The organism is Clostridium acidisoli DSM 12555 (assembly GCF_900176305.1).
Classification (GTDB): Bacteria; Bacillota; Clostridia; order Clostridiales; family Clostridiaceae; genus Clostridium_I; species Clostridium_I acidisoli.
Genome location: NZ_FWXH01000003.1, coordinates 1 through 57,671, shown reverse-complemented (window position 1 = coordinate 57,671; position 57,671 = coordinate 1). Strand labels below are relative to the sequence as shown.

Below are 57,671 nucleotides of genomic sequence, written 5' to 3'. Positions count from 1 at the left end.
AACTCTGGTTTTTTATCAAAACATTCTGGTTTTGCATACTTACATCTTGCTGCAAATCTACAACCTGGTTTTGGATTAATAGGACTTGGTACTTCCCCTTCTAGCTTGATTCTTTCTCTTGTCTTTTCAATCTCCGGATCAGGTATTGGAATCGCAGATAAAAGTGCCTGTGTATACGGATGAAGTGGTTTTGCATATAATGCATCACTTGTTGCAAATTCAACCATAGTACCTAAATACATAACACCAACTCTGTCGGAAATATGTTTAACCATTGATAGATCATGAGCTATAAATAAATAAGTAAGTCCCATTTCTTTCTGAAGTTTTATTAAAAGATTTACTATTTGCGCTTGTATTGAAACGTCAAGTGCAGATATTGGTTCATCACATACTATAAATTCTGGTTCTATAGCAAGAGCCCTTGCTATCCCAATTCTCTGTCTTTGTCCACCTGAAAACTCATGAGGAAATCTTGAAGCATGTTCTCTATTTAGTCCAACATGATCGAGCATTTCATATATTTTTTTTGTTCTTTCATCACCTTTATAAAGTCCATGAATGTCAATTCCTTCAGCTATTATATCTCCAACCGTCATTCTTGGATTTAACGATGCATATGGATCTTGAAAGATTATCTGAGCTTTTTTAGTAAAATCTTTTTTAGCTTTCCCTTTTAATTGATGTATGTTAACGCCTTCATAATTTACTTCTCCACCTGTGGCAGAATATAGCCCTAAAACTGTTCTTCCACAAGTTGTTTTACCACAACCTGATTCTCCAACAAGTCCAAGTGTCTCACCTTTTTTTATAACAAAGCTAACGTCATCAACAGCTTTTAGTGTAGCTCCTGGTCCTACATTGAAGTACTTTTTTAAATTTTTAACTTCAATTAAAATATCATTTGAATTATTCTCTGACATTACTTTGCACCTCCTGCTTTTAATGGTGACTCAACTTTAGGCGCCATAGGGTGTTGAAGCCAACATGAAACTGAATGTGTTTCAGATAATTTAGTTTCTTTTGGCATTTCTTCCTTACAAATTGGCATTGCATATTTACATCTTGCTGCAAAAGGACATCCAACTGGAGGTCTTAACAAATCCGGAGGAGTTCCATTTAAAGAATATAATACATCTTTATTACCTGTATCAAGTCTAGGTACTGATTGTAAAAGTGCCCATGTATATGGATGCTGAGGATTACTAAAAATTTCATCAGTTTTTCCTCTTTCAACAATTAATCCTGAGTACATAACTTGGATTCTTTGTGCAACGCTAGCTACAACACCTAAATCATGAGTTATTAATACTATTGCTGTACCAAGTTTATCTTGTAAATCCTTCATAAGATCCATAATTTGTGCTTGTATTGTAACATCTAATGCAGTTGTAGGTTCATCAGCAATTAATATGTTAGGGTCACAAGCTAAAGCTATTGCTATCATAGCTCTTTGTCGCATACCACCTGAAAATTGATGTGGATACTGATTAGCTCTTTTATCTGCATTTGGTATATTAACAATTTTAAGCATTTTTATAGCTTCTTCAAAAGCCTCTTTTGAAGAAAGTCCTCTGTGAATCATTATACTTTCAGCTATTTGTTTTCCAATTTTCATTGTAGGATTTAATGAAGTCATAGGATCTTGGAAAATCATGCTAATTTGTCCGCCTCTTAATTTTCTAAGTTCATTGTCTTCCATTTTTAAAATATCTTTACCCTTAAATAATATCTCTGAGCCTTCTTTTATATCACCAGGTGGTGTTTGTATAAGTCTCATTATTGCCTTGGATGTAACAGATTTTCCACATCCAGATTCTCCAACTATAGCAAGTGTCTCACGCTCATTTAAGTCAAAACTTACACCTCTAACAGATTGAACTTCTCCAGCATAAGTGTGGTATGAAACTTTTAAATTTTTTACCTCTAGTATTTTTGCCATTTTAAATTTCCTCCTTACTGACGTTGTTTTGGATCAAGGGCATCAGATAATCCATCACCTAATAAGTTAAATGTAAGCATTATTAAACTTATTACGAGTGAAGGCCAAAACAATTGATAAGGATAAAACATCATATTAGGAGTTGCATTGGAACATAATGCACCAAGACTAATATTAGGAGATTTAATACCTAAACCAATATAACTTAAAAATGCCTCTGCAAATATATAACTTGGAACTGCTAAAGTTACATCAACTATCATAATACCAATTACATTAGGCATTAAGTGCTTTAATATGATTCTAGATGAATTTGCACCCAAAGCTTGTGATGCTAATACGTATTCTTGTTCCTTAATAGAAAGTACTTGGCCTCTAACCATTCTAGCCATTCCAGTCCATCCAGTTAAGGTCATTCCAATAATAAGTGGTATAATTCCATTACTATTCATAACAATAATTATTATAAGTACTAATATTAGGTATGGAATACTATTTAATATTTCAACTATTCTCATTAATATATCATCAACAACACCACCAACATAACCAGAAATACCACCATACAATGCACCTACAACTAGTTCTATAAATGCACCTATAATTCCTATTATTATAGAAGTTCTAGTTCCTGCCCATGTCCTAACCCAAACATCTCTTCCTAAATCATCTGTTCCAAACCAATGTAAAGAATTTGGACTAATATTAGTAGTAGTTGGACTTACACCATTAACACCAAACGGTCTAAAAAATGGTGCAAAAATAGACATAAGTGCTATTATAACTAGGAGAACCAAAGAAAATACTGCTATTTTATTCTGCTTTAATCTTCTCCAAGCATCTTGCCAATAGGTAATATTTTTTCTGACTATTTCGTCGGAATTGTTATTTTCGCATCCAATGATTTTAAATTTTTCCTTTGAAAGTTCTGCCATTTTTTCTCCTCCTATTTTTTGCCACCGCTAAGTCTTATTCTAGGATCAATAAATCCATATAGAACGTCTACAACGAATACTGATATTATATATAAGATTGCGACAAAAATTGTTGTTCCCAATATAACTGGGTAATCCCTGTCTGAAACGCAACTTACAAAATATCTTCCTATTCCAGGTATTGAAAAAATAACTTCAATTACAAATGTTCCAGTAAATATCATTGCTATTTGTGGTCCAAGCATTGTAATTGCTGGCATAATTGCATTTCTTAAAACATGTTTATAAACTAAAGCTACTTTTGAAACTCCTTTTGCTTCTGCTGTCATAATATAATCTTGTCCAATTACTTCTATACAATTACTTCTCATAAATCTAGCATAAACTGCTATTGTACCTAAAGCCATAGAAAGGGCTGGTAATATTGTGTATTTAAATCCTCCCCATCCTGATGTAGGGAATACAGAAAATTTAACCGTGAAAAAATACTGTAGTAAAGCTGCTAAAACAAACGATGGTATGGCTATACCTAATATTGCTATAAACATGACTGTATAATCCTGCCATTGATTTTTTTTAAAGGCAGCTACAATTCCAAGAATAATTCCTAAAGCAAAACCCAATATTAAGGCTTCTCCTCCAAGTTCACCTGAAACTGGTGCTCTTTGTGCTATTATACTATTTACAGTAAGCCCTGGGTATTGATATGATTCTCCTAAATCTCCATGAAGAACTAAATTTTCCATAAACAATACATATTGTGTTGTTATTGGTTTATCCAGACCGTATTTTTTATTTATATTTTTTACTGTCTGTGCTGGTAATTTCTTAGGACTCGCAAATGGATTACCAGGTATAGAGTGCATCATAAAAAAGGTTGCTGTAATAACAATAAATATGGTTATTATCATGTATGCAAATCTTTTCAGCACAAATCTCAGCATTGTTATCCCTCCAAAAGTATATTAAAATATTATTACGGCAGAGAAAAACTCTGCCGCTTAATTGTTTTTACTAGAAATTTACTTACTTGCTTTACCAGAAATATATGCATATTTGATTTCTGCTCCAGAAGCAAATGGTAATCGTTGAATTCCTTTTACATAGTTGTAAGTGAAACTACTTGATGATTGATGATAAGTAGTAGCAAATGGTACATCATCAACTAAAAGTATTTTTTCTGCTTTTTGGAAATCTTCAATTCTCTTTGATTCATCTTTTTGAGTTTTAGCATCTTCAATTAAAGCATCGTAGTCTTTGTTTGAATAAGCGTTAGTTTGTGATGTTGCAGAAGTTTCCCACATATCCATAAATGTCATAGGATCGTTGTAGTCAGCTGACCAGAATTCACCACTTTGCATTTCGAAGTTTAAAGTACTTTGATCTTGCAAAAATTGTTTCCATTCTTCATAATTTACTTTAACATTTACACCAATTTTGTTCTTAAGTTCTGATATTAACAGATCTCCCTCTTTTTTAGCTACAGCATCAGTACCTGCTTCTGTATCAACAATTGTAACTTTTGATGGATCTGGATCCATTCCTAATTCTTTTAAACCTTCACTAAATAATTGTTTTGGATCACCTTTTAATTCGCTTAATGGAGATTTAACTTTGTCTCTATAGAAATCACTACCAGCCTGAACGTCTGTTGGTATATAATCATTAGCAGGTGTACCTATTCCACCACCAACAATGTTAAGATATTCTTTTCTATCTAATGATAATGCTATGGCTTTTCTTATTTTATCATTTGTCATTAATTTATTTTTATCTTTAAAATTAAATGCAAGATATCCAGTTGTAGGTAATGGTGAAGTTTTATGAACTAAGCTGCTGTTTTTAGAGAACTTATCGTTCCATTCTTTTGAAATAACAGTTGTTGCATCAATTTCACCACTTTGAAGTGCATTCATAACTGCATTGTTATCAGCCATAAAATCAAAAGTAACTTTATCTAATTTAACATCTTTTTTATCCCAATAATTTTCATTTTTTACCATTTCAATTTTACTTCCACTTTCCATTGAAGTTATTTTGAAAGGTCCATTAAATACTAACGAATCAGCTGTAGAACCATATTTAGCTCCTGCTTTTTCAACAATGTCCTGTCTTAATGGAATAAAGAACTTAAAGTTCAATAATTTTTCAAAATATGCACAAGGATGTGACAATGTTATAACAAGTGTACTTGCATCTGGTGCAGTTACTCCTAATTGATCAGTAGGAAGTTTACCACTGTTTACATCGTCAGCATTTTTTATACCGATACCTTGAAGTAAATACGCATATTCTGATGCTGTATTTGGATCAAGTGCCCTTCTTAATGCATAAACATATTGATCAGCAGTAACATCTTTTCCATCTGACCATTTGCTTTTTCTTAATTTAAATGTCCATGTAAGGCCATCTGGTGATGTCTGCCAACTTTCCGCACCTGCTGGTACAACAGTTTCCTTACCATTTTTGATTTCATCTCTTCCAAGAGCTTCCATGCTTTCTTGAAGAACATAAGATGAATACATATCTGTTCCTTTTGATGAATCAAGAGTTTTAACATCTGATGCTGGAATTGGAAGCGTTAAGTGCTGATCCTTGTCCAGTGTAGTTGAACTACTACTTGTACTTGAAGAACTTCCACAGCCAGCAAGTGCTATTGTTGAGATTACTGCTGCTGAAAGCAATACTGTTAATAATTTTTTGCTTTTCATTAGATTTCCCCCTTAAAATTTGTTTATAAATGTAAAAGTCAGATTACTAGCATTATAAATCCAACTGTATTACCGTAATGAAAAAATAGTATTTTTACAATATTTTGTTATAACTCTTTTTTTATTAACTAATATATGTATTCTTTAATAATATCCAAAATTGCTTTGGTTTTTCATACCAAATTCATTTTTTACATGTTATCATAAATAATAAAACAGTGTCAATTCTAGATTTGACCATTAAGTACAACTCTTCTTCATTTTTTAACGCTTTTTAGTATATATTCTTCATTTTTTAACGTTTTAATAATTTTATCGTTTATATTTTTTATATTGCTTAAGATATACCAAATATATTTTCACAACCTTTAAATTCTGTTTATTTTAATATATTATATCACTCTATACTTAGAAATATCATATATATTATTTAAATTTATTCATTTTTTATATACTTAATATGAATTAAGCAATTTTATCCAAGCCAAATAATTTATTAAAATTAATAATTGTATTTACTCCCCTAAAAAACTATACACTTATATATGATAAAGTTATATAATAAACTGTAACAATTTATATATGAGGAGGATTCTATGAGTATTTTTACAGGAAGCGCAGTTGCAATTATAACGCCTTTCACTAATTATGGTGTTGATTTTAGAAAACTTGAGGAATTAATTGAATGGCACATAGAGAAAAATACAGATGCAATAGTAATATGTGGAACTACCGGCGAAGCTTCAACTATGACTACTGATGAAAAAAAAGAAACAATAAAGTTTACAGTAGAAAAGGTTAACAAAAGGATTCCAGTTATAGCTGGCACAGGTAATAACAACACATTAGCAAGTATACAGATGAGTAAATGGGCTGAAGATATTGGAGTTGATGGCGTTTTAATAATAACTCCTTACTATAATAAAACCACACAAAAAGGGTTAATAGAACATTTCAAAGCAATAAATGATTCACTTAATATCCCAATTATACTCTATAATGTTCCTGGAAGAACAGGTATGAATATAAATCCTGAAACTTTACTTGCACTTAGTCCACTAAAAAATATTATAGCTATTAAGGAAGCTAGTGGTAATCTAAGTCAAATATTAAAAATGAAATCTATTTGTAAAAATAGATTTGATATTTATTCTGGAAACGATGACCAAATTGTACCCATTCTTTCTATTGGAGGAAAAGGTGTAATATCCGTTTTGGCTAATATAATGCCATATGAAGTCCATGAAATGGCAACTTCATATCTTAAGGGTGATATTGAAAAAGCTCTAAAATTGCAATTAGAAACTTTTTTTATTACAAATGCTTTATTTATAGAAACAAATCCTATTCCGGTCAAAACCGCAATGAATCTACTTGGTATGGAAGTTGGATCATTAAGACTTCCGCTTTGTACAATGGATGAAAAAAATCTTAAAATTTTAAAGTCATCACTTATTAACTATGGATATGAACTTAAGGAGGAATAATATTATGATTAAAGTTTTATTAATTGGATGTTCTGGAAAAATGGGTAAGATGATTTATTCATCTTCTGAAAAATTAGATACTATAGAAATATCAGCTGGCATAGATAGAAAATCTGATGCAATTTCAAAATTTCCCATTTTCACCAATATAAACGAATGCACAATACCAGTAGATGTTATATTGGATTTTTCAAGACCAGATTCTTTAGATGGAATATTAGAATTTGCAGCTTCAAAAAAAATTCCAGTTGTTCTTTGCACAACCGGTTATTCAGAGGATCAAATTAAAAGCATTAAACTTTTTAGTGAAAAAAATCCAATATTTCGTTCAGCAAATATGTCTATCGGAATTAATGTTATTAACAACATACTTAAAAATATAAGTTCACTGCTTTATGAAGATTTTGATATTGAAATTATTGAAAAACACCACAATCAAAAAGTTGATGCTCCTAGTGGAACAGCACTTTTACTTGGTGATACAATAAAAGACTCTATAAATGAAAACACACAATATGTACATGGAAGAAACGGTAATCATAAGAGAGAACATTCTGAAATTGGTGTACACGCAATAAGAGGCGGTACTATTGTTGGTGAACATGAAATAATTTTTGCAGGAGAAGGAGAAATAATAGAACTCAAGCATACTGCACTTTCTAGAGAAGTTTTTGCTGTTGGTGCCTTGAAGGCTTGCGTATTTATGGCAAAACAAAAACCTGGTTTATATAATATGGATAATGTATTGAACTTGTAATGTTTATTTCTTAATATAAAGAAATTACGAAGTACCTGGTTAAAGATTTTTACTCTTCTACGTGAGTAAAAAGGTGAAAGATTGCCAGAGTGGCAAAATGGAGGAATTAACGGTAATGCCGTTAATGGTGAGAGAATTCGCTTGCAGCAAAAGGTCTATGATGATTTTTCTATGCTATGCATGCGAAAAATCTTTGAACTTAAAATATATAATCTAAAGTATATTGACATTCATTTTTGACCGAAGGTCATGTATCTCGAACTTAAATTTTGTGTAGCAGTAAAAACTTAAGTAGATATCTGTTTCCATAATATCTATCTTTAGCTATGATAAAATTCTTTAGTCTTTACTTCGCAATATATAACTATTACGCAATAAAAAGAGATCTTCTATTAAATAGGAGATCTCTTTTTATTAATTAATTATTTTTGAACATATGCATTTGTGAAATATACAGTATCCATAGGTGTTCTGTATACGCCCTTAACATAATCTTTCATACAAGAAATTACATTGTATTCATATAAAGGTATTATAGGCATATCAGTCATTAATATATCTTCTGCATCATGCATTTCTTTAAATCTCTTTGTAGCATTTGTTTCAGCTTTAGCTTCTTCTATAAGTTTATCATATGCTTTATTACTATAACCAGCTGTGTTGTTTCCACCACCAGTTACCCACATATCTAAGAATGTCATTGGATCAACATAATCTGCACTCCAACCATTTCTAGCCATTCCAGTATATGTGTGTTTACTTGTTTCATCTAATTGAACTTTTCTTTCAACACTTCTAAGTGTAATATTAATGTTTAAGTTTTTCTTAAGCATAGCTTGAATTGCTTCTGCAACACTTTGATGACCTTCACCATTGTTGTATATTAACTCTATACTTGGGAAGTTGTTACCATCTGCATAACCAGCATCTGCTAATAATTGTTTAGCTTTCTTTACATCAGCTGTAGCACTATAATACTTCTTTTGTTTAAAGTCTTTTCCATCTGGTCCAATTATACCACTAGGTACAAAAGTAGTAGAAGGAATCTGACCAGCTTTTGTTACATTCTTAACTAAAGATGTTCTGTCAATTGCTAATGAAATTGCTTGCCTTACCTTAACATTGTCCATAGCTTTTGCAACAGCTGGATCAACTTTAGCTGTTGGATCTAAGTTAAAGCTATAATAGTATGTTCCAATATTAACATAAGATTTAGCTTTTCCACTCTTTAAAAGTGAAGGAATTTGTTCTGTTGGTGGTGCATCGATGATGTCAACTTGACCTGATTGATATGCTGACATATAACTTGTTTCATCATCCAAAACTGTGTAAGTTAACTTATCAAGTTTAACAGCAGATTTATTCCAATAGTTTGGATTTTTTACAAATTCTAATTTATCTTTTTGTTTCCAATCTACCATTTTGAAAGCACCATTAGAAACATAAGTTGGTCCATTTATTGCCCAATCCTTTGGATGAGCATCAATAACATCTTTTCTTAATGGCATGTAAGTTTGGAAGGCCATTAATGACAAGAAGTATGGTGTTGGATTTTCAAGTTCAACATCAAGAGTATAATCGTCAGTTGCTTTTACTCCAACTTGATCAGCTGTAGCTGCTGCAACACCAGGAGTTTTTTGATCAGCAGGTAATGAACTTTCATTATATCCTTGAGCATTTTTTAAATAATAAAGTTGGTATGCATAATCTGATGCAGTCTCTGGAGCTAATGCTCTTTTCCAAGCATATTCAAAATCTTTTGCAGTTACTGGTTTACCATCTGACCATTTAGCATCTTTTCTTAAATGGAATACATAATGTTTACCATCAGCTGATATAGTCCAGCTTTTTGCAACACCTGGATGTGGTTTATTATTGGCATCAACATCTGTAAGACCTTCAAAAGCATTTGCAATTACAGTTGCGCCCTCTACAGAACTGTTTAGTCCTGGATCAATAGTTTTAGGATTTGCACCTAAATTATACTTTATAATTTGTGCTGACTTGCTAGTTGTACTGCTACTGCTGCTGCTTCCGCAACCACTTAATAGTGAACCAGCTACTAAAGTAGCTATTGCAATAGAAAGCATTTTTGATTTTTTGCTTTTTAACATTAAGAGTCCCCCTTATATTTATATATATTTTATATTTTTAACAAACTTTATGTTTATAAAGTTCATTAATTAGCAATTTAATATAGATGACATGCAACCTTGTGTTCTCCCCCCATGTCCTTGAGTTCAGGTTGAACTTCACTACATATAGGTTTAGCATATCTACACCTATTCCTAAATCTGCAGCCTGGTGGTGGATCTATTGGTGATGGTATTTCACCTTCAAGCATTATTCTCTTATTCTCTGCTGCCATATCTGGATCTGGAACTGGTATAGCTGAAAGAAGAGCTTTAGTATATGGATGAAGCGGATTTTTATAAAGCTCATTGCTTTCTGCTATTTCAACTAATTTTCCAAGATACATAACACCTATTTTGTTTGATATATGTTTTACCATAGACAAATCATGTGCTATAAACAAATAAGTAAGCCCTAAATCGTCTTGTAAATCTTCAAGCATATTTACAACTTGAGCTTGTATTGATACATCAAGGGCTGAAATTGGCTCATCACAAACAATAAATTGTGGCTGAACAGCAAGTGCCCTTGCAATACCAATTCTTTGTCTTTGTCCACCTGAGAATTCATGTGGATATCTACTTGCATGATCAGGATTTAATCCTACCCTATTTAATAGATACTGTACTCTTTCAAGTTTTTCATTTTTATTCATAAGTTTATGAATCTCTATTGGTTCAGCTATTATATCCCCAACTGTCATTCTGGAATTCAATGATGCATATGGATCTTGAAATATCATTTGCATCTTTCTTCTGTATGGAAGCATATCTTTAGGGCTTAGTTTAGCTATATCTTTTCCATCATATATAATTTCACCTGCTGTAGGTTCATAAAGCTTTAATAACGTTCTACCTGTGGTTGTTTTACCACATCCAGATTCTCCAACAAGTCCTAATGTTTCACCTTTTTTTATGCTAAAAGACACATCATCTACTGCTTTTACATAACTTGTATTTTTTGAAAAAATCCCTTTATTAATATTAAAAAATTTAGATAGATTTTTTACTTCAATTAGTGTATCCTTTTTTTCCATTAACTATCCCTCCTAACATAAGTGTGTTCAACTTTTGGTGCATCAGGATGGTTAAGCCAGCAAGCAGAATAATGTCCTTCATTTATCTTATAATTTTCAGGTCTATTCTCTAAGCATATTTTCATAGTATGCTCACATCTAGCTGCAAATGGGCAACCTGCTGGTGGCTTTAATAAGTCTGGTGGTGTTCCTTCAATTGGCTTAAGTCTTTCTTTTATATCCAATTTTGGATTTGGAATACTTTTCAAAAGTCCCCATGTATATGGGTGATTTGAATTGTAAAATATATCTCTTGCTGTTCCACTTTCAACTACAATTCCACCATACATAACATTTATTCTTGTACATACGTCTGCAACTACACCTAAATCATGTGTTATAAGTATAATTGACATATTTAATTTTTCCTTTAAATCTTTCATAAGTTCTAATATTTGTGCTTGAATTGTAACATCTAATGCTGTTGTTGGTTCATCTGCAATTAATAGCTTAGGCTCGCAAATTAATGCCATAGCTATCATAACTCTTTGTCGCATTCCACCAGAAAATTCGTGTGGATACTGCTTTATTCTCTTTTCTGGACTAGGTATACCAACAAGCCCTAACATTTCAACAACCTTTTTTCTTGCTTCACTTTTATTCATATTTTTGTGCTTAATTAATGGTTCACTAAGTTGATCCCCAATTGTCAATACAGGATTTAATGAAGTCATAGGGTCTTGAAATATCATTCCTATATCATTTCCCCTAATTTTTTCCATGTCCTTTTCTGAAAGCTTAGCTAGGTCTTTTCCTTCAAAAAGAATTTCTCCTTCTTTTATGTCACCATTGCTATCAAGTAAACGCATAAGAGTCATCATAGTGATACTTTTTCCACTTCCAGATTCACCAACGATTCCTATTGCTTCACCTTTATATAAATCTATCGTAACACCTCGTACAGCTTGAACTTCTCCAACATGTGTATGAAACGATGTGTGTATATTATTAATTTGGAGTAGCTTTTCCATATTAATCCTCCTATTTTCTCATTTTTGGGTCTAGTGCATATGTTAGACCATCACCTAAAACATTAAATGCAAACATTGTTAAAGAAATTGCTAAAGATGGAAACAATAGCTGATAAGGATACAGCTGATATCCTCCTAATGAATCCGATGCTAAACTTCCCCATGATGCAAGTGGTGGTGCAATTCCTAGACCAATAAAACTTAAAAATGCTTCTTGGAATATTGCATCTGGAATGGAAAGCGTAAGTGTAACAATTATTTGTCCCATGCAATTTGGTATAAGGTGCTTTAAAATTATTCTTAGTGGTGATGCCCCTATTGTTTTTGCTGCAAGAACAAATTCTTGTTCCTTAAGCGACATAATCTGCCCTCTAACAATTCTCGCCATAGTAATCCAAAATGAAATTGTAAGTGCTATTATTATACTTTTTAGTCCAGGTCCTAAAACAACCATTATTAATATAACATATATTGTCATTGGTATAGCATATATAGCTTCAACGATTCTCATCATTATGTTATCCACGACTCCGCCAAAATATCCTGAAATACCTCCATATAATACTCCTATGAAAATACTTAATATACTTGCAACAAGTCCTATAGTAAGAGATATTCTAGCTCCTACTAGAACTCTTACAAATAAATCTCTACCAAATTTATCTGTTCCAAACCAATGTGCTCCACTTGGTCCTAAATCAGCCACTGATAAATCTTGCGCTGTATAATCATATTTTGATATCATAGGAACAAATATTGCCGCTAATGAAATTAAAATTATAAATATCAATCCAGCCATAGCCAGTTTATTTTTTCTAATTCTTCCCCATACATCCTGCCAATAACTTAAGCTAGGTCTAATAACCTTATTGGCATCTTTTTCCTCTTTGGGAACAAATTCAAACATATCTTTAGAAAATTGCATCTGTCTTCCTCCTAATCTTCTAGTTTAATTCTTGGATCAACGACTACATATAATAAATCTACTATAAGGTTTGCAACTATTAAAAAGGCACAGAAAAACACGGTTACACCTAATGTAGTTGTATAGTCTCTATTCGATATGCTTTGCACAAATTCTCTTCCTATTCCAGGAATTCCAAATACAGTTTCAATTACGAAACTTCCAGTAAGTACTCCAGCTGTTATTGGTCCAAGATATGTTATCAAAGGTATTAACGAATTTCTAAGTGCATGTTTTAAAATAATTTTTCTCTTTGATAAACCTTTTGCCCTAGCAACTCTAATATAATCTTGTCTTACAACCTCAACCAAACTTGAACGTACAAGTCTTGAAATGAATGCCATATAGTAAAGTCCAAGTGCAATTGCAGGCATTACATAATTGGAAGGCAAGTCCAATCCAACTGCAGGAAGCACACCAAGTTTTACTGCAAAAACATATATTAAAATAGGAGCTAAAATCATACTGGGCACAGCAACACCAATGGTAGATATTATCATACAAAGATTATCCAAAAATTTTCCTTGTTTAAGTGCTGCAATTATTCCAAGTATCAACCCAATTATAAGCGAAAATAATATTGCACAAATTCCAACTTTTAATGAAGCCGGAAATGAATTTCCAATAACTTGATTAACAGTAAGTCCTTCTGTAGTCATAGAAGGTCCTAAATCCCCATGTAATAATCCAACTAAATATGTCTCATATTGTCCACCTAAAGACTTATCCAGTCCAAACTTTACTTTTAAGTTTTGTTCAACAGCTGGCGGCAACTTTCTATCTGTTGTGAAAGGACCACCTGGAATAGCATGCATTAAAAAAAATGTTATCGTTATTACAAACCAAATCGTAATAATACTTGAAACTAATCTTTTTAAAATATACTTAAGCATTTTTTCCCCTCCGGTATTTGTGTTATTTTGTCTTAATAAGATTATATTTATGAAATTAAGTTTTTATTAATTCATTTTGTATTTTAGATGATTTTATTTAATCTTGTAATACTTACTCAAAAAATTTAATTTAGTCATTCATATAATCACTGATAATGTTAAAATATTAGCACATGATTTTCACATTGTCAACGTGGTTTTATTTAACATTCAAGCCATTTTATTATGAATATATATATAAATATATAAAATTCATTATTAATTTATCACCTGTATATCTAGTAGAATTTGTGTCGTTTATTGTCGAATTATAGTATTTTAAACATTAAATTTTTTTATATAATGTATTTTTATTGCGTCTACATCAATATTACTGTATTTTTACAAATATATTATTGTATTTTTATTCATTTTTTTAGTATTTATAATAATATATTAATAAATAAATAAAAATATAGCTATTTTTTTAACGTTTTATTATTAATTTTCTTATGTTGATTTTAATTTAGCACTAATACAAAGAAAAAGTTATAAATTTCAAAATAAATTAGCCTTGTTTAATTATATAAACAAGGCTAATTTATTTTGAAAATATTTATTTAAGTTCTTTCTCTATCCTATTAAAAGCTTCCTCTAATACCTCTAAACTACATGCATATGATATCCTCATATGTCCTTCCCCTGCTTTTCCAAAAGCACTGCCTGGAACAATAGCAACTTTTGCATTGTTAAGTAACCTGTCGCAAAACTCTTCACTATTTTTAGAAAAATTATTTATTGAAGGAAATATATAAAAAGCACCTTTAGGTAAATTAACCTGAAACCCCATGTTTTCTAGTCTCTTAAATGCATAATCCCTTCTTCTAATAAATTCATTTTTCATATATTCTACATCATTAGAACAACTTTTCAGAGCTTCTAAAGCCCCATATTGTACTATTGAAGGTGCACATGACACATTGTATTGATGTACTTTTATAATTGAATCCAAATATGTTCTTACAGCACAAACATATCCTATTCTAAGTCCTGTCATAGAAAACATTTTTGAAAACCCACTAACCAATACAACTTTATCCTTTATCTCTTCACACTGAGCTAAAGAATAGTATTCATCTTCAAAACAAAGTGAACTATACATTTCATCTGTTATAACAATTATGTCTTCATTTTTTATAATTTCATATAATTTATTTCTATCATTTTCACTAAGCACAGCACCGGTTGGATTACAAGGATATGACATAACTAGAAGTTTTGGTTTTTCCTTGTTTATAGCCTCTGTAATACTTTCAAAATCAATTGAAAAATTGTCATTAAGCTTATAATTTATTACTTTTCCACCAAGAAGCTTAATACAACTTTCATATGCAGGATAAGCCGGCGTTGGAAGTAGTACTTTGTCACCACTATTTACAAACGTAGTAAATACATCCATTAATCCTTCACTACCACCAACTGTTATACATATCTCATCAGCATTATAATTTATTTTTTGTTTTTGTAAAAAATCACTAATCTCATTTCTTAATTCAAATATACCTTCATTTGAAGTATATCCTGTTTTATTAGTATTTATTGCTTTTATAATAGCCTCTTTAGCCTTTAAAGGTACTGGAAAATCTGGTTGCCCTAAAGTAAGTGAAATTGCTCCTTCAATCTTAGAAACCTTATTATAAAACTTTCTAATACCTGACAACTCAATACTCTGTACATTTCTAGCTATTTTGTTTTCTCCCATCCATTTCACCTCAATATGTTTTATAAAAATAATATTAGTCCCTTGAACAATTACTGTTTTTAATTTATTCAATAAACTAAATATATATTATTTCACAAATTTTATCAAATCATCCTGCAATGCATTTTATAAAACTTTCTCTTTTAATTATTTTAATAATTTAATATAATAAACTAGTACAGAGACTAATGTTTTACTTTATTATTTAATTTATAAGCGATGCTTGCTTTACAACAAAACTTTAGGAGGAATTTTAAATGAGTTACGATTTAACTGATCCATATGAAATCGCAAGATATATCAAAGAAGCAAAAAAATCTACACCTGTTAAGGTCTATGTAGACGGTGACTTAGCCAATATTTCAAATGAAAATATAGAAATTTATGGTGCTCAAAATTTTTATGTATTGTTTGGAGAAAGTTCTTTAGTATCAGAATTTATCCTTGCTAATAAAGATAAAATACAGAAATTCAGATTAGAACAAGATAGAAGAAATTCAGCTATTCCACTTTTAGATATTACAGCTATAGATGCTAGAATAGAACCCGGTGCAATCATTAGAGACAAAGTATCAATAGCAAAAAATGCTGTAATAATGATGGGCGCGGTAATAAACATAGGAGCTGAGATTGGTGAGGCTTCAATGATAGACATGAATGCAGTAGTCGGAGCACGAGGTAAGATTGGTGCAAGAGTTCATCTTGGCGCTGGGGCAGTTGTTGCTGGTGTTCTTGAGCCTCCAAGCAAATCACCTTGTGAAATTGGTGATGATGTATTAATTGGTGCAAACTCTGTTATTTTAGAAGGTGTTAAAATAGGTAACGGCGCAGTTGTTGCCGCTGGTTCAGTTGTAGTAGAAGATGTACCAAGCAATGTTGTTGTTGCAGGTACCCCCGCAGTAATAATAAAAACTGTTGATGATAAAACAAAAGATAAAACAAAATTAATGGATGACTTAAGAAAGTAATAATTTTACATTTACATTAAAATGCATCAATACCAAATTATAAGTGGCAAGCCTCTATGTTTGGATGATAAAAATCATTACAACCATAGAACTTGTCACTATTAATTGGCAATTATAAATTGTCGTTTTTTTAGTTTTTACATGGCACTTTTAGTTACAGGACTCATTTTATAGTCCTCTTCATTAAAATTTTCATCTACATGTATTACATCATTTTCTGCGTCTTTATTTACCTTCTCCATTTTAGAAATTGAAACCTCATATGCTATTTTTTTCAAAACCTCTTCCTCTGAAATTTTCTTTTGATATTCCCTACTTTGTAATCTACCCCATATTCTTATATTATCACCAACTTTAAGTGTTTCAGAAAATCTTGAATTTCTTCCCCATGCAATAGTTGGTATGTAGTCTGACTTATTGTAAGCTCTATTAACAGCCAAAAGCATATCAGCTATTTCTCTTCCAAATGGAGTAGTTCTATATATGGGTTTTTTACATATAAATCCATCTAGATATATTTGATTTGGATTTTTGCTTCTTTCAATACGTGGTTCAATATTTCTTGCAAACACAGTTAAAATTAGCCTGTTTCCTCCATCTACAAACTTATTATAAGACCTTAGCTGACCTTCAACAATTAGTTCTTTTCCTTCACTTAAATCCATTCCGTTTATGAGTCTTTCAGATACGGTAACAAAAAGTTTATCTTTAGTATCACTTAATCTTTGAACATCCAAGTTAAATGTATAAAATCCTTCTCCATACATTTCATGGCTAAATTTAAGACTAGAAGATATCTTCCCCTCTAAATAAAGCTTATTATTTAACATTAAACTGTCCATCATAATCCCCTCTCCCTTAGTTTTATAGACATATTTATAAATATTATTAATGTTATAAAATTATAACTAATTCTAAAATAAATCGTTATTTAAATTATAACATTTAACATAAAATATAAATAATTACCTTTTAATTTTACCACGTATTTCCATTATAATATATTTTTTACTCAAATTTCAATAGCTTATTTTTGTATTTGTGTTCCATTCTCATCTACAATATAATTATTTTTATAGATTAAATCAGATATTTTTACAAAAGTATAACCTTGCTGCTTTAGTTTAGTTATAATTAAATCTAAAGTTTCAGGTGTATACCTCCCTGAATTGTGAAATAAAATTATGGAACCATTTTTAGCTTTTTTCATAACTCTTTTATATTCAATACCTTGTCCATCATTTCTCCAATCAATGCTATCAACATCCCATTGAATACATTTATGATTTGTGCTTTCAACTATTTTAACGCTTCTGTCATCATAGGTTCCTTCAGGGAATCTAAACAAATTAGTTTTTATTCCTGTAACTCCCATTATTTTTGCATCTGAAGATTCTACATCCTTTATAATTTCTTCCTTTGAAAGTTTTGTAAAATCCTTATGACTATCAGAATGATTTCCAATTTCATTTCCTTGACTTTCAATGAGTTTTCCATCTTCAGGATTTTGCTCTATCCACTTACCAATAACAAAGAATGTTGCCTTAACATCTTGCTTCTTAAGTACATCTAAAATTTTTTTAGTATTATCGTATCCCCAGCTTGTATCAAAAGATATAGCAATTTTTTTTTCATTTGTTTTAACAGAATAAATTGGAATTGATTTTTGTTTATAGATAGAAGTGTCTTTTGCAGTTTTTCCTGCTATAACAAGTGCTATTGTAATAAATAACAATACCAATACACCTATTACAATTTTCTTTATTAAACTACGCCTTATTATGATAACGTGCATTAATTTACCTCCAATATTAAATTTTCTTATTTTATCTATATTCGCCGTAAAGACAACTTTATTACTTCAAAAATATTTTAGAACACTAATTTGTTTATATATTTTTTTGTGATATAATATATTATAATTCTTATAACAAGGGGGAAAAGAAGATGTTTGAAGACACTTTAGAACTAGCTGAAAACAAACTTCTTTTATTATATATATTAGAATCAATTAAACTGCCAGTGTCTAAAAATCAAATTACGGAAATTGTGCTTAAAAACAATTTTTTGAATTATTTTACGCTTCAACAATATATATCAGAACTTATTACAGCAGGTTTTATTGAATACATGGAGGTAAGTGGGAAAAACAGGCTTACTGTTACTTCTAAAGGTCACAAAGTTTTGGGCATGTTTTTAAATAGACTATCTGAGAACAAAACGAAAGTTGTAGATTCATACATTGAAGAAAATATAAACAAAATAAGACAAGAAATAGATCTCACTGCCGACTACACTATTGCTAGTAATAATAGTTTTACTGTTAATTTAAAAGCTATGGAAAATGGTATTACGTTAATAGATTTAAAATTAAATGTTGTCTCCAATAAGCAAGCTAGGGATATTTGTACAAAGTGGAAAACTAATTCTTCTGAATTATATAATGAAATAATTAATGTATTAGTAAACAGCTAGGAGAGGAGCATACCGCTGGGCTCTCTCCCAACTTTCAAAACTTTCTTATTTTTCTTTAATAAGTCCACACAAAATAGTATATTATTATAACTATCTCCCACATACATATTTCCTCTATATGTTAATATTCCTTTAGGCATACCACCTATTTCAATTCTGTCTAGTTCTATACATTTGTTTAAATCTACTATACTAACAGTTCCATCTCCAAAATTTGTAACAAAACATAAATTTTGATTTATACACATGTCAACAGGTGTATTCCCAACTGAAATTCTATATAAAACTCTTAAATCCTTAGAAGACAATATACTTATACTTCCACATTGATCTGATCCTATATTACTTTCACAAATAAAAATATTGTTTCCATCTATACCGAAAAGAGCCTTTGTTGGATAATTTCCCACTCTAATTTGCCTTATGTTTTCATTTCTATCATAATTAGCCATAGTAATACTATCATTATTCATATTAGCTGTTATAATCAACTGTTTGGCTTTATATAAATCAATGCTATATGGCATCTCTCCACAAGAAATTTGTTCTTCTATCTGTTCTTTTGCAATATTGTATTTTATAATTTTATTTGAATCACTACATACAACAAAAGCTTTATCACCACATACTTTTACATCATTACAATTCATGCCTATAAAAAAATTATTTTCAATCTCTCCTTTATTCATATCAACAATTGAAATTGAATTGCTATATTTGTTTACCACCAATAGTTTATTTTTATATGTGCATATGTTACATGGGCCAACTTTATCTAAGTTAGAGTTATTTAAGTTTATTCTATCCGCTTCCATAAACATATCTAAATCTATTATAGATATGCTATCAGAATAAGTGTTGCATACAAATAAATTATTTTTCAAACTACCTCCCTCCCCTCCACATTATAATATGAACAATGTCATCATTGTGCCATTATCTTATTGACATTATATAATTTTTTGATATAGTAAATTATATGTTATATTTGAGAGGTGGTACTAAAGATATGTATACTTATGAACCAAAGGGCGTTTGCTCAAGAAAAATAGATTTTGATATCAAAGATAATAAAATTGTCAATGTTTCTTTTTTAGGTGGTTGTAATGGAAATCTTCAAGCTATTTCTAGACTAGTAGAAGGTTTGAGTGTTGATGCTGCCATTGAACGTTTAAAAGGTATTGATTGTGGTGGAAGAGGAACCTCCTGCCCAGATCAATTTGTTAATGCCTTGGAAACACTAGTTCTAAAAAAATAACTTTAATCTGTAAAGTGCAAATTAAAAAATCTAGCACTTAAAAGACATAAAGACTCTCCACTTATAGAAGTGAGAGTCTTTATGCTTCATATCCTTATTTATCTATTCTCAAACATAGTGTTTAACTTTATATCTTTATTAATTAAATTCTTTTTATATATTTTTTTTAATTTTAAAAGGTATATATCATTATGAATGTGCTCAGAAACCACAGCTGTTAAAAGAGCATTTTCTGTAAATGTACCTAGAAACTCTTCTCTGTTTGGACCTTTATCTGCTACTAATGTCTTTTTGCAATCTACAACTAACATTATTCTTGTTTGCTTTCCAAAACAATTGTAATCATCATGTTTATAAATTTCTACTGGCAGATTTTCACCATTTACCTTAGAGAAAGAGAAAATAATTATTCTAACTGACCTCTTTTGGAGCTCAATAAATTCTTTTGAAAAGATTTGTAAATCAAAATCAGTATTTATATAAACTTCTTTTTTTGCTATTAAAAGTAGTTCCTTTACTTTGGCCACAACATTGTTATAACCTTCAATATTTAAATATCTTTCTTCTGAATCCGTTGTTTTTAATTGTTGTAATTTTATTTCCAATAAATCTGCTGCTTCGACAAATTCATCTTTCATTTTATTTGTTAACACTGATGGATCCTCTGCTTTATATATTTGAGAGTCTCCAGGTAACAAAAACACAACACCTTTTTTATACAGATTGTCTAAAGCTGAATACACCGAAGAACGAGATATATTTAAATTTTTGGCAATTTGATATCCATTTAAGCTTGAATTCTTCAACAAATCAACATAAACTGCTGCCTCTGTTTTTGAAAAATTCAACTTCTTTAATAAACTTAATATTTCATCCACTCTTGCCACAACCCTTCCTTTTTCAATAACGCATCCAAATTTTTAACTAATAAATCTATTTCATTCAATATATATGAATTCTTTGAAACTGAAAACTTTAAAATATTATTAATGCTTAACTCCATATTGTTTGGTGCCTTAAATTTGTTATCTTTTATAATCTTAAGAATCTTTTTTTCACCGGGGTGAGGAGCTTCATTTATGGCAAAAATAATATCAAAATAACTTGCAAATAAAGCCGCAACTCTATGATTCACACTAATATAATCATCTCTTTTTAATGCTTTCTCTATTTGATAATAGTATGCCGGCACTTGAAGCCTTAATAAAGGATAATTCTTCTTTACTATGTTTTCCTTTAATTCATGAGGATATGATACTTTATACTTCTTTTGAAGCTTATTTAAATTGCCATTTTTATCATACAATATACTTGAATTTATGAAATTGGACCAAAAACAAGTAGTATATCCCACATCTGCTTCACATTTTATTAAAGTTCTATTTAATAAATCATCAATAAAATTTAAGTTTCTATATATAATTTCTATAGGGACATTGTCTCTTTTTAAAAATCCGTCATCCTCCTTCTCCCAAAAAGTATTATTTAACTCTATATAACTACAAAATACATCAGTAATTGTTTTTCTATTTTCTATTGATATTTCCTTAATTGTGTAGATATAAATATCATAATCTGAATCCTTATCATTAGTTTTCATAGCATGTGATCCTGCTAATAAAATACCTTCCACTCCTTCTAGCTTTGAAAATGCACTAATCATATCTCTTAATTGTGTATTAATATTCATACATAATATCCCCTTTATAAAATTTTTTCTAATCTTTATAATACAACCATAATTTTCAAATTTAGTAGTACATCATATACTACTAAATTTTAATATGTTTCTAAGCTACTGTCAATATTCTTCTGAATACGTTATGCTTAGTAACTTATCCATAAAAAAAGAACCGACTTTCATCGATTCTAAAGTTTTTTAATATTTATAAATTACATTTCTTTAATCACTTCTTCTACAATATCAAGTGCAGCATCTATATCCTCTTTAGATACATTTAAAGGTGGTAACAATCTTACAACACCATCACCTGCAGTTATAACTAAAAGTTTTTTCTCAAAACATTTAGTTGAAAAAAGTTTATTATCTACATTGAGTTTTATCCCAATTAAAAGGCCCATGCCCCTTATTTCTTCAATAACGTTATATTTTTCCTTAAATGTGTTAAGCTTTGCTTTTATATATTCACCTTTTTCGTCTACTGAATTAATTACATTTCCGTCAATTAGCTCATCTAATATGCAACAACCTATTGCAGTGCCAAGTGGATTTCCGCCATAAGTATTTCCATGATCGCCCGGAACAAAAGCTTCTGCTGCCTTCTCTTTTGCAAGAAGTGCTCCAATTGGAAAGCCTCCGCCAAGAGCCTTAGCTATACATATTAGATCTGGCACAACACCATATTTTTGATATGCAAACAATTTTCCGCTTCTACCAATTCCACATTGCACCTCATCAAAAATTAATAAGGCATCATATTTATCACAAAGCTTTCTAGCAGTTTTTAAAAATTCTATATCCGCGCATATAATCCCGCCTTCTCCTTGTATTGGTTCAAGTATAATTGCGCACGTATTTTCATTTACAACTTTTTCTAGTTCTTTAACATCATTAAATTTAACACTTTTTACATTACCAACAAGAGGCCTAAATGGTTCTTGATATTTTGGCTGTCCTGTTACAGATAGTGATCCCATAGTACGTCCGTGAAAAGAATTATTCATATATATTATTTCATTTTTGTCACCTTTGTTTTTAGAAGATAGTTTTCCATATTTTCTTGAAAGTTTTAAAGCAGTTTCAATAGCTTCTGTTCCACTATTGCAGAAAAATACTTTTTGATGATCAGAATTTTTACATAATTTTTCTGCTAAATTCATTGCATTTTCATTCCAGTAATAATTTGAGATATGCATAATTTTTTCTGCTTGATTTTTTATAGTTTCAACTATTTTAGGATTTGAGTGCCCTAAACAATTTACAGCAACTCCAGATACAAAATCAATATATTCTATGCCATCTTTGTCAAAAATTCTTGTTCCTTTTCCCTTTTCAAACACTACATCAAACCTACCGTAAGTATTCATTATATTATTTTTTGACATTTATCATCATACTCCTTCTCTTCTATTACAGTACCTTTATTACTAAATATGTCATTTATAAGGCAATGCTCATTTTTCCCATAAATAAGATGTACTCTTTTAGTTCCATTTTTTATTGCATCACTACAACATTCCATTTTAGGAATCATTCCTCCACATATTATGCCTTCATTAATATAAGTTTCAATTTCATCTAAATTAAGATAAGGTATAAGACTTTCTCTATCATTTATATCTCTATAAACACCCTCTACATCTGTTAATATAATCAGCTTATCTGCCTTAATAGCAGAACTTATATATGAAGCTACATAGTCTGCATTAATATTATATTTGTTCCCGTCTGTATCAAAGCCTATTGGAGAAATCACTGGAATCTGACCATTTTTTATAATTCCTAAAAGCATTCTCTCATTAATACTTTTTACTTCACCTACATAACCTATATCTATCTTTTTGCCATCTTCTATAACATATTTTTTCTCAGCTTCAATAAGCTTGTCATCTATTCCACATATTCCTATAGCATTAACTCCTCTTAAATTCAAATTTAGCACTAAATCCTTATTAACTTGTCCTGCCAATACCATTTGAACTACTTCCATAACTTTTTCATCTGTGAATCTAAGTCCGTTAACAAATCTAGACTCTATACCAGCAATTTTAAGCCATTTAGAAATTATTGGTCCGCCACCATGGACAATTATTATATTGATGCCATGCATTTTTAATAGAGCTATATCTCTAAAAAAATTCTTTGTGGCTTTTTCATCATTAACTATACTGCCTCCATATTTTACAACAAATGTTTTTCCCCTTAGCTTTTCAATTTCAGGCAAAGGTTCTAAAGCTTCATCATTAAAAACAATATTCACATTCAAGCACCTACCTTATCCTTTTACATGTATAATTATACACATTAAAAAAGATTTATTCAATAAATATTAGTTAATTTTCTTATTTTTATTGAATATTTATGATTAGTTATGTATAATTATTTTAAAACCTTACTTAAATTGGAGTGATATTTATGATAAACGTTGGTATTATTGGTGCAACAGGTTATTCTGGCACAGAACTTACAAGATTACTTTATAGCCACCCAGATGTTAACATTGATTTTTTATGTTCTAATAGTTACGTTGGGGAGCCTTTTTGTGATGTTTATTCTGGTTTTAAAAACTTTATTGATAAAAAATGTATAAATATTCACGAGGCCTTTGAACGCTTAAATGATATAGATGTTCTTTTTACAGCTTTACCTTCTGGAAAAGCTTTGGAATTTGGAAAAAAAGCTATGGACATTGGTGTTAAGCTAATTGATATTGGTTCTGACTTTAGACTTAAGGACAAATCCTTGTATAAAGAATGGTATAAACTTGAACATACATATCCAGATTTATTATCTAAAGCTGTGTACGGACTACCTGAAATAAACAAAGAAGAAATTAAAAAGGCTAACTTAGTTGCTAATCCTGGATGTTATCCAACAGCTAGTTCACTAGCGCTTATACCTTTAGTAAAAAATCACATAATAGATACATCTTCTATTATAATTGATGCAAAATCTGGGGTATCTGGTGCAGGTAGAAAAGCTGCTACCGGTAACCTATTTGTGGAATGCAATGAATCAATTAAGGCCTATGGTGTTACAACTCATAGACATACTCCAGAAATCGAACAAACTCTTTCCACAATGGCAAAAGAGGATATAAAATTAACATTTACTCCTCATCTTGTCCCTATGAATAGAGGAATTCTTGCTGTTTGTTACGCCACCTTAAATAAAAAATACAAATTAGAAGATTTATTAAATCTATATAGAGACTTTTATAAAGATAGTTGCTTTGTTAGAGTTACTGAGGAATTACCTGAAACTAGATTTGTTAAAGATTCGAATTTTTGTGATATAAGTCTAAGAATAGACCATAGAACAAACAAAGTTATTGTTATCTCTGCAATTGATAATCTTATTAAAGGTGCTGCAGGGCAAGCAATTCAAAATATGAATTTAATGTTTGGAATAGAAGAAACCAAAGCATTAGAACTCATTCCTATTTTTGCATAAATATAAATTAATGAAAGAAGGCTTTCTATATGAAATCAATAAAAATATTAGAAAATAAAACCATAACTGATGTCCCTTTTTTTAAAGCATCTGGTATTCACTGTGGACTCAAAAAATCAAAAAAAGATTTATGCGTTATATATAGCGAAAGAAAGGCTGTAGCAGCAGCAGCTTTTACTAGAAATATAGTTAAAGCCGCCCCAGTTCTTCTAAATATGAAAACAATTGATAACAACAACATACAAGCAATTGTAGCAAATAGTGGCAATGCAAATGCTTGTACTGGAGATAAAGGCTATAAGGATGCAGAACTTATGGCAGAATTAACTGCACAAGAATTAAATTTATCCTCTTCTGAAGTTTTAGTTGCTTCCACAGGTGTAATTGGTGAACCTCTACCATTTGATAAAATTAAAACTGGAATTAAGCTGGCTTGTGATTCACTCTCTTACGAAGGTGGCGAAGATGCTGGAAAGGCTATAATGACAACTGATACCTTTCTAAAAAAACTCACTATAGAATTTGAAATTGATGGTAAAAAGTCCATGATAAGCGCCATTGCTAAAGGTTCTGGAATGATACATCCAAATATGGGTACCATGCTTTCATTTATAGCTACAGACGCAAATATATCTAAGTCTATGCTTAATAAATCCCTTAAAGAAAGTGTTGAGGATTCCTATAATATGGTCTCTGTTGACGGAGATACAAGCACTAACGATATGGTAATAGTTCTTGCTAATGGTGCTTGTGAGAATGAATTAATCGACTCTGAAAGCAAGAATTATGAGGCATTTAAAACTGCACTTCATTTTCTAAATATTGAACTATCTAAAATGATTGCAAAGGATGGCGAAGGTGCCACCAAACTTCTTGAGGTTATAGTAAACCATTCAAAAACTTTAGAGGATGCTAAGATATGCTCAAAAGCTGTTATAACTTCAAGTCTTGTGAAAGCAGCATTTTTTGGTGCGGATGCTAACTGGGGAAGAATACTATGCGCACTTGGTTATAGTGGTGCCAATCTAAATGTAGATGCTATAAACATTTTCTTTAGTAACCAAATTGGAACCATTCAAATTTGTAAAAATGGTGGAAATATTGGTTTTGACGAAACTCTCGCAAAAAATATATTGGAGGAAGAAAAAATCACCATCACAATAGATTTAAATGACGGAGAGTACTCAGCAACTGCTTGGGGCTGTGACTTGACCTACGATTATGTTAAGATAAATGGATCATATAGAAGCTAATTAATTTTTATTAGGCTTATCAGTGAAATACTTATACGCATAAGGTTATGTTTATAAGTATTTCCATAAGTTTTCACCTAAAAAAAGAAAGCCTTCGGTTTAAAGTTTTGACTTTAAACCGAAGACTTTCTTTTCATATTTACAACATTTTAATGTATTCATTTATACATGTAACAAGATTGATAAGTTCCTTGTTTCCGTCTTCAATATCCACTGCAATATTTGTATTATTGCAGTTTTGCAAAAACTCTAGGATTGTCCACCTCATCCAATCCCTTTTTATATCTACTTTATATTCTCTATTTTTAGGGAATATGCTCTTCAGTTCTTCTAATTTACCTTCTTTATTTGAGATTTCTTTAAGATAAACAGACAATAACACCTCTGCTTTTTCATAAGTTATATCTTTTTTATCTTGATTGTTCTTTATCCAAGCTATTATTATCAGCGCTCGTATAAATTTATTCTCTTCTTGTAATTTTTCTAAAATTGAAGTATCCATATTTTCAGCACTTATCTTAAAAAGCAACCTGATTTTAAGTGTCAAGTCCATATATTGCCACAAACTAATTATACTGTTTTCTTCATAATCTGCTTCTAGTTTCATTTTTTCTTCGCTACTTAGGTACTGAAAAACTTCTTCTTTAAATATAAATTCCTTATCATCATTCTCTAATAGTTTGACCTTAAACCCTTGCTCCATGTTATTTTTGAAATTTATACCCGTTTCAAAAGATACAGCTTTTCCTTTTGTAAGTTCCTTAGCTTTACACCTAATATGGCTTCTATTAAAATATAAATCAGGTTTGTTTTTTCTGATTATATATCCATAATCGTTTAATTTTCCACTATTAGGGTTATATCCACCAAACCATTTAATTTTCCCTACTTCTTTCATACTTAAACCACCTATTTTTTAATGAGTTAAAATTTTCCTCATATCCCCTATCATATATAAAGAGCCTGCAATAAGGAGCAAATCATCATCCTTGCAATATCCCTTTGCTTTAGAAATAGCCATTTTGTAGTCATCTGTACTTTCACAATTTAAATTAAATTTTTTAACAACAACTTCTAAGTCCTTAGCTAATTCTGCTCTGTCACTATGAGGCGTTACTGTAATTATTTTTTCAGCTTTTTTTGCAATTAGTTCTACCATCTTTTCAACTTCTTTATCTGCAAGTATCCCTAATATAAGTATGAGTTTGTTATATTTAAAATATTTTGTTATGCTTTTGCTTAGATTCCTTATTCCGTCTATGTTATGTGCTCCATCTATTACAACTGTTGGTTTATTTTGAAGCACTTCAAGTCGCCCAATCCATTTAACTCCTCTAAGTGCATTTTCGATATTTTCTTTTGTTACTTTAACCCCTAATTTCATAAGTTGCTCTATGCAGTGAATTGCTGTACTACAATTTAAAAGTTGGTAATCACCTAATAGTGCTAGTTTTATATGGTATGTGTCCGTTTCTGTCTTTATATCCACACATTGAAAATACTTTGAATCCTCCTCATAAACTTTTATGAAGCTAGCAGAATCCTTATTAACTTTTATTAAAGTACATTTTTTTTCTTTACATGTATTTTCTATAACCTCTTCACTTTCTGGATTTTGAGGATATAATATTACTGCCTTGCTTTCTTTTATAATGCCTGCCTTTTCAGAAGCTATCTCTTTTAATGTGTTTCCTAAAATATTCATATGATCATAACTTATTGAAGTAATAACACATAAAAGAGGATCTACCACATTAGTAGAATCCAGTCTTCCACCTAAGCCAACCTCTAAAACTACAAAATCCACTGCTTTTTTATAGAAATATAAAAAAGCAGCACACGTTATTATTTCAAATTCTGTAGGATGCTCATAACCAAGTGCAACTACTTTTTCTACTGCTTTTGAAAGTTCACTTACAACTTGACATAAATCCTCTTTAGGAATATTTTTTCCGTTTACTTGTATTCTTTCTTCAAACTCCAAAAGAAAAGGGGAGGTATACATCCCAATCTTATATCCTGCATTTTTAAGGATCTCTGCAATCATAACTGTTGTAGATCCTTTTCCATTAGTTCCTGCTATATGAATACATTTCAACTTTTTTTCTGGATTTCCTAGAAATTCTAATATCTTTTGTGTTCTTGATAATCCATAGTTGCTTCCAAATTTAGCTGTGTTTTTTATATATTCCATAGTTTCATTATAATTCATTTTGTACATCCTTTTTCTATAAATTATCTATCCAATATCTGCAGATATGGTCATTTATATCTTGAAACTTTCCACCGTTTTTTTCAATTACCTTTCTCGATGGTATATTATAATCCCTGCATGTAATTAAAACTTTAGTTATATTTTTTTCTTTAGCTTTTTTCAAGAGTTCTAATAAAATTGTATTTCCATAACCATAACCCCTTTTAGAAGGCCGTATGCAATATCCAATATGTCCTCCTGATATCATTAAATTACAGTTAAGATAATCTCGTATTTTCCCAATTCCAACCGGCTGATTATCCATATATAACCAGTATATAGTTTGAGGTACAAGCTTAGGATTCAAATTAACTCCCTTGCTCATTTCAATATTTCCCAGTAAATAATCTTGAAAATTAATATTATCAACATAATACCCTCTATTTTCAAAACCATTTTCTCCTGGTCCAATTTCATGAAGCATATCATATATCTTAGCTTTATCGTCTAATGAAAGTTCTTTTAATTCAATCATCTAATCGCTACCCTATTTTAAACTGTTTATTCTTGAAATTACTGCTTCACGCATTTCCTTATATTTTTCACCTTTTGCCTTTTCTTCTTCAATTACTGCTGCTGGTGCCTTGGCAACAAATCCTTGATTTGAAAGTTTCTTATTTACTCTTTCAATTTCTTTGTTAAGCTTCTCTTCTTCTTTGTGAAGTCTTTCAAGTTCTTTTTCTAAATCTATAAGATCAAGAAGCGGCATAAATATTTCTCCACCTTTTGTTACTACTGAAACTGCATTTTTAGGTGCTTCTCCTTTAGACTTTATAAATACAACTTCACTTGCTGATCCAAGTTTTTCAAAGTAAGAAATTCCTGCTTCATATGCACTTTTAGCTGAATCCACTGAAAGCATAATAAGTTTCGCTTTTCTTGAAGGTGGAACATTCATCTCAGCTCTTACATTTCTAAGTGATTTAATTGCTTCAATAATGTAATTCATATCTTGTTCAGCTTTTTCATTATGAAGTTCTTCACTATATTCTGGCCATTTTGATATAGATATTGATTCATATTCCTTCTCTAAATGTTGGTAAATTTCTTCCGTAATGTAAGGCATTACTGGATGCAAAAGTTGAAGTCCTATAGTAAGTACTTTATTAAGAACGTTATATACTATACCCTTTGCTTTTTCATCTTCACCATACATAATTGGCTTAACAATTTCAATATACCAATCACAAAATTCTGTCCACATAAAATCATATACCTTTTGAGAAGCTATTCCAAGTTCAAATTTATCTATGTTTTCAGTTACTTCTCTTGCTACTGTATTTGCTCTTGAAAGTATCCACTTATCTCCAAGACTATACTGTTTACAATTCTGATATTTTTTCAATATATCTTTATCAATATTCATCAAAACAAATCTAGATGCATTCCAAATTTTATTGGCAAAGTTTCTAGCCGCTTCTACCTTTTCAGTTTTATATCTTAAATCATTTCCAGGTGCGTTTCCTGTTATTAGGGTAAATCTTAGTGCGTCCGCTCCAAAGTTTTCAATTACTTCTAATGGGTCAACACCATTACCTAGTGATTTTGACATTTTTCTTCCTTCAGAATCTCTTACAAGTCCATGTATTAAAACATGTTCAAATGGTGTTTCTCCCATATTGTGAATTCCTGAAAAAATCATTCTTGCTACCCAGAAGAAAATTATATCGTATCCTGTAACTAAAGTACTGGTTGGATAAAAATATTTTAAGTCCTCCGTATTGTCTGGCCATCCTAAAGTTGAAAAAGGCCAAAGTGCTGAACTAAACCATGTATCAAGAACATCTTCATCCTGCTTTAGATTATGACTTCCACATTTTGTGCATGTAGTAGGATCTTCGGAGGCTACTATTATCTCACCGCAATCTTTGCAGTACCAAACTGGAATTCTATGTCCCCACCAAAGTTGTCTTGATATACACCAATCTTGAATATTTTCCATCCAATTAAAATAAGTCTTGTCAAATCTTTCAGGCACAAACTTTGTCTTTCCGCTTTTTACAGCTTCTACAGCTGGTTTTGCAAGAGACTCCATTTTAACATACCATTGTTTTGATATCATTGGCTCAATAGTACTTCCGCATCTGTCATGAGTACTTACATTGTGCGTGTGCTCTTTTATCTTTACAAGAAAACCTTTTTCGTCTAAATCATTAACAATTTCTTTTCGTGCAACATATCTATCTAATCCAGAATATTTTCCGTAACCATTAACTATAGTTCCGTCATTATTTAATATAATTATTTCTGGAAGTTTGTGTCTTTTACCAACTTCATAATCATTAGGATCATGTGCTGGTGTTATCTTTACCGCTCCTGTTCCAAATTCCACATCAACATAATCATCAAGAACTATTGGAATTTCTCTATTTACTAATGGTAATATCAAGGTTTTACCTATTAAATGTGAATATCTTTTATCATTTGGATTTACAGCAACAGCTGTATCACCAAGCAATGTTTCTGGCCTTGTTGTTGCTATTTCTAAAAACTCATCACTATCTTTAACAGGATATTTTATGTGCCAAAAATGGCCCTCTTGCTCTACATATTCAATTTCAGCATCTGATAGTGCTGTTTGACACTTAGGACACCAATTTGTAATTCTATTTCCTTGATATATTAATCCTTCATTATAAAGTTTTACAAATACTTCTCTTACAGCTTTACTTAACTTTTCATCCATTGTAAAGCTTTCTCTTGTAAAATCAGCTGAAACTCCCATTTTTTTAAGCTGTCCTCTTATTCGAGCTCTATAGGTATCTGTCCATTCCCAAACTTTTTCTAGGAATGCATCTCTTCCCATTTCCTTTTTCTTAAATCCATCTTTTAAAAGTTCTTTTTCTACCTTTACTTCAGTTGCTATACTTGCATGATCTTGTCCTGGAAGCCATAAGGTTTCATATCCCTGCATTCTTTTTGCTCTTATTAAAAAGTCTTGCAATGCATTATCTAGTGCATGCCCTAAATGAAGCTGTCCTGTTATATTTGGAGGTGGCATAATAATTGTGTAAGGTTTTTTAGTTTTATCTGGTTTAGGTGTAAAAAATCCTTGTTCTTCCCACCATTTGTACAATCTATCTTCAAATTCTTTTGGATCATAGGTTTTTGCTATATTGTTCGAATCTTCCATTTATAAATTCCTCCTATTGTAATTTTTATGCAAAATAAATAAGCGCAGAAATCCTGTTAAAGGACGACTGCGCGCGTTACCACCTTTTTTCCCACATAAAAAATGCAGGCTCTCAATTAATATCGGTTAAGACACCGTCTTTGCTTAAGTTTATATTCAGCAAAGATGCTCCGAAGCTACCTTCAAGAATAACTGTATAGAAGACCTTCCAGCTAACAAATCTTCCTCTCTTAATACCTTCTTTTCCTTACTCCTCTTCATCAAAGCATAAATTCATTATTATTTTTTATTATATATTAAATATAATATATGTCAAGTAAAAACACAAGGTACATCTTGTATGTAACAGATTAGTTAATATTTAATATACTATTGTATAGAGATTTAATTATTAAAAAGTAAAAGCTTAGACTCTAAAATCTCTTGATACGAGGTATAATATTATGAGAAAAAAAACAAAGTTACAAACGAATATTAATAAAGCATATATTATTAAACTTGATGAATGCAAATATATTGGCGGAGATATCAATTCATCAACATATCTTATGAAAGATAGAAAGGTAGTTAAAATTTATAAAGATCCTTATAAATGCAAAAAAGATTTTGATTTACTTACCTCTTTACAGGTTGTGAATATTACACCTAAAATCTATAATTTTTGTGGACATTATATTATTAGAGAATACATCAAAGGTATAAGTCTTAATAATTATATAAAAAAGAATGGGCTTAATCAGATGTTATCTTATAAACTAATTGAATTTATGGATAAAATATATAACTCTAATACAAAAAATATAGCAATAAACTCAAATAATATATTTCTAAAAAGTGACGATACTCTTATTCTTATGGACGCTCAATATAATACAAACAAAATAAATATTTTTTATGAGTTATTTGAGGATTTCAAAAATTTAAAAATTATTGGTCTCTTTTTAGAGAATATTAAAAGTTATAATTTAGATTTATACAAAAAGTGGACAAATTTAAAATAAGTCTAAAGTTTTTCACTTTTAGAAATAACAGTGAAAAACTTTAGACTATATTTTAAAAATTTTTTATGCTTTAACCGGAGAAACATCCTCTATATTTTGCTTTTTTTCTTCAACTATTTCATTCATTTTTACAAAGGCTTCTTTTTTCTCCATATTCTTAAATGCAGTTGAAAGCATAAGCTTTATTCTATTTAGCTGATTAACTTCACTTGCACCTGGATCATAGTCAATTGCTGCAATATTAGCATATGTGTATCTTCTCTTTAATTCCTTAATCATACCTTTACCTGTTATATGATTTGGAAGACATGCAAATGGCTGCATGCAAACAACATTCTCTACACCACTTTCAATAAGTTCAACCATTTCTGCTGTTAAAAACCATCCCTCACCAGTCTGATTTCCTATAGAAACAATATCATTAACTCCATCTGCTAATTTGCTTATGGATGCTGGAGCTTCAAACCTATTGCTCTTCTTTAAAGCCTTTTTCATTTCTTTTCTGTAGTATTCAATGACACTTATTAATATATTGCTAATATATTTTGTTTTTCTTGTTCCTGAAAGATACTTTTGTTTATATCCTGAGTCATAAGCACAATATAACAAGAAATCTGTAAGATCAGGCATCACTGCTTCTGCGCCTTCTTCCTCTATGGTATCTACAATATTATTGTTTGCTGTTGGATGGAATTTAACAAGAATTTCTCCAACCAAGCCAACTTTAGGTTTATTGACATTATTTATTGGTAAATTATCAAAATCATTTACTATGTCTTTTACATTCTTTTTAAACACTCCATGATTTCCAACTCTTGAAGATTCTTTACATATTTTAACCCATTTTTCATAGAGTTTGTTCGCAGATCCTGCTACCTTTTCATATGGTCTAACTCTATATAACACTCTCATAAGTAAATCTCCATAAACTAATGCAATTGCACATTTATTAAGCATGGAAATTGAGTATTTAAAACCTGGGTTAGTTTCAAGGCCTTGAGCACTAATAGCAACAACCGGAATATCTTCAAATCCAGCATCTTTAAGTGCTTTTCTTATAAATCCAATATAGTTTGTTGCCCTACAACCACCACCAGTTTGGGAAATTAAAACTGAAGTAGTATTTACATCATATTTACCTGATTTTAATGCCTCTATTATTTGACCTACTACAATTATAGATGGATAACAAGCATCGTTATTAACATATTTTAATCCTTCATCAACTGCACTTTTATCTACAGACGGTAAAATCACAATATTATATCCAGAAGACTTAACCGCCTCTTCTAAAAATTGAAAATGTATCGGTGACATCTGAGGACAAAGTATTGTATGTGTTTTTCTCATCTCTTCTGTAAACACTATTCTCTCTTTAAACTTTTCAACTCTCTCTAACTTAAATCCTCTTTTATCTCTTTCTTCCATAGCTGCCTTTAGTGATCGTATCCTTATTCTAATAGCACCTAAGTTATTTCCTTCATCAATCTTTATTGATGTATAAACCTTCTTGTAATTCTCTAATATTTCTTCAACTTGGTCTGTAGTAACCGCATCAAGCCCACATCCAAATGACGTTAACTGAATAAGTTCAAGATTCTTTTGTGTAGCTACAAAACTGGCTGCTGCATATAACCTAGAATGATATACCCATTGATCAACAACCCTAAGTGGTCTTTCAACTTCACCAAGATGAGCTACCGAATCCTCAGTAAGTACAGCCATTCCAAAGCTAGTTATAAGTTCAGGTATACCATGATTTATTTCTGGATCTACATGATAAGGCCTTCCACTTAAAACAATACCTTTTATATTATTATCTTTAATATATTTTAGTACTTCCATGCCTTTATTTCTTATGTCTTGTCTATATTTATCTTGTTCTTCACTTGCAGCTTCTACTGCTGAATTTATTTCTCCCTTAGAAATATTAAATTCTAAGAATTCATCATACAGTCTCTTTTTAAGTCTACTGATATCATCAAAAGGTAAAAATGGGTTTTTAAATATTATATCTCCACCTCTAAGTTCATCAATATTATTTTTTAGTGCTTCTGCATAAGAAGTTACAATAGGGCAGTTAAAATTGTTATTTGCACCTTGTTGTTCTTTCTTTTCATTTGGAAGGCACGGATAAAAAATAAATTTAATTCCCTTTTTAATAAGACTCTCTATGTGTCCATGAGAAATCTTTGCTGGATAACAAACCGATTCTGACGGTATTGTTTCTATTCCAAGTTCATAAATATCTTTTGATGATCTAGGTGAAAGTTCAACCCTAAAATTTAATTTTGTAAAAAATGTATGCCAAAATGGATAATTTTCATATAGATTTAATACTCTTGGGATTCCAACAACTCCTCTTTTAGCATCTTCCTTTTTTAAAGGTTTATATTTAAAAGTTCTTTTGTATTTATAATCATACATATTTGGTATACTATTCTTCTTAATTGCATGTCCTGCTCCTCTTTCACACCTGTTACCAGTAATATACTGTCTTCCATCAGAGAACTCATTAACAGTAAGCATACAGTTGTTACCACAAAGTCCACATCTTCTCATTGTAACATTAGTATCAAACTTGTCTATTTCATCTAGTCCAAGTAAGGTAGTAACATGTCCTTCTTCATATCTTTCTCTTGAAATAAGTGCACAGCCAAATGCTCCCATAAGTCCAGCTATATCCGGTCTTACTGCTTCTCTTTCAGATATAAGTTCAAAACTTCTAAGAACCGCATCATTATAGAATGTACCACCTTGTACAATAATTTTTTCGCCTAATTCTTTAGGATTTCTAACTTTTATTACTTTAAGAAGTGCATTTTTAATAACAGAATAAGATAATCCTGCAGAAATATCTCCAACCTTTGCACCTTCTTTTTGTGATTGCTTAACTCTCGAATTCATAAATACAGTACATCTAGAACCAAGTTCTACAGGTTTTTTAGATTCTATTGCTGCCTTTGCAAAATCCCTTATATCCATTTTTAATGACTTAGCAAAAGTTTCAAGGAATGATCCACACCCTGAGGAACATGCTTCATTCAAAAGTATACTATTTATTGTTCCATCTTTTATTCTTAGACATTTCATATCCTGTCCACCAATATCTAATATAAAATCTACACCTGGTAAAAAGAAATCTGAAGCCTTATAGTGCGCAATAGTTTCAACTTCACCTATATCAACTTTTAATGCAGCCTTAATTAGACCTTCACCATAACCAGTTATTGTAGAATTTACTATCTTTGCAGCTGTAGGAAGTTTTGTATATATATCCTTTAATATTTTTATAGTAAGCTCTAGTGGACTTCCTTCATTACTTCCATAATAAGAATATAACAATTTTCCATCTTCTGAAATAAGTGCTGCTTTAGTAGTGGTAGATCCTGCATCAATACCCAAAAAGCACTTTCCAGCATAATCTTCTAAGTTCATTCTTTCTATCTTATCTTTATCATGCCTTTTCTTAAAATCTATTAATTCTTGTTCATCACGAAATAATGGTCTTATTGTTTCAACTTGGCTAGTTGAATCTTCCTTCAAAACAGATAATCTATTTTTTAAATCACTAAATTTTATTGACTTTTCCTTCTCAGAAGCAATAGCTGCACCTTCTGCAACAAAAAGCTGTGAATCCTCTGGGAAAATTATTTCATCCTCTTTTAATTCTAAGGTTTCTATAAATCTATTTCTTAATTCTGAAAGGAAATAAAGCGGTCCTCCTAAAAATGCTACTTTACCTTTTATTGGTCTTCCACATGCAAGTCCACTAATTGTTTGATTAACAACAGCTTGAAAAATTGATGCAGCAATATCTTCTTTAGCTGCTCCTTCATTTATAAGTGGTTGTACATCTGTTTTCGCAAATACGCCACAACGAGCTGCAATTGGGTATATATTTTTATAGTTTCTTGCTAAATCATTTAAACCTTTTGCATCAGTTTTTAAAAGAGTAGCCATTTGATCTATAAATGCACCAGTTCCTCCAGCACATGTACCATTCATTCGCTGATCAATACTTCCAACAAAATAAGTGATTTTTGCGTCTTCACCGCCAAGTTCTATTGCAACATCTGTTTCAGGTATTAATTTTTCTACAGTATTTGTACAAGCAATTACCTCCTGTATAAATGAAACATCTAGCCATTTAGATACAGAAAGCCCCCCAGAGCCTGTTATCATAACTTTAATATCACTATCTTTAAATTCAATATAAGCTTCGTCTATAAGTTCTACTATCTTTTTTTTAATATCTGAAAAATGTCTCTCATACTTGCTGAATAATATTTTGTTTTTGTCATTTAATATAACTAATTTAACTGTAGTTGATCCTACATCTAAACCTAATTTTAATATTTCTCTCATAATTACCTTCCCGTTTCATTATATATTTATACTGCAATATTAATAACTAAAATACTAAGGCCAAAATTTATTATAACATAATTTTTATAATAAATTCTATATCTTAATCATGACAAATCTGTATTGCAATGTTATCATCCCTCCTATAGAGAATTGTTATTACCTTATATATGCTATTATATAATATATATTAATTTTTGCAAACTTTCTTTTACCTATGAATATTTTTTCTATTTTATGGATATAAATTTGAATAGGTACTTTTATATATATCACTCCACAGCTTACTATAAAGGAGGATTTTATGAACTATTTTAATGATGCTAATGATTATTACAATAAGAAAGACTATAAAAATGCTTTGAATTTCTATTTAAAATCAGTAAAATTAAAAGAGAATGAAACAGCCTCATTGTATAATGCAGCAGTTTGCTTAATAAAACTAGGCACTTATGATAAAGCTATTTCTCTACTAGAAAGAGCTATAAAATTAAAGCAAGACAGCCGTTATTTCTTTAATTTAGGATATTGTAACATTATGTTAAAAAACAAGAAGAAAGCATTAATTTATTTTAACACTGCTTGGTCTTTAGATAATTCTGATAATGATTGTGAACGAGCTATTTCAATGATCACAAAATCCTATAAAAAAGATGCAATATAATTACAGTTCATCTATCTAAATTTATCTCTATTTGTCTCTGGTATAAATTTTTCAATAAAATTTGCTGTTAAGCAATAGAAATTCACTGTGCACGCTGAGTAAAAAAGATTAAAGATATCTTACGATAAGGTTGAAGATTTAGCGGTTATGATGGTTTTAACATAATCTATATCTTACATCTAACCGTAGGTTTTCTTTAATCTTTTTATATATTCATCTATTTCTTGTTACTTTAAAGCTTCTATTTAAGATCTTACCATTCTCCTATTATTTTTGCATTCCTATGGTCTAAATCAAACATCTTATTGTTAAAATAGTTACCACCCTTTGCAAAGGTAGTATCTACATTAATCCATTCCTTTGTTTCCGGCAAATAAACCATGTTCCACGCATGACTAATCCAATTTACCCCATTAAAACCTTCGCCAGTAACAAGCCTTACCTTTATATTGTTTGCTCTGCACATTGCTACATAAAGACTTGCGTAATCAAAACATATTCCTGTTCTTGTATCAAATGTTGGAATTGCACCAGATTTAACATCATAATCATTGTTAAGTACTGAACTAGCTTTATTATAATCATAAGTTATGCTGCTTCCCTCCCAATCATATAATGCTTTTGCCTTATCTATTGTGCCAGAATAGCCATGTACAACTTTCTTTGAAAAATTATCAATGCTTTCATTTGATTTTACTGCCTGATCCAAGGTAACCCCATTATAATAAACAATAGTATTGCTTAAATTTTCTCCATTAGAAACATTGTTCGTGTCCCCTTGCCTAACTACAACTTTTACAGAATCTCCAATTATTTGTGGTAGTTTTTTTGCTACATTTGAGTTAGTTATAGGTGTAACAAACTGTTTGCAGAAATATCCATATATATTTGAAGTTGACAAGTAATTATTAAATTGCCTATTGCTGCTAATCATTGATGCAACATTTAAAAATAATAATACAACTAGAAGATAACATATAGCCCTGGGTATTTCAATTAATGCCCCAATTATCCTTCTGAGTACAAAATTTTTATTTCTAATAGAGCTTTCAATTTTATCTATTACTTGATATATAGTAAAACTTATCAAATATATTATTATTATCTCTATAAGTTTATATATCAAATATATTATAAGTAATAGAGCTAAAACGTATATAATAACTGGATTCGACTGAAGAGAACTAGCTAATTTATCCGGTAAAATCTGAGCAATCTTATTAATAACATTATGCTCATTTACAATGAATATGTTTTTCAAATACTTTACTCCTATATATATAGCCAATGCAAATGAAATGCTAGTTCCTATACTAGCTATATCTCTCTTGGCATTATAGGCAGAAAAGCCAAAAATAATGCCTCTTAATATTGGATATATAACACTAGCTATTATAATTACCGTTATAGGATTAATTTTCACAGAATCACCTCTAGATTTAGTTATCACTCATTATTTTTTCAAGCTCATTTTTAATTTCATCTTTTGAATATCCTCTTCTCATAAGATATTCCCATAATTTTCTATAAACTTTTTTATTATCATTTTCACTTTTTCTAATAATATTATATCTCTTTTCAGCTATTATTTTTAGGTCTTTATTCTTTACATCTTTGTTATTTTTTTCATTTTGGCTGTTTTCCGTAATATCCTCTATGTCTTTTAATTTCCTCTTTAATATTTCACTTACAACGTTACTTCGGTAACCACACCTAAGCATATAGCTTTTAAGTCTAGAATATATCTTGTAATAATCTCTTTCAATTCTTATTATACTTTCATATTTTTTTTGGAGCAGACTTTCTGCTGCTTTTAATTCTTCATAATCGTCTACATTTTGTAAGCTTTTATCTATAATTTCTTTCGAAATCCCTTTTTTTAACAAATCATATCTTATTCTTATTTTCCCTTGTTTTTGTATTTTATCCTTTATATATAAATTCGCATAATTTTCATCGTTAATAAGATTATATTCTTCTAGAAATATAAATACTCTTTTAATAATTTTATCACTATATTCTCTTTTTTTTAGTTTTTCAACCATTTGTTTTTCTGTTTTTAAATTTCTATCTATTACGTTTAGTGCATAATTCTTACAAGCTATAAAACTATCCTCTTCTGCTACTTCTTTAATTTTATCAGTATCAATAACATTGCCCACTTTTAAATTATATGAAAAAACTATCTGCGAATTACAAGGAAATTTATATTCTCCATCAACATAAATATTAACTCTTTCTTTATTCTTTTTTTGCGTCTCTATTTTTGTAATTTTATTATTCAATACCATCACTCTCTTTTGGCATAAGTATATGGATAGTTGGCTTATTAAAAACCGACTTTGCGGTTTCATAAATATCATCTTCTTTTATGTTTTTAAGCCTTTCCATATCATCTATAAATTCATATACGTCGTTTCCATCTATAGATTGATGAAGCATATAATTACATAAACTTGTTGTATCTTCTATTGTAGAAATCACAGAAGTTTTTAGCACCTTTTTCATGATTGCAGTTGAATCCTTTTTGAACAAATATTTGCCATTATTTATATTTTCTATACATAAATTTATGCACTTTATAGCCTTATTTATATTTTTCTTACTAACTGAAGTATAAATGTACATACTTTTTACAAAACTTGTAGTATCAAGCTCTGAGTATACATCATAAGCAAGTCCTTTTTTTTCTCTAAGTTCTCTAAAAAGAATAGAGTTTCCGCTTGCCCCTAATCTATGATTTAATATTTTTAATGCCAATTCATGTTTTTTATCTAAGTTATGGAAAGTATATATATATACAATACTACTTTGTTCAATATTTTCTTTAAAACTTATTTTTTTAATATTAATATTGTCTTCAATTATAATATCATTATGTTTGACCTCTAATGGTGTCCAGCCTTTAAAGTATTCACTTACTATATTGTACACTTCTTCATAATCTAAAGAAGATACTATAGATATACAACAATTATTAGGTACGTAATATCTTTTATAAAAATCAACTAAATTTTTTCTTTTTAATTTTAGTATATTGTCTTCTGTTCCTATGGTATCGTATTTTAAAGGACTATTTTTATATGCTATTTCATGAGCTACTTTATAACTATAATCTTCAATGTCATCAAGACTAGTCCTAACTTCTGCTAATATTACTTCTCTTTCTCTTTCAATTTCATCTTTTGGAAAATTTGAATTTATAAGCATATCAGATATAAGTTCTATTGCATTTTTTAACTCCTCTTGAAGTCCTGATATACTTACAACCGTACAATTATAATCGGTATATGCATTATATTCTCCACCAATGTTCTCTAGCTCATCATTTAATTTTTCATTATCTCTGTTTTCAGTGCCTTTAAAAAGCATATGCTCAACAAAATGAGAAATCCCCTTTTCTCCTTCCGCTTCGTATACAGATCCTATTTTTACCCCAGCATTAATTGAAAATAAATCTGTTTGCTTTTTTACTAATAAAAGTTTTATACCATTTGGCATAATATATTCTTTTGAATCAAAAAAAACTTTATTCATAAATTCTCCTTATTAATTAATGTTCATAAACAATTTTACGTTTCATAAATCATTATACCTTAAAAAGACCTTAAAAGCTATATTTCAAAGCTCTTAAGGCCTTTTTAAAGGACAATTTATATGTATACTTTTTTTAAATTTAAGATGCTTTTTAAGTCATTTGAGAAATTTTCATATTGACTAAATATAAGTTTTACTAATGCTTTGCTATCAATCATCATATTACTTTTATAATCTTTTGCTTCTTCGTTAAATCCGTTAATGCTAATTGTAATAAGTCTAATATTGTCATTATTATTTTTAAGTTTCGCTTCTACATCGTTAATATTAAGTTTATTTTTACCCTTAGCAACATATATTTTCACTTTGCAATTCAAAAATCTCAATTGATCTACATAAACAGCATTTATATCATATCCTAAATCATTTTCGTCAATACCAGTAAAAATATATCCATTAAACCTAAATATCTCGTCTACTATTTTTAACAATTGAAAATCTTGCAAGTTTCTAACTATATTCTCACAATTTAAAATGGCTTCATTCTCAAATCCAATAGAATCTTTAACTTTTTCTTCAATAGTATTATTAAATATGTTTTCAAGTTCTGTCCTATGATTAGGAATTTGATATACTGTAAATGGCGAATTTAATGCATTTTTTATTTCAACATCAATGTCATCTTCTGACACGGATTTATTATTCCATGTTACTTTAATTATATTAGGATAATCTTTAGATGCTTCTGGCAAAAAAACATAATTGTTTTTCACCGTAGCCATATAATATTTCTTATCCCTTTGATTATACGTTATTATTTTGTCATCTATACTAATTTCTCTGCTGAATCTCCACAATTGACTTTCTATTCGTATTCTAAAAACTGGTGTTTCATTGCTATAAATTTCATCGCATTTTACTAAAAGTTTATCTTTTGTATCGTATAATTTTGGATTTCCTATTTTAGCAAATCCAATTGATACAACCTGGTTTTTAAACCATTGATCTATTATATCATCATCATTTTTAATCATCCACCAATTTGACAACCTGCTACACCTCACCGAGTAATTTTAGAAGTTAATTTAATGTAATTATATCACAAACTCCAATTGCAGTCTAAATCTTTATTATTATTTAGTCCATTTTTGTAATAAAATGTGGTTTATTTATACATAATTAAATTTTTACTACTTTTTTATGCTAACATATAGTAAAATATCTATGTGAATATAACTTTTGGAGGAATGTACAATGAGTCGCATTAAAAGAACACAAAATAAAAAAAGCAGAAAAAAATTTATTATACCTATACTACTATTACTAATTTTTTTATTTTTTGTGTATTCAAAATATAATTTTAATAATTCTTCTTCAGCAGAAAAAAGTCCATCAAATAATACCTCTTTAAATTCTACTAATAAGGTTTCAACTTCCAGAGATGATAACAGTACTTCAAGTTCAAAAGAAAACGCAAATATTGTAACCAATATTACTAATAAGTCTAATTCTACATCAAACAAAATAAGTTCATCTAGTAACAAAACCTCTTCAAATAAAACAAATTATGTTGTTGATTTGCCTAGTAATAAAGAAGCATCAAAAGGAAACTCTATTACGGTTGATAAAGCAACTAGTTTATTAAAAGATAAATTAGATTCAAAAAATTCTCATATAAATGTAAGTTATGATCATACTCAATTAAAAGATAATGTAAATTATTATGTTTTTCAAGGCTTTTCTTCAAATAGCTCTTCAGAAAATACGGACACACTAGGTTGGTATTATGTAAATTGTAATTCCGGTGACTTATTTAGTTATGATATCAATACTGACAAATTAAATAGTTTAAAGTAAAATTTTGTATTTTTATCTTTTTTTATAATTTGATAAATTTATGATTATGTGGTATCATGAATTGTTAAATTAAATATAGAAAGAGGATAACTGATGAAAAACATTAAATTTACTGATCTTGATTTAAGCCCCGCGGTTTTAAAAGCAATTGAAGATATGGGGTTTGAAAATCCATCTGAAATACAAGCTGAAAGTATTCCAACTGTACTGGATGGTTTTGATATGATAGGTCAAGCACAAACTGGTACCGGAAAAACTTGTGCTTTTGGTGCACCAATAATAAGCAAAGTAGATCCAAATAATAAGCACGTTCAAGCAATTATATTAACTCCTACTAGAGAACTTGCAATACAAATATATGAGGAGTTAAAAAGGCTTTCAAAACACACTAAAATTCGTTCAATACCTATATATGGCGGTCAACCAATGGATAAGCAAATTTCTGAGCTTAAAAGAGGTGTTTCAATTGTAGTCGGAACTCCTGGTAGAGTTTTAGACCATATAAAAAGAAAAACCTTGAAGTTAAGTCATGCTAATTTTTTAGTATTAGACGAAGCTGATGAAATGCTTAACATGGGTTTTATAGATGACATTGAAACTATTATAAACAGTACAAACGAAGAACGTCAAACACTTTTATTTTCTGCAACTATGCCAAAACAAATACAAAAATTAGCAGAAAAATATCTTAAACCTGACACAAAGCACATACAAATTTTAAAAAAATCGCTTACTGTTTCTAAGATTGAACAATTTTATTATGAAATTCAAAACAATGCTAGACTAGAGACTTTATGTAGAATTTTAGATGCTGATGCTCCTGATAGTGCAATAATCTTCTGCAGAACAAAAAAAGGTGTTGACGAATTAGTTAGTTCAATACAAGCAAAGGGTTTCGTTATTGAAGGTATGCATGGTGATATGAAACAAACTCAAAGAATGTCTACTTTAAGAAAATTTAAGTCAGGAAATCTAAATTTTCTTGCTGCAACTGATGTAGCTGCTAGAGGAATAGATGTTGAGAATATAACTCATGTTATAAATTACGATCTTCCACAAGACACAGAATCATACGTTCATAGGATTGGTAGAACAGGAAGAGCAAATAAATCTGGTACTGCTTTAAGTTTAGTAACTAGAAAAGAAATTTCTAAGTTAAGGCAAATCGAAAAAGAAATAAAGACAAAAATCACAAAAAAACAAGTGCCTACTCTTAAAGATATAATGGAAGCCAAATCACAAAATGTTATAAGTTCCATAGAAGACACACTTAAAGCTGAAGATAGCTACACTAAATTCATACCTTTAATTGAGAATCTTAGTAAAAAATATTCTTTAGAAAGTATAAGTGCTGCTTTATTAAAGGATATATTTGATAGAGAAGTTTCAATGGATTATGAAGATAACAACTTAAAAGTTGAAAGTTCAGTTAGATTATTTATTTCAGTCGGTCGTATTGATGGAATAAATGTAAAGCAACTTCTTGAGTTTATTGATAATACATCTAATGTTAATTCTAACTTTATTGGATCTGTTGATATACTAGACAAATTCTCATTTGTGGATGTTGTTGATAGCAAAGTTCAAACAATTTTGCAAAATACTAGCGGCAAAAAATATAATGGTAGAAGAGTCAATATTGAAATAGCCAAAGGACGAAGCAGATAATAGTTAGAAATTAAAAATTGAAAATTAAATACATATTTTGTCTACTATATGTATTTAATAGTCGTAAAAAACTACTATACCTAAACATAGTAGTTTTTTTGATTTTTATTTTTCATATATCTTGTAATTTACATTAGGAAAAATATTGTCTAGAGATTCTATTTGAGACAATTTTTTTATATTTATAGTATCCTTTGTTATTTCTTCATAAATTGTATTAAATCTATCTAGATGTGTATTAATTCTCTTGATTGCATAATTAACAGTAGTATTATTTTTAATAATAAATGGCCAATCCGATGATTCTGCAAGCATAAGTTCTCTTGCTGCTTGATTTAATGCTCTTTTTTGAACATCATTAGGGTTTTTATAAGTATTTGCAAGCCTTACCATTACTTCTTCTGCTCTATGTAAGTCCCTATAAATCCATTGGTTAGACCCATTTATCCATACTGAATAATCACTATTTTCTCCCCAACTTGAAGGGTTTGGACTTGAACATTGAACTACAGGATTATTACATAAATATTCTTTTGGAGTTGTTAACTCATAATCACAGGAGCTTTCAGAACTTTTCCTTATAAATGCATCAATAAAGTCAGGGCCCTCAAACCACCAATGTCCAAACAATTCAGTATCATATGGACATGTTATAATAGGTGGTTTATCCATATGACTATAAAGACCGCCTATTTGCTCATTTCTACAAGCTGAAAAATGAGCTGCATGCTCTTTAACCTTTTCCATTGCAATATCCCTATTATAAAGTTCCTTATTGTCTGTTTTACCAGTAATTTTATAATATTTAACGCCTGTATCAAGTCTTATACCAGAACTATTAATGTATGGACTTATATAATCCATTGGAAGCTCATATCCTATATCTCTATAAAATTCTCTATAATTGAAATCACCTGGATAACCCATAAAGTCACTCCACACTTGATAAGATGAATCCATATCCCTACCAAAGGCACATACTCCATTAGGGGTAGCTATTGGTGCGGCTGTTCCATATCTAGGTCTTGGAGATGCATACAGTACTGCCTTACTTTCAGCTATAAAATATTTTATTCCATATTCCTTTAGTATTGAATCTAATGAATATGTATAAGCGCATTCAGGAAGCCAAATTCCTGTGGGATTATGTCCCATTACGTCAATATAATGTTGCACTCCAGTTGATAGTTGTGCTTTTATAGTCTCTGGATTAATAGATAAAAGTGGCAATAACGCATGTGTTGCTGAACATGTTATTATTTCTAAACAACCTAGCTTATCAAATTTTTTAAATGCATTCATAAGCCTACAATTATACTTTTTATATGTATCCATTAGCTTATTAAATCTTTCATTATAAAAAATAGATAATTTGTTTAGTTCCTTATTATTTTTAGTCCTTATAATTTCTTTTTCCGTAAGCTCTATAGATTTATTTAAATAATCCGTATATCTTTCATTTATATAATCATCCTCTAACATTGACATAAGTGGTGGTGTTATTGACATGGTTATCTTAAATTTAATTTTATCATTAATTAATCCATCATATACATTAATTAATGGTATATAACATTCGTTCATTGCTTCAAACAACCATTTTTCTTCCATTGGATCTTTAATTTCTGGATGTCTTATAAATGGCATATGACTATGTAAAACTATTGATACATATCCTTTTTTCAAGTTAACCCCTCCAGTATTACCATATAATATTGAATTTCAAGAATCTAAAACTTAATACTATTATTTAACTTTAGAACTAGGAAAATCTTTATACTTTTTTAAACATTTCTCTATTGATTCTTGTATAAATGTATCATGGTACATATTGTAATATATTATTATTTTTGGATAGTATTCAATTTTTTTTTTGCTCCATGAACGGATATGGTTTAGGTTCTTTATGCATATTTAAAGATTCATCTATATCTTGAACAGAAGGTAATTTATCAGTTTCATTGAAAAGTTTCTCCGAAGTATCCACATAGTACACAGAGGTGTCATTAGACTGTTGGTCTCTTGGTGTTGTAACTGTATTAGATACTGCAAATGAAATGAAAGTATCATCTGGTAACACCCTACCAAGTTTTACAAATAGGTCAACACCACATCTATCAAGATTTATAAACCAATTGTTTGCAAAAGCATCTAAATAAATTGTCTTTACTTCACATGATATTCCATTATTTATTTCAAATACTTTTAATACAGGTTTGGAGTTTTTCCAAGCTCCCTCACCATTTTTATCCTCAAAATTCTTAATTATAAGTGGCGAAATATTAAAATAGCAAAATACTGTATATGAATTTTGTACTAGTAATGTTAATGTAACATTATCATCATTTGGCATCTTCTCACCCCTGTTATATCTATTAGCTTATATAGTATATTATACCTTAATATTACATTAATGTCACCATAGATTTAAGTATGTATAATATATATTTACTATTTATATTATATTACTAATTATTGAAAAACTATCATACAATTTATTGAGGTGGTATTCATGTCTATTTTTAAAAAACTCCTTATTATCTTAATTTTTATTTTAATTTTAGAAATTTTTATAGTATTTATAAACTATAGACTATCTTTATAGTTTGATTTTTTAATTTGTTTAACTAACAATACTCCAACAATTGAAGGTATTATCTGTCCAATGCACAAACTTAATGCAAGTATTTTATACGGAGTATGAGTAAGGTACGATAACCAAATTGGTACAATTAATCCTGGCACAAATATTACCGGTAAAGTTATAAACCAATCATTTAACTTAAGTTTTCTTATTAAATACACTAAAGCTGTAGTTATTATTCCTACTAATGCCCCTCCGAACATATCAAATGGCCCTAATCCACCCATTAATGTATTGCTTATAAGATTACTTAAGCCCATAGGTAAAATCAAAAATGGATATATCCCTCCTAATGCATATAACGCTGTAGCTATCCTAATTTGATATTGCCCAAATGCAAATCCTTGAGTAAAATACATTACCACCACATAAATTGCAATTACAATACCCGAAATACATATTTTTTTTACTGATAATTTATTTTTCATTTATAATTCCTCCATTAGAAAACTTTTCTCCATATTCACAACATCCAAATGCTCCATTATATTGTGCTTCTTCTATTACAACAACATCTTTATAATCTCTTTTCAAATAATTTACAAGAGCTTTATTGCTAGCAACACCTCCAGAAAGTAACAATATGTTTCCTTTAAACCTAGAAAGAAGTGGCTTAAGTCTTTTATATAGTGAAAAATTTACTCCGGAACAAAGTTCAGGAACACTACATCCTTCTGCAATTTTACCAATAAGCTCTGATTCTGAAAAAACTGCACAAGTAGCATTAAGTTCTACAGGATTTTCATGAAACTCAAACATATCCTTTAATGGAATCTCAATTATATTTGCCATATTTTCTAGATATCTACCACAAGATGCAGCACACTTTTCATTAAGTTCTAAATCTGTTACAATTCCTTTTTCTACTTTTATAATCTTAACATCTTGTCCTCCAACATCCAAAAGCACAAAATTTTTGAGACCTGTACTATACATTGCACCATAAACATGTGCCTTTATTTCACTTATTGGTTTAAAAAATCTAATGTCAATATTATTTCTACCATATCCAGTAGATACTGCTTTATCTACTCCACTTATATTAAGTTTATTTAAGTCCACCATAACCTTGCCATCATAACTACAATAATCTTTATAGAAGGACATTGTATTTACCATAAACTTCTTTATGATTTTACCCTGTTCCATAATTACAATTTTTACTTTTCTACTTCCTAAATCTATACCTAAAATTTTCAATTATTATCACCTCATATCAATAAGCATGTCTAAAAATGCTTCTATTCTAAGTTTTGTTCTAGCATCAAGTGCATTAAGTTTATCCCCTTCAACATTAAGTATTGGTATATCTAAAGCTTCTTTTATAATTATATGTTCTATCTGTCTATAACAAAATGACTGTGTATAATTTATAATTCCATCTATCTTTCTTTCTTTTATTTGCTTTTTTATTTCTTCTATCCTAAATTCAATATTATATGGATATGTATAATCATAATATTGTTCATATATATTGCTATGCATTTTTCCCCTTGGAAAAGCAAATTCTCTTTGAACTTCATTATAAACAAAACGTGCGTCAAAATTTTCAACAAATTCATATATATTAAGTGTCATTGGTGGTGTCCCTATATATGCAAGTCTAAGCTTTTTTTCTATAGGTTTTCTACTTTCAATTTCACTTATTTTTTGTTCTAATTCCTTTTCAAATTTAATAAAATTACCATTAAAATCAGAACAGCTAACTTGATAAATATGATTTTCTAGTGCTGTCGCCTTATTATCAATATAGGTTAATTCATCAATTTTTTTCACTAAAGTTCTTACATTATTAAGTTTCTTTCTTACAACTTCAACTTGATTCATATTTACATTAAAGTAATTCATAAACTTGTCTATAGAATGTTTTAAATCAGATAATTTATGAGTAGAAGGATATGCAAATGGATATACCTTTATCCCCTTCATTCTAAAAACTTCCTCTAAGGCTTTTGAATTTGAGCAGTCACCTTCTGTAACACCTATAATTTCAAGAAAATCATTTGCTATGGCAGCTCCGTAAACTCCTTTTTTAAACGCGCAAGAACTTCTTGGAAATCCATCTTTTTCTGCAAATTCAATATAGTCAGAGTATTTTCTCGACATTATGAATATATTATTCAAATCTATTACCCTATATCCTGCTGAAATTAAAATTTCTATTGGTACGGTAGTTGTTATACCTATTTTCTTCATTAATATCCCCCTGTGTTTCTAACAAATCATTATATATATGTTATTCCTTACAAAAAATAAAATAGAGCATTTCTGCTCTATAAAAAAAGAGGCATTTCTGCCTCTATAAACTCAATAAAAATACCATTAAAATGGTTATTCCTAGTTTTATTTATAGACAGGATGGATTACGAACTGTCTCTATTAAATTTTGATACTGGATCATTATACTTTATTTAAATTATTTAGTCAAATAATTATTGGCTTATATGGTATACTAATAATAAAGTGAAACTTGAAATTGATAAAATATTACTTTATTGATAAAAGGAGATACTAACTATGAGAATACCAAAGCATATAGGGATAATACCAGATGGGAATAGACGTTGGGCTGAAAAAAATGGATATTCCAAAGAAATGGGTTATAGTAATGGGCTTAACCCAGGTTTAGAAATATTTAAACTCTGTGAAAAAATTGGTATAAAAGAGCTTACCTTTTATGGATTCACCGTTGATAATACAAAAAGACCTGCTTTACAAAAAATCGCCTTCACAGAAGCTTGTGTTAAAGCTGTAAAAATGCTTTCAAAAGAAAACGCCTCTCTTTTAGTGATTGGTAATTCTGACTCACCTATGTTTCCAAAAGAACTGTTACCTTTTACTAAACGAAAAGATTTTGGAACTGGTGGAATAAAAGTAAATTTCTTAGTTAACTACGGCTGGGAATGGGATGTACTTGGTTTATCCTCTTCAGATGCACATTCAAGAAAAAACGTTTATGAAAATATTAAATCTAGAGACATAAGTAGAGTTGATCTTATCATCCGTTGGGGAGGACGAAGAAGACTAAGTGGCTTTCTGCCAATACAAAGTGTATATTCAGATTTTTACATAGTTGAAGAAATGTGGCCAGATTTTGATGCTAATCAATTTAATTCTGCCCTTGAATGGTACTCAAAACAAGATGTGACTTTAGGTGGTTGAAATTTTTACAATGCTAAGATGTAATAAAATTAAACTAACACTCAGGTAGTGTTTTGATTTTGACACATCCTGAGTGTTAGTTTCACAAATTCATTTGCTAATATTGTTTTTTACATTTTTAACAATACTAGCTATATTCATATACGCATCTTGACTGCCCTTTGTTACAATAGGTCTTCCGAAACCTACCCAATGCAATTTTCTTGAAGTATATCCACCTATCTTCATCAAAAGATTTACCGTTGGTTTAGTATCCACAATATATAGTCCATCATTACTACCATATAAAAGAGAGTACATATCTGAAATTGCTGGTATAACTAAGTTAGGTACATATTTTCTTCCAATAGTATACACTTTGACTTTGTTTTCATCTTCTCCAATATAAATTAATCTTCCCAGTTGGTCTTTTTCTATTTTGTCAAACGTCGGTAGCGCTAATAACTCCTCTTTACTTGGAATTCTATTCATTGGCAATTTATTAATATGTATATTGGCTGCAACTGCTGTTGAATGAGCTCCACCAACATCATGATACACAACAATCATTTAACTCACCTACCATATATTCTTATATAGATAGTGTTAAACAAAAAGATAAATATATTCATTTTTTAAAGTACTTTTAATTCCTTAGTATAATTATTTAAGACCTTACACCCATCTTTAGTTACTAATACCAAGTCCTCAATTCTTACCCCAAATTCATTAGGTAAATAAATTCCTGGTTCAATGGAAAATATCATACCTTCTTTAACTTCTGAATGATTAACAGCACTAACATCTGTTGGTTCATGAACATCTATTCCAATATTATGACCTGTCCTATGCGTGAAATACTTTCCATATCCAGCTTGTTCAATAACGCTTCTTGCTGCATTATCTATATCAGAAAACTTAACTCCTGGTTTAACAGCTTGGATTCCTTTTAGATTTGCTTCTAATACAAGATTGTAGACTTCTTTTTGCCTCTCACTAGCTTCTCCAAAAAACACTGTTCTTGTCATATCTGAACAATATCCATTAGTTTTTCCGCCTATATCTATAATAATACTATCACCTTTTTTTAAAACCGAACTATCAGTACTATGATGTGGTTCCGCTCCATTTTTGCCAAAAGCAATTAACGGTTCAAAAGAAAATTGTTCTGTCCCTAGGTTCTGATATATTTTCCCAAGCCTTTTAGCCAAATTAATTTCAGTACTCTCTTTATCTATACTTTCAATTAATTCTTCTATGGCTTTGTCATTTACTTTAGACGCTGCTTCCATAAGTTGTATTTCATCCGCTGCTTTTACCATCCTTGTTTCATCTATAATGAATGATCCGTTTATTATAGAAATTGTCTTTATACTCTCCATTAACTTTATCAAGAAAGAAGCCTGCCAATTTTTATCTACTCCTAAAACAGACTCTTTATCTATAAATGGAAGTAATTTCTCAATAGGATTTTCATTGTCATTAAAATTTATTATATCAAATCCCACATCTTCAGTTATTGGAAATAATTCGTTGATAATTAATTTTTTTAACCCTTTACTATTTATAAATATAGCACACATTCTTTCACCAGATTCAATCCATTTTCCAGTAAGGTAATAAATTGATGATGGTGAAGTTACAATAAGTTGTGTTATATTATTATTCTTCATATTTTCTAAAATTTTCTGCAATCTTTTTTCATTCATAATAAAATCTCCATTTCTACTCTATTTTAAAATATTATTTTTTAATAGTTTTTTCATCCCCATTAAGATTTACACCTAATATATTAATGAAAAATATAAACAGAGGTATTCCTAATAATAAACCCCATATACCCATAAAATGTTCCGAAAATATCAAAATTACAAAGGTAAAAAATATTGGAAGTTTTGTGTTTTCTGACATTAGTTTAGGATTTAATATGTAGCTTTCAAGTATGTGTATTACAGCTACCATTATAAGTATATAAAGAACCTTTATAATTCCACCTATTTTAAACGCAATTAGAACAAGTGGTACTAAGGATATAATAACCCCTGCTACTGGAATTAAACTTAATATAAATATCATAAATCCTAATGCTAAAAGTTTTGGAAACCCTAAAATAGCAAGAAATACAACTGAAACCATAGTATTTACAAGAGCAATAACTACTTGTGCTTTTATAACTTTACCAAAAGAATTCAAGAAATTGTTTCCAAAGAATTTAAAATACCTGTAAATTCCAGAAACTTTACTGTCTTCAAATTTATCTAAAAAATTAGCAACTCTATCTTTTTCAAGCATAAAAAACAAGCTCATTATTAGCGCAATAAATATATTAACGCTCCATCTCCCAACTCCTGATGCAAAATGTATTGCAAAATTTACACCAGATTGAGTGTAATTTTTCAAATCAATCTTTTCTAATGTTGGAAGTATAAACCTTCCCCATCCTTTAGGCAAATTTTCTGGTCTGATATTTAAATATGCACTTTCTCCCTGCCTTATACTACTTATTATTTGATTTATTAAAACAGGCACATAATTATAAATAGCTATTACTATAAATACAAATATAGCAATATATAACACAACTGTGACAATTCCCTTTTTTACGGGAATATATTTCTTTAGTACTTTTATAACTAAGTTTTCGAAACTATTAATTAAGTAAGTAAGTATGAAGGTAAGTAAGACTAAATCAAGTATGCTATTTATTAGATACAGAAAAAACGCAAAAAAAAGTATAAAAATTAAGTTCTTTACTATTTCCTTACTAAACATTTTTTTTAAAAAATCCAATATTTCCACCTCATCATATGACGTTATCTATTATCATTTTAACCAATTATAATTAAGCTAATTCTATAAACTTATTAATATCTTCTTCAACAACTTTAAGTGAACTCTCCCAAAAATCTAAAGAGTGGATATCTATGCCCATTAATTTTGTTATATCCGCTATGTTATTTTTTCCAGTCACACTTAGAAGTTTATCATATTCTTTCGCAAAATTATTAGTATCCTCTAAATATTTAGCGTACAACCCTTTAGAAAACAAAAGTCCAAATGCATATGGATAATTATAAAAATTAAATTCAGCTGAATAATAATGTGATTTACATATCCACATGTATGGATGCAAATATTCAGAATCCAATCCGTCTCCATATGATTTTTTCTGTGCATCTAACATTATTTCTTTAAATTCCTCTACACTAAGGGAACTTGTTTCCCTTCTATTAAATACTTCTTTTTCAAATAAAAATCTACTATAAATATCTACTATTACTTGAGTACAATCACTTATTTCTGTTTCAAGAATTGCAAACGCTTCTTCTTTTGGCGATGATTTTATAGCTGCCTTTTTTACAATTGTTTCACAAAACGTAGATGCAGTTTCTGCAATTGGCATTGGATAATCACTATTTATTGCTGATTCATTTAAAAGACAAGCACCATGATATCCATGACCTAATTCATGTGCAAGCGTAACTACATCGCTGAAATTACCTGTAAAGTTACTCATTATTCTGCTTTCACCAATTACATGAAGATTTTCACAAAATGCGCCACCAACTTTTCCTTCTCTAGGTTCAGCATCTATCCAATTTTTATCAAAAGCATTTTTAGCATAATCGCCTAATTTTTTACTAAAAGTATTGAAATTGTTAATAACAAATTCCTTAGCTTCATCATATTCATATTTCTTATTTATTTTAGCAACTGGTGCAAATAATTCATAAAATGGCAATCCACCCTTGTAACCTAATATCTCAGCTTTTTTCTTTAAATATTTTCTAAAGACAGGCAAATATTTATCTATGGCTTTAAACATTGCTTCCAACGATTCCTTATCAAGTCTTGATATAATAAGGCTTTCTTCTAATGCCGAACCGTATCCTCTTAGTTTATCTACTGTTATGACTTCGCCCTTTATTCCATTAAGCGTTGCTGCTGATATATCTTCAATTTTACTATAACCTGCAATTTCAGCCTCATAAGCTTTTTTTCTTATTTCCTTTCTTTCATCAAAAGCCATGCTTCTTATTACCGATAATGGTAAAGATTCCTTTTCTCCATTTATATCTATATCTATTAATAAATTAGATGTGATTAAATCTTGAAGTTTACTCCAAGCATTTGATCCAGTATTCCTCATACGAGAAATAATAACTTCTTCTTCCTCATTTAAAGCATATTTATTTTGAGTTACTTGTTCTTTTAAATAAAAACTGTGTTCTTTTAAAATTTGTGACGTGCTTATAATTGCTTCAATGTTTTTGAGGCTTCCAATCCATTTTTTAAATTTAGTAGAGGCTTTCGCTAATTCTGCAACTTTTTTATTGATTATCTCTGAATATTTTAATGCATCGCTATTTTTTGTTTCTACACTTAAAGTAAGTTCACAAAATGCAAATAATCTTAAATATAAATCTGAAAACTCATTAGTTATTGTTATATATTCTTCCAATTTTTTCACTGCATTATTAGTATCTATTGTACTTTTTTCAGCCATTTCATCAATATTTTTTATAAGTTCATCATACTTTTTAAGATCATTCTTAAATTCATTGGCTTCAAATGACGTGTATAACTCAGAAAGACTCCATCTATGTTCCATATTAAATCTCCTTTATGTATATAAATTTTTGTATTATAATATATTAAATACTACATATATTGCTACAAATTAATTATACTATACCTTTAAATATATTCCAATCTTATGAACTATGTTCTACATATATTATTAATAATTGTCATATGCATTTAACAAATATGTCATATAATTGTCACAGTTCATGATTATTATTAAATCAAAAGAAATATTAATTAGGAGGTAATACAATGAGCGAATTTAATAATGATAATGATAAAAAAAATAACATAAAATCCACCGAGGAATTTCCAATGTCAAATTACTCCGGTTATAACGCATCACATTCTTCTAGTTATGATGAAAATGCTGATACCTCTTATGATTATGAAGTAAAAACTGTATATAACACTGAAAAGAAACATAAAAGCAGTAAAAGAATCGCTTCATATATAGCTGTTGGTTTAATTTGCAGCATAATAGGTGGTACTGTTTCTGGGATAACTTCTTTTTATATTCTTCCCAAAACAGGTTTATTTAAAAATACGCCTTTATACCAAGATATTTCTAAAGCAAACAATAATCAAAACACAAATAATGATTCTACAAATAATGGGGCTTCAGTAAGTGCATCACCTACAGTTGCAAGTAGTGGTGGTCTTACTGTATCTCAAATTGCTAAAAAGGTAGGTCCTTCAGTCGTTGGAGTTTCTACAAAAATCGAAACTTCAAGTAACTATGATTTCGGTGATTCACAAGAAGAGGAAGGTGTAGGTTCTGGAATTATAATTGATAAACAAGGTTACATTTTAACAAATTATCATGTTATAAGCGGTGCTCAAAAAATAACAATTACTTTCAACAATAAAAAGACTGCCACAGCTAAAGTCGTAAACTATGATGCATCTCTTGACGTTGCAGTAATTAAAGTTACAGATGCTAATGTTACAATGCCTGGTGTAGCTGAACTTGGATCCTCAAGTGAATCACAAGTTGGAGATCCTGTAGTAGCTATAGGTAACCCAATGGGGTTAGAATTCTTTGGTTCAGTAACGTCAGGAGTTATAAGTGCCTTAAATCGACAAGTAAATGTTGAAAATTCTAAAACACAAACCCTTATTCAAACAGATGCTGCTATAAATTCTGGTAACAGTGGTGGACCTCTTGTTAATTCCTTAGGCCAGGTTATAGGAATTACAAGTTCAAAGCTTACTGGTGGTGCTGAAGGTATCGGTTTTGCAATTCCTATAGATTTAGTAAAACCTAAGATAAGCTCACTTACAAAACAAATGGTAGTGCTTGGCGTTTCAGTTAGTGATGTTTCAAAAGACGATGCTAGCCAATACAATGTACCCCAAGGTGCAGAAGTAGCAAAGGTTAATCCAGGAAGTTCAGCTTCTAAAGCAGGTCTTGAAGTTGGAGATATCATTACAAAATTCGGAGATCAAACTGTAAAAAGTACAGATGACTTAAACGCTGCAAAATCAAAATATAATGCTGGAGATAAAGTTGATATACAGGTTTATAGAGATAGCTCAACTAAAACTTTAAGTGCAACCTTATCAAATTAGTAGAAAACACCTTCCTCTTTGTAGTTTAAATTTAACAGTTATCATTTTAAAATCACTTATGTTTTTTAACATAAGTGATTTTATTGTACAAGAACTTTTAAGGAAATTTTTCCTCCTACGTCAGAAAAATAATGAATTTAGTTATATAAGTCTTAATAATTAATGTATAATAAATACAACAATATCACTACAGGTTATATGTTAGTTAGGAGTTGCAAAATGAATAAAGCGGATTGCTCCCCTTATTTTCAACAATTTCTTACGAATGCTAATTAATTCATAGATTTTCTTATAAACTCATTTGGACTCGTATAGTTTAAGCTTCCATGTATTCTTTCCTCATTATAGAATTTTATATATTCATCAATAAGCAAGTATCCATGAGTAAAATTTCTAATCTCATTCCAAGCTATACATTCTTTGGAGAGAAGTGAATGAAAAGACTCAATATGAGCATTATAGTTTGGTGAATTTGTTGGAATGAGCTCATGATAAATACTGTGTACCTTACAAAAGTGTTCGAATTTAACAGAAGTGAATTGAGGACC

The 57,671-nt window shown here is 29.7% G+C and carries 50 protein-coding genes and 1 other annotated feature (1 of these 51 running past the window's edge); of the genes, 13 read left to right on the top strand and 37 right to left on the bottom strand.

Translation table 11 applies throughout. The annotated features are described in order from the left end of the window. The 5 genes from B8978_RS05405 to B8978_RS05385 form a co-directional block, all read right to left on the bottom strand. Positions 1 to 923 carry the 5' portion of an ABC transporter ATP-binding protein gene (locus B8978_RS05405; protein WP_084114538.1) on the bottom strand. The gene continues 46 nt to the left of window position 1, outside the view, so the window shows 923 of its 969 coding nt (coding positions 1-923); its start codon is at positions 921 to 923; its stop codon lies off the left edge, out of view. Beyond that, on the bottom strand, positions 923 to 1,942 hold the full coding sequence (locus B8978_RS05400; protein ID WP_084114536.1) for an ABC transporter ATP-binding protein: 1,020 nt from the start codon (positions 1,940 to 1,942) through the stop codon (positions 923 to 925). The genes B8978_RS05405 and B8978_RS05400 overlap by 1 nt, the downstream gene beginning before the upstream one ends. A gap of 14 nt (positions 1,943 to 1,956) precedes the next feature. Next, on the bottom strand, positions 1,957 to 2,877 hold the full coding sequence (locus B8978_RS05395; protein WP_084114534.1) for an ABC transporter permease: 921 nt from the start codon (positions 2,875 to 2,877) through the stop codon (positions 1,957 to 1,959). 11 nt (positions 2,878 to 2,888) lie between these two features. Then, positions 2,889 to 3,821 (bottom strand): ABC transporter permease, encoded by a 933-nt coding sequence (locus B8978_RS05390; RefSeq protein WP_084114532.1) that lies wholly within the window; start codon positions 3,819 to 3,821, stop codon positions 2,889 to 2,891. Between the two features lie 78 nt (positions 3,822 to 3,899). Next, entirely contained in the window at positions 3,900 to 5,588 is a 1,689-nt protein-coding gene (locus B8978_RS05385) for a peptide ABC transporter substrate-binding protein (protein ID WP_084114530.1), read from the bottom strand. Positions 5,589 to 6,184: 596 nt separating this feature from the next. On the opposite strand from B8978_RS05385, the gene dapA reads away from it, so the two are divergent. Continuing rightward, a complete protein-coding gene (dapA, locus tag B8978_RS05380; protein WP_084114528.1) occupies positions 6,185 to 7,075 on the top strand; it encodes a 4-hydroxy-tetrahydrodipicolinate synthase in 891 nt (296 codons plus the stop codon). Positions 7,076 to 7,079: 4 nt separating this feature from the next. Further along, positions 7,080 to 7,832 carry a 4-hydroxy-tetrahydrodipicolinate reductase gene (gene dapB, locus B8978_RS05375; RefSeq protein WP_084114526.1) on the top strand — a complete coding sequence of 251 codons (753 nt, stop codon included), beginning with the start codon at positions 7,080 to 7,082 and terminating at the stop codon, positions 7,830 to 7,832. Between the two features lie 422 nt (positions 7,833 to 8,254). Here the strand turns inward: dapB and B8978_RS05370 are convergent, their stop codons facing one another. The 6 genes from B8978_RS05370 to B8978_RS05345 form a co-directional block, all read right to left on the bottom strand. Continuing rightward, a complete protein-coding gene (locus B8978_RS05370; RefSeq protein WP_084114524.1) occupies positions 8,255 to 9,946 on the bottom strand; it encodes a peptide ABC transporter substrate-binding protein in 1,692 nt (563 codons plus the stop codon). A gap of 77 nt (positions 9,947 to 10,023) precedes the next feature. After that, the gene (locus B8978_RS05365) at positions 10,024 to 11,001 is read right to left on the bottom strand and encodes an ABC transporter ATP-binding protein (protein ID WP_084114522.1); all 978 of its coding nucleotides are present in this window, start codon (positions 10,999 to 11,001) and stop codon (positions 10,024 to 10,026) included. Further along, on the bottom strand, positions 11,001 to 12,011 hold the full coding sequence (locus B8978_RS05360) for an ABC transporter ATP-binding protein (protein ID WP_084114520.1): 1,011 nt from the start codon (positions 12,009 to 12,011) through the stop codon (positions 11,001 to 11,003). The genes B8978_RS05365 and B8978_RS05360 overlap by 1 nt, the downstream gene beginning before the upstream one ends. 10 nt (positions 12,012 to 12,021) lie before the next feature. Then, positions 12,022 to 12,936, bottom strand: coding sequence for an ABC transporter permease (locus B8978_RS05355; RefSeq protein WP_084114518.1), 915 nt, complete (start codon positions 12,934 to 12,936; stop codon positions 12,022 to 12,024). A gap of 11 nt (positions 12,937 to 12,947) precedes the next feature. Beyond that, positions 12,948 to 13,868 (bottom strand): ABC transporter permease, encoded by a 921-nt coding sequence (locus B8978_RS05350; protein WP_084114516.1) that lies wholly within the window; start codon positions 13,866 to 13,868, stop codon positions 12,948 to 12,950. A gap of 595 nt (positions 13,869 to 14,463) precedes the next feature. Next, positions 14,464 to 15,609 carry a pyridoxal phosphate-dependent aminotransferase gene (locus B8978_RS05345; protein ID WP_084114514.1) on the bottom strand — a complete coding sequence of 382 codons (1,146 nt, stop codon included), beginning with the start codon at positions 15,607 to 15,609 and terminating at the stop codon, positions 14,464 to 14,466. Positions 15,610 to 15,866: 257 nt separating this feature from the next. On the opposite strand from B8978_RS05345, the gene dapD reads away from it, so the two are divergent. After that, a complete protein-coding gene (gene dapD / locus B8978_RS05340; RefSeq protein WP_084114512.1) occupies positions 15,867 to 16,577 on the top strand; it encodes a 2,3,4,5-tetrahydropyridine-2,6-dicarboxylate N-acetyltransferase in 711 nt (236 codons plus the stop codon). Positions 16,578 to 16,714: 137 nt separating this feature from the next. Here the strand turns inward: dapD and B8978_RS05335 are convergent, their stop codons facing one another. Further along, positions 16,715 to 17,419, bottom strand: coding sequence for a single-stranded DNA-binding protein (locus B8978_RS05335; RefSeq protein WP_084115097.1), 705 nt, complete (start codon positions 17,417 to 17,419; stop codon positions 16,715 to 16,717). Positions 17,420 to 17,604: 185 nt separating this feature from the next. Next, positions 17,605 to 18,372 (bottom strand): polysaccharide deacetylase family sporulation protein PdaB, encoded by a 768-nt coding sequence (pdaB, locus tag B8978_RS05330; protein WP_084114510.1) that lies wholly within the window; start codon positions 18,370 to 18,372, stop codon positions 17,605 to 17,607. Positions 18,373 to 18,524: 152 nt separating this feature from the next. Between pdaB and B8978_RS05325 the strand changes: the two genes are divergently transcribed. Then, the gene (locus B8978_RS05325; RefSeq protein ID WP_084114508.1) at positions 18,525 to 19,052 is read left to right on the top strand and encodes a DUF4364 family protein; all 528 of its coding nucleotides are present in this window, start codon (positions 18,525 to 18,527) and stop codon (positions 19,050 to 19,052) included. Here B8978_RS05325 and B8978_RS05320 read toward each other — a convergent pair. Continuing rightward, complete coding sequence (locus B8978_RS05320; RefSeq protein WP_242950491.1) at positions 19,049 to 19,936, bottom strand: YncE family protein; 888 nt, start codon at positions 19,934 to 19,936, stop codon at positions 19,049 to 19,051. The genes B8978_RS05325 and B8978_RS05320 overlap by 4 nt on opposite strands. A gap of 125 nt (positions 19,937 to 20,061) precedes the next feature. Between B8978_RS05320 and B8978_RS05315 the strand changes: the two genes are divergently transcribed. Next, positions 20,062 to 20,310: a TIGR03905 family TSCPD domain-containing protein gene (locus B8978_RS05315; RefSeq protein WP_084114506.1), complete on the top strand. Its 249-nt coding sequence runs from the start codon at positions 20,062 to 20,064 to the stop codon at positions 20,308 to 20,310. Between the two features lie 98 nt (positions 20,311 to 20,408). On the opposite strand, the gene B8978_RS05310 is transcribed toward B8978_RS05315, so the two are convergent. The 4 genes from B8978_RS05310 to argB form a co-directional block, all read right to left on the bottom strand. Then, positions 20,409 to 21,197 carry a TrmB family transcriptional regulator gene (locus B8978_RS05310; protein ID WP_139795986.1) on the bottom strand — a complete coding sequence of 263 codons (789 nt, stop codon included), beginning with the start codon at positions 21,195 to 21,197 and terminating at the stop codon, positions 20,409 to 20,411. Beyond that, entirely contained in the window at positions 21,173 to 22,000 is an 828-nt protein-coding gene (locus B8978_RS05305) for a DUF4037 domain-containing protein (protein ID WP_084114503.1), read from the bottom strand. Before B8978_RS05305 ends, B8978_RS05310 begins: the two co-directional genes overlap by 25 nt. A 203-nt stretch (positions 22,001 to 22,203) precedes the next feature. Next, on the bottom strand, positions 22,204 to 23,376 hold the full coding sequence (locus tag B8978_RS05300) for an aspartate aminotransferase family protein (RefSeq protein WP_084114501.1): 1,173 nt from the start codon (positions 23,374 to 23,376) through the stop codon (positions 22,204 to 22,206). Beyond that, the gene (gene argB, locus B8978_RS05295; protein WP_242950511.1) at positions 23,358 to 24,245 is read right to left on the bottom strand and encodes an acetylglutamate kinase; all 888 of its coding nucleotides are present in this window, start codon (positions 24,243 to 24,245) and stop codon (positions 23,358 to 23,360) included. The genes B8978_RS05300 and argB overlap by 19 nt, the downstream gene beginning before the upstream one ends. Positions 24,246 to 24,406: 161 nt before the next feature. Between argB and argC the strand changes: the two genes are divergently transcribed. Both argC and argJ read left to right on the top strand, forming a co-directional pair. Further along, positions 24,407 to 25,444, top strand: coding sequence for an N-acetyl-gamma-glutamyl-phosphate reductase (gene argC, locus B8978_RS05290; RefSeq protein ID WP_084114499.1), 1,038 nt, complete (start codon positions 24,407 to 24,409; stop codon positions 25,442 to 25,444). 29 nt (positions 25,445 to 25,473) lie between these two features. Next, positions 25,474 to 26,697, top strand: coding sequence for a bifunctional ornithine acetyltransferase/N-acetylglutamate synthase (gene argJ, locus B8978_RS05285; protein ID WP_084114497.1), 1,224 nt, complete (start codon positions 25,474 to 25,476; stop codon positions 26,695 to 26,697). Positions 26,698 to 26,836: 139 nt separating this feature from the next. Here the strand turns inward: argJ and B8978_RS05280 are convergent, their stop codons facing one another. From B8978_RS05280 to B8978_RS05265, 4 genes are read right to left on the bottom strand one after another with little or no spacing between them, the layout of a single operon-like run. Continuing rightward, positions 26,837 to 27,595 (bottom strand): hypothetical protein, encoded by a 759-nt coding sequence (locus tag B8978_RS05280; protein ID WP_084114495.1) that lies wholly within the window; start codon positions 27,593 to 27,595, stop codon positions 26,837 to 26,839. An 18-nt stretch (positions 27,596 to 27,613) separates the two neighbouring features. Beyond that, positions 27,614 to 28,909, bottom strand: coding sequence for a bifunctional folylpolyglutamate synthase/dihydrofolate synthase (locus B8978_RS05275; protein ID WP_084114493.1), 1,296 nt, complete (start codon positions 28,907 to 28,909; stop codon positions 27,614 to 27,616). 16 nt (positions 28,910 to 28,925) lie between these two features. After that, complete coding sequence (locus B8978_RS05270) at positions 28,926 to 29,426, bottom strand: GNAT family N-acetyltransferase (RefSeq protein ID WP_084114491.1); 501 nt, start codon at positions 29,424 to 29,426, stop codon at positions 28,926 to 28,928. Positions 29,427 to 29,438: 12 nt separating this feature from the next. Beyond that, a complete protein-coding gene (locus B8978_RS05265; protein WP_084114489.1) occupies positions 29,439 to 32,084 on the bottom strand; it encodes a valine--tRNA ligase in 2,646 nt (881 codons plus the stop codon). 56 nt (positions 32,085 to 32,140) lie between these two features. After that, positions 32,141 to 32,357 (bottom strand) — a binding site (T-box leader). A gap of 170 nt (positions 32,358 to 32,527) precedes the next feature. Here B8978_RS05265 and B8978_RS05260 point away from each other — a divergent pair. Continuing rightward, a complete protein-coding gene (locus B8978_RS05260) occupies positions 32,528 to 33,085 on the top strand; it encodes an RIO2 family protein (RefSeq protein WP_084114487.1) in 558 nt (185 codons plus the stop codon). Positions 33,086 to 33,148: 63 nt separating this feature from the next. Here the strand turns inward: B8978_RS05260 and B8978_RS05255 are convergent, their stop codons facing one another. After that, positions 33,149 to 37,453, bottom strand: a complete 4,305-nt coding sequence (locus B8978_RS05255; protein ID WP_084114485.1) for a 2-hydroxyacyl-CoA dehydratase — start codon at positions 37,451 to 37,453, stop codon at positions 33,149 to 33,151. A gap of 304 nt (positions 37,454 to 37,757) precedes the next feature. Between B8978_RS05255 and B8978_RS05250 the strand changes: the two genes are divergently transcribed. After that, positions 37,758 to 38,117 carry a tetratricopeptide repeat protein gene (locus B8978_RS05250; RefSeq protein WP_084114483.1) on the top strand — a complete coding sequence of 120 codons (360 nt, stop codon included), beginning with the start codon at positions 37,758 to 37,760 and terminating at the stop codon, positions 38,115 to 38,117. Between the two features lie 253 nt (positions 38,118 to 38,370). Here the strand turns inward: B8978_RS05250 and B8978_RS05245 are convergent, their stop codons facing one another. The 4 genes from B8978_RS05245 to B8978_RS05230 all read right to left on the bottom strand — a co-directional run bounded on the left by B8978_RS05245 (position 38,371) and on the right by B8978_RS05230 (position 42,703). Beyond that, positions 38,371 to 39,540 carry a transglutaminase-like domain-containing protein gene (locus B8978_RS05245; RefSeq protein WP_084114481.1) on the bottom strand — a complete coding sequence of 390 codons (1,170 nt, stop codon included), beginning with the start codon at positions 39,538 to 39,540 and terminating at the stop codon, positions 38,371 to 38,373. A 16-nt stretch (positions 39,541 to 39,556) separates the two neighbouring features. After that, complete coding sequence (recX, locus tag B8978_RS05240; protein ID WP_176212619.1) at positions 39,557 to 40,402, bottom strand: recombination regulator RecX; 846 nt, start codon at positions 40,400 to 40,402, stop codon at positions 39,557 to 39,559. Further along, positions 40,395 to 41,654, bottom strand: coding sequence for a M16 family metallopeptidase (locus tag B8978_RS05235; RefSeq protein ID WP_084114478.1), 1,260 nt, complete (start codon positions 41,652 to 41,654; stop codon positions 40,395 to 40,397). The genes recX and B8978_RS05235 overlap by 8 nt, the downstream gene beginning before the upstream one ends. A 116-nt stretch (positions 41,655 to 41,770) precedes the next feature. Next, on the bottom strand, positions 41,771 to 42,703 hold the full coding sequence (locus B8978_RS05230; protein ID WP_084114476.1) for a restriction endonuclease: 933 nt from the start codon (positions 42,701 to 42,703) through the stop codon (positions 41,771 to 41,773). A gap of 205 nt (positions 42,704 to 42,908) precedes the next feature. Here B8978_RS05230 and B8978_RS05225 point away from each other — a divergent pair, with 205 nt between their 5' ends. Together B8978_RS05225 and B8978_RS05220 are read left to right on the top strand one after the other, a co-directional pair. Beyond that, positions 42,909 to 43,511, top strand: a complete 603-nt coding sequence (locus B8978_RS05225; protein WP_084114474.1) for a hypothetical protein — start codon at positions 42,909 to 42,911, stop codon at positions 43,509 to 43,511. Positions 43,512 to 43,604: 93 nt separating this feature from the next. Next, positions 43,605 to 45,179 (top strand): DEAD/DEAH box helicase, encoded by a 1,575-nt coding sequence (locus tag B8978_RS05220; RefSeq protein ID WP_084114472.1) that lies wholly within the window; start codon positions 43,605 to 43,607, stop codon positions 45,177 to 45,179. Positions 45,180 to 45,284: 105 nt separating this feature from the next. On the opposite strand, the gene B8978_RS05215 is transcribed toward B8978_RS05220, so the two are convergent. From B8978_RS05215 to B8978_RS05195, 5 genes are all read right to left on the bottom strand, one after another. Beyond that, on the bottom strand, positions 45,285 to 46,865 hold the full coding sequence (locus tag B8978_RS05215) for a glycoside hydrolase family 57 protein (protein WP_084114470.1): 1,581 nt from the start codon (positions 46,863 to 46,865) through the stop codon (positions 45,285 to 45,287). Between the two features lie 175 nt (positions 46,866 to 47,040). After that, positions 47,041 to 47,532: a DUF4912 domain-containing protein gene (locus B8978_RS05210; protein ID WP_084114468.1), complete on the bottom strand. Its 492-nt coding sequence runs from the start codon at positions 47,530 to 47,532 to the stop codon at positions 47,041 to 47,043. A 233-nt stretch (positions 47,533 to 47,765) separates the two neighbouring features. Continuing rightward, the gene (locus B8978_RS05205) at positions 47,766 to 48,251 is read right to left on the bottom strand and encodes a QueT transporter family protein (protein ID WP_084114466.1); all 486 of its coding nucleotides are present in this window, start codon (positions 48,249 to 48,251) and stop codon (positions 47,766 to 47,768) included. Continuing rightward, on the bottom strand, positions 48,241 to 49,023 hold the full coding sequence (locus tag B8978_RS05200) for an acyl-CoA dehydratase activase (RefSeq protein WP_084114464.1): 783 nt from the start codon (positions 49,021 to 49,023) through the stop codon (positions 48,241 to 48,243). Before B8978_RS05200 ends, B8978_RS05205 begins: the two co-directional genes overlap by 11 nt. 6 nt (positions 49,024 to 49,029) lie before the next feature. Further along, positions 49,030 to 50,019 carry a 2-hydroxyacyl-CoA dehydratase family protein gene (locus B8978_RS05195; protein WP_084114462.1) on the bottom strand — a complete coding sequence of 330 codons (990 nt, stop codon included), beginning with the start codon at positions 50,017 to 50,019 and terminating at the stop codon, positions 49,030 to 49,032. 321 nt (positions 50,020 to 50,340) lie between these two features. Here B8978_RS05195 and B8978_RS05190 point away from each other — a divergent pair, with 321 nt between their 5' ends. Continuing rightward, positions 50,341 to 50,985, top strand: a complete 645-nt coding sequence (locus B8978_RS05190) for an undecaprenyl diphosphate synthase family protein (protein WP_084114460.1) — start codon at positions 50,341 to 50,343, stop codon at positions 50,983 to 50,985. A 90-nt stretch (positions 50,986 to 51,075) separates the two neighbouring features. On the opposite strand, the gene B8978_RS05185 is transcribed toward B8978_RS05190, so the two are convergent. From B8978_RS05185 to B8978_RS05170, 4 genes are all read right to left on the bottom strand, one after another. Beyond that, on the bottom strand, positions 51,076 to 51,534 hold the full coding sequence (locus tag B8978_RS05185) for a DUF3189 family protein (RefSeq protein WP_084114458.1): 459 nt from the start codon (positions 51,532 to 51,534) through the stop codon (positions 51,076 to 51,078). Positions 51,535 to 51,599: 65 nt separating this feature from the next. Beyond that, entirely contained in the window at positions 51,600 to 52,673 is a 1,074-nt protein-coding gene (locus B8978_RS05180) for a M24 family metallopeptidase (RefSeq protein ID WP_084114456.1), read from the bottom strand. Between the two features lie 34 nt (positions 52,674 to 52,707). After that, positions 52,708 to 53,754 carry an AI-2E family transporter gene (locus tag B8978_RS05175; protein ID WP_084114454.1) on the bottom strand — a complete coding sequence of 349 codons (1,047 nt, stop codon included), beginning with the start codon at positions 53,752 to 53,754 and terminating at the stop codon, positions 52,708 to 52,710. 52 nt (positions 53,755 to 53,806) lie between these two features. Beyond that, on the bottom strand, positions 53,807 to 55,576 hold the full coding sequence (locus tag B8978_RS05170; protein WP_084114452.1) for a M3 family oligoendopeptidase: 1,770 nt from the start codon (positions 55,574 to 55,576) through the stop codon (positions 53,807 to 53,809). A gap of 227 nt (positions 55,577 to 55,803) precedes the next feature. Here B8978_RS05170 and B8978_RS05165 point away from each other — a divergent pair, with 227 nt between their 5' ends. After that, entirely contained in the window at positions 55,804 to 57,123 is a 1,320-nt protein-coding gene (locus tag B8978_RS05165) for a S1C family serine protease (RefSeq protein WP_084114450.1), read from the top strand. Positions 57,124 to 57,395: 272 nt separating this feature from the next. On the opposite strand, the gene B8978_RS05160 is transcribed toward B8978_RS05165, so the two are convergent. Then, the coding region (locus tag B8978_RS05160; protein ID WP_139795984.1) for an integrase core domain-containing protein at positions 57,396 to 57,671 on the bottom strand (276 nt) is incomplete at its 5' end.

What these genes read in the sequence shown, in the direction of transcription:
- dapB (WP_084114526.1), top strand. Translation starts at nt 7,080, where the DNA reads ATGATTAAAGTTTTATTAATTGGATGTTCTGGAAAAATGGGTAAGATG.
- B8978_RS05225 (WP_084114474.1), top strand. Translation starts at nt 42,909, where the DNA reads ATGAGTCGCATTAAAAGAACACAAAATAAAAAAAGCAGAAAAAAATTT.
- B8978_RS05270 (WP_084114491.1), bottom strand. Translation starts at nt 29,426, where the DNA reads ATGATTGAATTAAAAGAACTTTCATTAGACGATAAAGCTAAGATATAT.
- B8978_RS05400 (WP_084114536.1), bottom strand. Translation starts at nt 1,942, where the DNA reads ATGGCAAAAATACTAGAGGTAAAAAATTTAAAAGTTTCATACCACACT.
- argJ (WP_084114497.1), top strand. Translation starts at nt 25,474, where the DNA reads ATGAAATCAATAAAAATATTAGAAAATAAAACCATAACTGATGTCCCT.
- B8978_RS05220 (WP_084114472.1), top strand. Translation starts at nt 43,605, where the DNA reads ATGAAAAACATTAAATTTACTGATCTTGATTTAAGCCCCGCGGTTTTA.
- pdaB (WP_084114510.1), bottom strand. Translation starts at nt 18,372, where the DNA reads ATGCACGTTATCATAATAAGGCGTAGTTTAATAAAGAAAATTGTAATA.
- B8978_RS05265 (WP_084114489.1), bottom strand. Translation starts at nt 32,084, where the DNA reads ATGGAAGATTCGAACAATATAGCAAAAACCTATGATCCAAAAGAATTT.
- B8978_RS05255 (WP_084114485.1), bottom strand. Translation starts at nt 37,453, where the DNA reads ATGAGAGAAATATTAAAATTAGGTTTAGATGTAGGATCAACTACAGTT.
- B8978_RS05395 (WP_084114534.1), bottom strand. Translation starts at nt 2,877, where the DNA reads ATGGCAGAACTTTCAAAGGAAAAATTTAAAATCATTGGATGCGAAAAT.
- B8978_RS05195 (WP_084114462.1), bottom strand. Translation starts at nt 50,019, where the DNA reads ATGAAGAAAATAGGTATAACAACTACCGTACCAATAGAAATTTTAATT.
- B8978_RS05355 (WP_084114518.1), bottom strand. Translation starts at nt 12,936, where the DNA reads ATGCAATTTTCTAAAGATATGTTTGAATTTGTTCCCAAAGAGGAAAAA.
- B8978_RS05280 (WP_084114495.1), bottom strand. Translation starts at nt 27,595, where the DNA reads ATGAAAGAAGTAGGGAAAATTAAATGGTTTGGTGGATATAACCCTAAT.
- B8978_RS05305 (WP_084114503.1), bottom strand. Translation starts at nt 22,000, where the DNA reads ATGAATATTAATACACAATTAAGAGATATGATTAGTGCATTTTCAAAG.
- B8978_RS05335 (WP_084115097.1), bottom strand. Translation starts at nt 17,419, where the DNA reads ATGGACAGTTTAATGTTAAATAATAAGCTTTATTTAGAGGGGAAGATA.
- B8978_RS05210 (WP_084114468.1), bottom strand. Translation starts at nt 47,532, where the DNA reads ATGCCAAATGATGATAATGTTACATTAACATTACTAGTACAAAATTCA.
- B8978_RS05345 (WP_084114514.1), bottom strand. Translation starts at nt 15,609, where the DNA reads ATGGGAGAAAACAAAATAGCTAGAAATGTACAGAGTATTGAGTTGTCA.
- B8978_RS05190 (WP_084114460.1), top strand. Translation starts at nt 50,341, where the DNA reads ATGAGAATACCAAAGCATATAGGGATAATACCAGATGGGAATAGACGT.
- B8978_RS05205 (WP_084114466.1), bottom strand. Translation starts at nt 48,251, where the DNA reads ATGAAAAATAAATTATCAGTAAAAAAAATATGTATTTCGGGTATTGTA.
- B8978_RS05390 (WP_084114532.1), bottom strand. Translation starts at nt 3,821, where the DNA reads ATGCTGAGATTTGTGCTGAAAAGATTTGCATACATGATAATAACCATA.
- B8978_RS05260 (WP_084114487.1), top strand. Translation starts at nt 32,528, where the DNA reads ATGAGAAAAAAAACAAAGTTACAAACGAATATTAATAAAGCATATATT.
- B8978_RS05165 (WP_084114450.1), top strand. Translation starts at nt 55,804, where the DNA reads ATGAGCGAATTTAATAATGATAATGATAAAAAAAATAACATAAAATCC.
- B8978_RS05250 (WP_084114483.1), top strand. Translation starts at nt 37,758, where the DNA reads ATGAACTATTTTAATGATGCTAATGATTATTACAATAAGAAAGACTAT.
- dapA (WP_084114528.1), top strand. Translation starts at nt 6,185, where the DNA reads ATGAGTATTTTTACAGGAAGCGCAGTTGCAATTATAACGCCTTTCACT.
- B8978_RS05235 (WP_084114478.1), bottom strand. Translation starts at nt 41,654, where the DNA reads ATGAATAAAGTTTTTTTTGATTCAAAAGAATATATTATGCCAAATGGT.
- B8978_RS05275 (WP_084114493.1), bottom strand. Translation starts at nt 28,909, where the DNA reads ATGAATTATAATGAAACTATGGAATATATAAAAAACACAGCTAAATTT.
- B8978_RS05170 (WP_084114452.1), bottom strand. Translation starts at nt 55,576, where the DNA reads ATGGAACATAGATGGAGTCTTTCTGAGTTATACACGTCATTTGAAGCC.
- B8978_RS05185 (WP_084114458.1), bottom strand. Translation starts at nt 51,534, where the DNA reads ATGATTGTTGTGTATCATGATGTTGGTGGAGCTCATTCAACAGCAGTT.
- dapD (WP_084114512.1), top strand. Translation starts at nt 15,867, where the DNA reads ATGAGTTACGATTTAACTGATCCATATGAAATCGCAAGATATATCAAA.
- argC (WP_084114499.1), top strand. Translation starts at nt 24,407, where the DNA reads ATGATAAACGTTGGTATTATTGGTGCAACAGGTTATTCTGGCACAGAA.
- B8978_RS05365 (WP_084114522.1), bottom strand. Translation starts at nt 11,001, where the DNA reads ATGGAAAAAAAGGATACACTAATTGAAGTAAAAAATCTATCTAAATTT.
- B8978_RS05385 (WP_084114530.1), bottom strand. Translation starts at nt 5,588, where the DNA reads ATGAAAAGCAAAAAATTATTAACAGTATTGCTTTCAGCAGCAGTAATC.
- B8978_RS05315 (WP_084114506.1), top strand. Translation starts at nt 20,062, where the DNA reads ATGTATACTTATGAACCAAAGGGCGTTTGCTCAAGAAAAATAGATTTT.
- B8978_RS05180 (WP_084114456.1), bottom strand. Translation starts at nt 52,673, where the DNA reads ATGAATGAAAAAAGATTGCAGAAAATTTTAGAAAATATGAAGAATAAT.
- B8978_RS05350 (WP_084114516.1), bottom strand. Translation starts at nt 13,868, where the DNA reads ATGCTTAAGTATATTTTAAAAAGATTAGTTTCAAGTATTATTACGATT.
- B8978_RS05325 (WP_084114508.1), top strand. Translation starts at nt 18,525, where the DNA reads ATGTTTGAAGACACTTTAGAACTAGCTGAAAACAAACTTCTTTTATTA.
- B8978_RS05300 (WP_084114501.1), bottom strand. Translation starts at nt 23,376, where the DNA reads ATGTCAAAAAATAATATAATGAATACTTACGGTAGGTTTGATGTAGTG.
- B8978_RS05370 (WP_084114524.1), bottom strand. Translation starts at nt 9,946, where the DNA reads ATGTTAAAAAGCAAAAAATCAAAAATGCTTTCTATTGCAATAGCTACT.
- B8978_RS05360 (WP_084114520.1), bottom strand. Translation starts at nt 12,011, where the DNA reads ATGGAAAAGCTACTCCAAATTAATAATATACACACATCGTTTCATACA.